Source organism: Acidovorax sp. GW101-3H11, assembly GCF_001633105.1.
In the GTDB taxonomy this organism is placed as follows: Bacteria; Pseudomonadota; Gammaproteobacteria; order Burkholderiales; family Burkholderiaceae_C; genus Acidovorax.
On sequence record NZ_LUKZ01000027.1, the window covers coordinates 109,813 to 158,048 of the forward strand.

The 48,236-nt window shown below is 67.1% G+C and carries 45 protein-coding genes, 1 pseudogene and 1 riboswitch (1 of these 47 running past the window's edge); of the genes and pseudogenes, 17 read left to right on the plus strand and 29 right to left on the minus strand.

The window, feature by feature from the left end; genetic code table 11:
• On the plus strand, positions 1-575 hold the end of the coding sequence (locus A1D30_RS19585; RefSeq protein ID WP_063462453.1) for an FIST N-terminal domain-containing protein. It extends 757 nt beyond the left edge of the window; only the last 575 of its 1,332 coding nucleotides appear in the window; its start codon lies beyond the left edge, outside the window; the stop codon is at positions 573-575.
• Positions 576-713: 138 nt separating this feature from the next.
• On the opposite strand, the gene A1D30_RS19590 is transcribed toward A1D30_RS19585, so the two are convergent.
• The gene (locus A1D30_RS19590; RefSeq protein WP_063462397.1) at positions 714-2,039 is read right to left on the minus strand and encodes a hemolysin family protein; all 1,326 of its coding nucleotides are present in this window, start codon (positions 2,037-2,039) and stop codon (positions 714-716) included.
• A gap of 90 nt (positions 2,040-2,129) precedes the next feature.
• Positions 2,130-3,317 carry a rhodanese-like domain-containing protein gene (locus A1D30_RS19595; protein WP_063462398.1) on the minus strand — a complete coding sequence of 396 codons (1,188 nt, stop codon included), beginning with the start codon at positions 3,315-3,317 and terminating at the stop codon, positions 2,130-2,132.
• Between the two features lie 233 nt (positions 3,318-3,550).
• On the opposite strand from A1D30_RS19595, the gene A1D30_RS19600 reads away from it, so the two are divergent.
• Together A1D30_RS19600 and A1D30_RS19605 are read left to right on the plus strand one after the other, a co-directional pair.
• Positions 3,551-4,765: a sulfite oxidase gene (locus A1D30_RS19600; RefSeq protein ID WP_063462399.1), complete on the plus strand. Its 1,215-nt coding sequence runs from the start codon at positions 3,551-3,553 to the stop codon at positions 4,763-4,765.
• Between the two features lies 1 nt (position 4,766).
• Positions 4,767-5,105 (plus strand): cytochrome c, encoded by a 339-nt coding sequence (locus A1D30_RS19605; protein WP_109790995.1) that lies wholly within the window; start codon positions 4,767-4,769, stop codon positions 5,103-5,105.
• Between the two features lie 56 nt (positions 5,106-5,161).
• Here A1D30_RS19605 and A1D30_RS19610 read toward each other — a convergent pair whose 3' ends face one another.
• Positions 5,162-6,481: a D-amino acid dehydrogenase gene (locus A1D30_RS19610; RefSeq protein WP_063462401.1), complete on the minus strand. Its 1,320-nt coding sequence runs from the start codon at positions 6,479-6,481 to the stop codon at positions 5,162-5,164.
• Positions 6,482-6,572: 91 nt separating this feature from the next.
• A riboswitch (glycine riboswitch) is annotated at positions 6,573-6,681 on the minus strand.
• Between the two features lie 223 nt (positions 6,682-6,904).
• Between A1D30_RS19610 and A1D30_RS19615 the strand changes: the two genes are divergently transcribed.
• Complete coding sequence (locus tag A1D30_RS19615; protein WP_063462402.1) at positions 6,905-7,699, plus strand: 2-keto-4-pentenoate hydratase; 795 nt, start codon at positions 6,905-6,907, stop codon at positions 7,697-7,699.
• Between the two features lie 54 nt (positions 7,700-7,753).
• On the opposite strand, the gene A1D30_RS19620 is transcribed toward A1D30_RS19615, so the two are convergent.
• The 9 genes from A1D30_RS19620 to A1D30_RS19660 form a co-directional block, all read right to left on the minus strand.
• Positions 7,754-8,209 (minus strand): YXWGXW repeat-containing protein, encoded by a 456-nt coding sequence (locus A1D30_RS19620; protein ID WP_063462403.1) that lies wholly within the window; start codon positions 8,207-8,209, stop codon positions 7,754-7,756.
• 159 nt (positions 8,210-8,368) lie between these two features.
• Positions 8,369-8,749: a hypothetical protein gene (locus tag A1D30_RS19625; RefSeq protein ID WP_063462404.1), complete on the minus strand. Its 381-nt coding sequence runs from the start codon at positions 8,747-8,749 to the stop codon at positions 8,369-8,371.
• Positions 8,750-8,793: 44 nt separating this feature from the next.
• A complete protein-coding gene (locus A1D30_RS19630; protein WP_063462405.1) occupies positions 8,794-10,134 on the minus strand; it encodes an AarF/ABC1/UbiB kinase family protein in 1,341 nt (446 codons plus the stop codon).
• Positions 10,121-10,696, minus strand: coding sequence for a DUF2867 domain-containing protein (locus A1D30_RS19635; RefSeq protein WP_063462406.1), 576 nt, complete (start codon positions 10,694-10,696; stop codon positions 10,121-10,123). Before A1D30_RS19635 ends, A1D30_RS19630 begins: the two co-directional genes overlap by 14 nt.
• Positions 10,693-11,562, minus strand: a complete 870-nt coding sequence (locus tag A1D30_RS19640; protein ID WP_063462407.1) for a TetR/AcrR family transcriptional regulator — start codon at positions 11,560-11,562, stop codon at positions 10,693-10,695. The genes A1D30_RS19635 and A1D30_RS19640 overlap by 4 nt, the downstream gene beginning before the upstream one ends.
• 138 nt (positions 11,563-11,700) lie before the next feature.
• Positions 11,701-11,895, minus strand: coding sequence for a helix-turn-helix transcriptional regulator (locus A1D30_RS19645; RefSeq protein ID WP_063462408.1), 195 nt, complete (start codon positions 11,893-11,895; stop codon positions 11,701-11,703).
• 9 nt (positions 11,896-11,904) lie between these two features.
• Positions 11,905-12,948, minus strand: a complete 1,044-nt coding sequence (locus A1D30_RS19650) for an NAD-dependent epimerase/dehydratase family protein (protein ID WP_063462409.1) — start codon at positions 12,946-12,948, stop codon at positions 11,905-11,907.
• Between the two features lie 2 nt (positions 12,949-12,950).
• The gene (locus tag A1D30_RS19655) at positions 12,951-13,343 is read right to left on the minus strand and encodes a hypothetical protein (RefSeq protein WP_063462410.1); all 393 of its coding nucleotides are present in this window, start codon (positions 13,341-13,343) and stop codon (positions 12,951-12,953) included.
• Between the two features lie 181 nt (positions 13,344-13,524).
• Positions 13,525-14,256, minus strand: coding sequence for a helix-turn-helix transcriptional regulator (locus A1D30_RS19660; protein WP_063462411.1), 732 nt, complete (start codon positions 14,254-14,256; stop codon positions 13,525-13,527).
• A gap of 163 nt (positions 14,257-14,419) precedes the next feature.
• Here A1D30_RS19660 and A1D30_RS19665 point away from each other — a divergent pair, with 163 nt between their 5' ends.
• Entirely contained in the window at positions 14,420-15,262 is an 843-nt protein-coding gene (locus A1D30_RS19665; protein WP_063462412.1) for a hypothetical protein, read from the plus strand.
• 55 nt (positions 15,263-15,317) lie between these two features.
• Positions 15,318-17,276: an MFS transporter gene (locus A1D30_RS19670; RefSeq protein ID WP_063462413.1), complete on the plus strand. Its 1,959-nt coding sequence runs from the start codon at positions 15,318-15,320 to the stop codon at positions 17,274-17,276.
• A 36-nt stretch (positions 17,277-17,312) separates the two neighbouring features.
• On the opposite strand, the gene A1D30_RS19675 is transcribed toward A1D30_RS19670, so the two are convergent.
• Entirely contained in the window at positions 17,313-18,317 is a 1,005-nt protein-coding gene (locus A1D30_RS19675; RefSeq protein ID WP_109790996.1) for a tripartite tricarboxylate transporter substrate binding protein, read from the minus strand.
• A gap of 112 nt (positions 18,318-18,429) precedes the next feature.
• The gene (locus tag A1D30_RS19680) at positions 18,430-19,446 is read right to left on the minus strand and encodes a 1-aminocyclopropane-1-carboxylate deaminase (protein WP_063462454.1); all 1,017 of its coding nucleotides are present in this window, start codon (positions 19,444-19,446) and stop codon (positions 18,430-18,432) included.
• Between the two features lie 161 nt (positions 19,447-19,607).
• Here A1D30_RS19680 and A1D30_RS19685 point away from each other — a divergent pair, with 161 nt between their 5' ends.
• On the plus strand, positions 19,608-20,123 hold the full coding sequence (locus A1D30_RS19685) for an Lrp/AsnC family transcriptional regulator (RefSeq protein WP_063462415.1): 516 nt from the start codon (positions 19,608-19,610) through the stop codon (positions 20,121-20,123).
• A gap of 27 nt (positions 20,124-20,150) precedes the next feature.
• Here A1D30_RS19685 and A1D30_RS19690 read toward each other — a convergent pair whose 3' ends face one another.
• The 3 genes from A1D30_RS19690 to A1D30_RS19700 all read right to left on the minus strand — a co-directional run bounded on the left by A1D30_RS19690 (position 20,151) and on the right by A1D30_RS19700 (position 23,518).
• Positions 20,151-21,065 carry an EamA family transporter gene (locus tag A1D30_RS19690; protein ID WP_082836542.1) on the minus strand — a complete coding sequence of 305 codons (915 nt, stop codon included), beginning with the start codon at positions 21,063-21,065 and terminating at the stop codon, positions 20,151-20,153.
• A 312-nt stretch (positions 21,066-21,377) separates the two neighbouring features.
• Positions 21,378-21,998, minus strand: coding sequence for a hypothetical protein (locus tag A1D30_RS19695; RefSeq protein ID WP_063462417.1), 621 nt, complete (start codon positions 21,996-21,998; stop codon positions 21,378-21,380).
• Between the two features lie 332 nt (positions 21,999-22,330).
• Positions 22,331-23,518, minus strand: coding sequence for a saccharopine dehydrogenase NADP-binding domain-containing protein (locus A1D30_RS19700; protein WP_063462418.1), 1,188 nt, complete (start codon positions 23,516-23,518; stop codon positions 22,331-22,333).
• Between the two features lie 369 nt (positions 23,519-23,887).
• Between A1D30_RS19700 and A1D30_RS19705 the strand changes: the two genes are divergently transcribed.
• From A1D30_RS19705 to A1D30_RS19735, 7 genes are all read left to right on the plus strand, one after another.
• Complete coding sequence (locus tag A1D30_RS19705) at positions 23,888-24,562, plus strand: hypothetical protein (protein WP_131798494.1); 675 nt, start codon at positions 23,888-23,890, stop codon at positions 24,560-24,562.
• On the plus strand, positions 24,555-26,333 hold the full coding sequence (locus A1D30_RS19710) for a patatin-like phospholipase family protein (protein WP_063462420.1): 1,779 nt from the start codon (positions 24,555-24,557) through the stop codon (positions 26,331-26,333). Before A1D30_RS19705 ends, A1D30_RS19710 begins: the two co-directional genes overlap by 8 nt.
• A 186-nt stretch (positions 26,334-26,519) precedes the next feature.
• Positions 26,520-27,008 carry a YiaA/YiaB family inner membrane protein gene (locus tag A1D30_RS19715; RefSeq protein WP_063462421.1) on the plus strand — a complete coding sequence of 163 codons (489 nt, stop codon included), beginning with the start codon at positions 26,520-26,522 and terminating at the stop codon, positions 27,006-27,008.
• A 120-nt stretch (positions 27,009-27,128) separates the two neighbouring features.
• Entirely contained in the window at positions 27,129-27,614 is a 486-nt protein-coding gene (locus A1D30_RS19720; protein WP_063462422.1) for a hypothetical protein, read from the plus strand.
• Positions 27,615-27,625: 11 nt separating this feature from the next.
• On the plus strand, positions 27,626-28,480 hold the full coding sequence (locus tag A1D30_RS19725; protein ID WP_063462423.1) for a DUF2145 domain-containing protein: 855 nt from the start codon (positions 27,626-27,628) through the stop codon (positions 28,478-28,480).
• Between the two features lie 86 nt (positions 28,481-28,566).
• Positions 28,567-29,622, plus strand: a complete 1,056-nt coding sequence (locus tag A1D30_RS19730) for a zinc ribbon domain-containing protein (protein ID WP_063462424.1) — start codon at positions 28,567-28,569, stop codon at positions 29,620-29,622.
• Positions 29,612-31,057, plus strand: coding sequence for an FAD-binding oxidoreductase (locus tag A1D30_RS19735; RefSeq protein ID WP_242421951.1), 1,446 nt, complete (start codon positions 29,612-29,614; stop codon positions 31,055-31,057). Before A1D30_RS19730 ends, A1D30_RS19735 begins: the two co-directional genes overlap by 11 nt.
• A 174-nt stretch (positions 31,058-31,231) precedes the next feature.
• Here A1D30_RS19735 and A1D30_RS19740 read toward each other — a convergent pair whose 3' ends face one another.
• The 3 genes from A1D30_RS19740 to tgt form a co-directional block, all read right to left on the minus strand.
• Positions 31,232-32,650, minus strand: a complete 1,419-nt coding sequence (locus A1D30_RS19740; protein ID WP_063462425.1) for a GGDEF domain-containing protein — start codon at positions 32,648-32,650, stop codon at positions 31,232-31,234.
• A 240-nt stretch (positions 32,651-32,890) separates the two neighbouring features.
• Positions 32,891-33,358 carry a hypothetical protein gene (locus A1D30_RS19745; RefSeq protein WP_242421952.1) on the minus strand — a complete coding sequence of 156 codons (468 nt, stop codon included), beginning with the start codon at positions 33,356-33,358 and terminating at the stop codon, positions 32,891-32,893.
• 119 nt (positions 33,359-33,477) lie between these two features.
• Complete coding sequence (gene tgt, locus A1D30_RS19750) at positions 33,478-34,650, minus strand: tRNA guanosine(34) transglycosylase Tgt (RefSeq protein ID WP_063462457.1); 1,173 nt, start codon at positions 34,648-34,650, stop codon at positions 33,478-33,480.
• 113 nt (positions 34,651-34,763) lie between these two features.
• Between tgt and A1D30_RS19755 the strand changes: the two genes are divergently transcribed.
• Positions 34,764-35,243: a universal stress protein gene (locus A1D30_RS19755; RefSeq protein ID WP_063462458.1), complete on the plus strand. Its 480-nt coding sequence runs from the start codon at positions 34,764-34,766 to the stop codon at positions 35,241-35,243.
• Between the two features lie 92 nt (positions 35,244-35,335).
• Here the strand turns inward: A1D30_RS19755 and A1D30_RS19760 are convergent, their stop codons facing one another.
• From A1D30_RS19760 to A1D30_RS19775, 4 genes are all read right to left on the minus strand, one after another.
• Positions 35,336-35,725, minus strand: a complete 390-nt coding sequence (locus tag A1D30_RS19760) for a hypothetical protein (RefSeq protein WP_008903515.1) — start codon at positions 35,723-35,725, stop codon at positions 35,336-35,338.
• A 374-nt stretch (positions 35,726-36,099) separates the two neighbouring features.
• On the minus strand, positions 36,100-37,314 hold the full coding sequence (locus A1D30_RS19765) for a phospholipase A (RefSeq protein WP_063462426.1): 1,215 nt from the start codon (positions 37,312-37,314) through the stop codon (positions 36,100-36,102).
• Positions 37,314-37,865 carry a hypothetical protein gene (locus A1D30_RS19770; protein ID WP_242421953.1) on the minus strand — a complete coding sequence of 184 codons (552 nt, stop codon included), beginning with the start codon at positions 37,863-37,865 and terminating at the stop codon, positions 37,314-37,316. The genes A1D30_RS19765 and A1D30_RS19770 overlap by 1 nt, the downstream gene beginning before the upstream one ends.
• A 6-nt stretch (positions 37,866-37,871) precedes the next feature.
• Positions 37,872-39,947, minus strand: coding sequence for a UvrD-helicase domain-containing protein (locus A1D30_RS19775; RefSeq protein ID WP_063462427.1), 2,076 nt, complete (start codon positions 39,945-39,947; stop codon positions 37,872-37,874).
• Between the two features lie 320 nt (positions 39,948-40,267).
• Here A1D30_RS19775 and A1D30_RS19780 point away from each other — a divergent pair, with 320 nt between their 5' ends.
• Both A1D30_RS19780 and A1D30_RS19785 read left to right on the plus strand, forming a co-directional pair.
• Positions 40,268-41,554 carry an ABC transporter substrate-binding protein gene (locus A1D30_RS19780; protein ID WP_242421954.1) on the plus strand — a complete coding sequence of 429 codons (1,287 nt, stop codon included), beginning with the start codon at positions 40,268-40,270 and terminating at the stop codon, positions 41,552-41,554.
• A 227-nt stretch (positions 41,555-41,781) separates the two neighbouring features.
• Positions 41,782-42,735 carry an AEC family transporter gene (locus A1D30_RS19785; RefSeq protein WP_063462428.1) on the plus strand — a complete coding sequence of 318 codons (954 nt, stop codon included), beginning with the start codon at positions 41,782-41,784 and terminating at the stop codon, positions 42,733-42,735.
• Between the two features lie 129 nt (positions 42,736-42,864).
• Here A1D30_RS19785 and A1D30_RS19790 read toward each other — a convergent pair whose 3' ends face one another.
• From A1D30_RS19790 to A1D30_RS25310, 5 genes and pseudogenes are all read right to left on the minus strand, one after another.
• Positions 42,865-43,200, minus strand: a complete 336-nt coding sequence (locus tag A1D30_RS19790; RefSeq protein ID WP_063462429.1) for an RNA-binding protein — start codon at positions 43,198-43,200, stop codon at positions 42,865-42,867.
• Between the two features lie 118 nt (positions 43,201-43,318).
• Positions 43,319-43,528 (minus strand): hypothetical protein, encoded by a 210-nt coding sequence (locus A1D30_RS19795; protein ID WP_063462430.1) that lies wholly within the window; start codon positions 43,526-43,528, stop codon positions 43,319-43,321.
• A gap of 396 nt (positions 43,529-43,924) precedes the next feature.
• Positions 43,925-46,036: a primosomal protein N' gene (gene priA, locus A1D30_RS19800; RefSeq protein ID WP_063462431.1), complete on the minus strand. Its 2,112-nt coding sequence runs from the start codon at positions 46,034-46,036 to the stop codon at positions 43,925-43,927.
• A 749-nt stretch (positions 46,037-46,785) separates the two neighbouring features.
• Positions 46,786-47,898, minus strand: a complete 1,113-nt coding sequence (gene hemE / locus A1D30_RS19805; RefSeq protein ID WP_063462461.1) for a uroporphyrinogen decarboxylase — start codon at positions 47,896-47,898, stop codon at positions 46,786-46,788.
• A gap of 191 nt (positions 47,899-48,089) precedes the next feature.
• Positions 48,090-48,236: pseudogene (locus A1D30_RS25310) on the minus strand (IS481 family transposase); the annotation flags it as partial.

Here is a 48,236-nt window from a genome sequence, read left to right on the forward strand (position 1 = left end):
AGCCCGCGCTGCGCAAGGTGCGCGCCACGCTGGCCGGGCTGGTGAGTGCGGGTGAGCAGCCCCAGGGCCAGCGCCGCACGGGCCACTTTGGCACCGACACGCGCGTGCGCCACATCGTGGGGCTCGACGGCAGCCGCCGGGGCGTGGCCCTGGCCGACCAGGTGGAGGTGGGCATGCACCTCGCGTTCTGCCAGCGCAATGTGGCGGCGGCGCGTGCCGATCTGATGCGCATCTGCGCCGAGATCCGCGAGGAACTGTCGCCCGAAGAGCTGGAGCCCGCGCCGCTGGAGTCGTCATCCGAGGCGCGGGGCGGACCCGCCCCGGCGCCCGGAACGCCCGGCGCCGGGGTACGACCCCAGACCGGGCGGCGCATCTGCGGCGCGATCTATGTGAGCTGCTCGGGCCGGGGCGGTCCGCATTTTGGCGGGCCGAGTGCCGAGCTGCAGATCGTGCGCCATGCGCTGGGCGATGTGCCGCTGGCCGGCTTTTTTGCGGGCGGCGAGATCGCCCACCACCACCTCTACGGCTACACCGGGGTGCTCACCGTGTTTGTGGACAGCGCGCCGCAGGGCTGAGCGCAGGGGTACTTCATTGCTATGGGGGCGGCGTCAACTCGTTGGAATCCGTTCACGCTGAGCTTGTCGAAGCGCCGCGCGGGGCTTCGACAAGCTCAGCCCGAACGGTGTTTCAAGCACGAATGATCTGCAATGGAATCAGAGGACCGGGCTGTCCTCGGCCTCGGCCTTTTCTTCGGGCGTCAGGCGCGTGGCCAGGATCTTGTCGATGGTCTTGCCATCCATGTCCACCACCTCCAGCTTCCAGTCTTCCCACTGCACCGTGTCGGTCACCTTGGGCAGGCGGCCCGTGAGCAGCATGATCATGCCGCTCAGGGTGTGGTAACGGCCGCGCTCTTCCTCGGGCACGGCGTCCAGGTTCAGGCGGTCCTTCAGCTCGGGCACGGGGATGTGGCCGTCCAGCAGCCAGCTGCCGTCTTCGCGCTGCAGCGCCCACGAGGTCTCGGGGTCGCGCGGCTGGAACTCGCCCGTGATGGCCTCGATCAGGTCCTGCAGCGTGACGATGCCCTGCACCTCGCCGTACTCGTCGATCACAAACGCCATGTGCACATCCGACAGGCGGAAGTTGTCCAGCAGCTCCATGCCGGTGATGGTTTCGGGCACATACAGGGCGGTCTGCAGTGGCTGGTCGGCCAGGCTGCCGCGCGCCTTGTCGCGCAGCGTGCGCGACAGCCACTGGCGTGCATTGATCACGCCCAGGATGTTGTCCATGCCGCCGCGCACCACCGGAAAGCGCGCATGGTCGGACTCTTCGATGCATTTGAGGCTGTCTTCAAACGAGGCATCGACATCCAGGCACACCACATCGCCGCGCGGCACCATCAGCGAGCCGATCTGGCGGTCGTCCAGGCGGAACACATTGCGCACCATGGTGTGCTCGTGCGACTCGATCACACCGGCCGTGGTGCCTTCCACCAGCATGGCGTGGATTTCTTCCTCGGTCACCGGGCTGCCGCTGGTTTCCTTCACGCCCAAGAGGCGCAGCAGCGTGCGCGTGGAGGTGGACAGCAGCAGCACAAAGGGCTTGGTCGCCAGCGCCAGCAGGTTGATGGGGCGCGCCACCAGGCGGGCAAAGGTCTCGGGGTACGACTGGCCGATGCGTTTGGGCACCAGCTCGCCCACCACGATGGAGAAGTAGGTGATCAGCACCACCACCAGGCCGGTGGCCGCATAGCCCCCGTAAGGCAGCGGCACACCCAGGCGCTCCAGCCAGGCGGCCAGCGGGGCGGCCAGTGCGGCCTCGCCCACGATACCGTTCAGGACACCAATCGACGTGATGCCGATCTGGATGGTGGAGAGAAAACGCGTGGGGTCTTCGCCCAGCTTCACGGCAGCGGCGGCACCGCTATCGCCCTCATCGATCAGCTTTTGCAGCCGGGCCTTGCGGGCCGTGACCAGCGCAATTTCTGACATGGCAAACAGGCCGTTGAGACAGATGAGGGCGAACAGTATTGCTATTTCCATACAAAGGGCGCCTTGCGCGCCCTTGGGTGTTGAGTTGCAAGCGATTGTACGGAACGGGGAAAAAGCCCCGGTGGTTCCGCTGCGGAGCGCTCAACCGCCCTCTGTGGGCAGGCCGGTGGCATCCCATTCGGGCAGGCCGCCGCGCAGCCAGTACACCGACTTGTAACCCTTGGCGGCCGCCACCTTGGCCGCCTTGTAGGACTTCCAGCATTCGGCGCCATTGCAGGCAAAGATCACCGGCTTGGCCTTGTCCAGGCCCGGCAGCTTGTCCAGCGCCTGGAAGTCATCCTGTGCGGCATTGAAGGCCACGTCCTTGAGGCTTTTTTCCACATAGGCCGCGAACACCGCGCCCCGGATGCGCTTGGTCTTGAATTCCTTCTCGGTGCGCGTGTCCACCAGCGTGGCGCCCTGCGCCAGCAGGGTCTGCGCCTCGCGTGCGGTGATGCGGCTCACGCCCGGCAGGCTGGTGGGTGTGAACAGGCCCAGCTCGGCCACGCGGCGGTACTCGGTGGCTTCGGGGCGCAGGGTGACGGGCGGCAGGCCGGTGGCCGCTGGCGTGGCGCCAAACCACTGGGCCAGCCGGTTGCGTGCGTCGGCAGGCAGGTCCTTCTTGACGACCACCGAGAAGCCCCCGGGCACCGGCTGCGAGGTGGCCAGCACGCGCGCAGTGCCGGGGTGCGCGGCTGCCCACTCGGCCCAATCGTCCTCGCGCACCACGGTGGCGTCGGTGGAGCCCAGGGTCAGGGCCGTGAGCCCGGCCTGGGGAAACTTTTCATACTGCACGGCGCGCAGGTCCTGGAACGACAGCCCGGCCTCGTTGAGCATGCCGCGCGCCATGTAGGTGTAGATCGAGTCCTGTTGCGGCAGGTAGAGGCGGCGGCCCTTCATGGCGGGCACGGCGTCGATCTGCGCCAGCCCCACCAGCAGGTACTTGTCGGACTTGTGCGTGGCGCCCACCAGCTCGTAGCCCCGCTGCAGGGCCGAGGCCGCCACCTGCGCCGGACCGATGAATATGTCGTAACCCGCGCTGCGGGTGGCGCGCATCACATCGGCCAGGTCATCGCTGGTGGCCAGGGCTACGGGCTGGCCCGAGGCCTTGGCCAGGCCCGATTCGGCCGCCGTGCGAAGGATGGAATGGGCGGCCTTGCGCGCGGTGGGCTCCACCGCCACCATGGCCGTGAGCTGGGCCAGTGCCGCGCTGCAGCCCAGGCCCCAGCAGAGCAGCATGGCCAGCTGGGGGATCGCACGGTGGGCTTTGGATTCTTTCTGGATGTTCATGGTGTCGCCCTTTCTTCGTTCTCTCTCAGAAGCGGCGAATATGCCCACGCCTCCTGACATGCGTGCAGATGTTTCGGATGTTTTGTGTTTGTTACTTTTGTTAACGCAATGTTGCGTGCGCCGGGCCGGAGCTGCCCCACAGAATGCGGGCTGCCTCCATCGGCCAGAGGGGGCTGCCACCGGGCCGGGCCCCCTTGCCCGCCCATTCCACCCCCCCATTTGGAGACCCTCCCATGACACATTCCACGACCTTGCCGCGCCGCCACCTGCTGGCCGGTAGTGCCGCCGCCCTGGGCGCGCTGGGCCTGGCCGGGTGGACGGGCAACGCGCGCGCCCAGGCGGCCGCTGCCCCGGCTGCCAAGCCGCTGCCCGCCTATGCAGGCTGGAAGACGCCCGAAGCCCTGATCGTGCACAGCACCAGCACGCTGGAGACGCGCCGCTCTGCATTCGGCACCAGCGTCATCACGCCGTCGAACCAGCTGTATGTGCGCAACAACCTGCCCGCACCCGACGCGGCCATCCTCGACAACCGCGATGCCTGGAGCGTGGCGATCGAAGGGGTGAAAAGCCCGCGCAGCCTGACGCTGGCCGAACTCCGCACCCTGGGCGTGGAAACCGTGGCCACCGTGCTGCAGTGCTCGGGCAATGGCCGGGGCTTCTTCCCCAGCAAGCCCAGCGGCACGCCCTGGCAGGTGGGTGCTGCGGGCTGTGTGGTGTGGAGCGGCGTGCCGCTGCGCAATGTGGTGGCGGCCCTGGGTGGGCTGGCCGACGGCGCCGCCTACCTGACCGGCACGGGCGGTGAGAAGCTGCCCGAGGGCGTGGACCCGCTCACCGTGCTGGTGGAGCGCTCGGTGCCCGTGAAGGCACTCGACGACGCGCTGCTGGCCTGGGAGATGAATGGTGAGCCACTGTCGCTGGCGCATGGCGGCCCGCTGCGGCTGGTGGTGCCCGGCTACCAGGGCGTGAACAACATCAAGTACGTCAAGCGCGTGGCCTTCGGCAGCGCACAGTCGCAGGCGCGCATCATGTCGCACGGCTACCGCATGTCGCCGCCCGGCAGCAAGGCCAGCCCCGACCAACCCTCGGTGTGGGAGATGGGCGTGAAGTCCTGGATCAACGGCCCGCTGCCTGACAAGGGCGCACTCAAACCCGGCCAGGTGCAGGTGCATGGCGTGGCCTTTGGCGGCACGCGCGGCATCAAGGGCGTGGAGGTGTCGGCCGATGGTGGCAAGACCTGGTTGGCGGCCAAGCTCATCGGCCCCGACCTGGGCCCCTTTGCCTGGCGGCAGTTTGCACTGCCCGTGCGCCTGGAGGCAGGCACCCATGTGCTGGCCAGCCGCGCCACCGACACGGCAGGCAATGTGCAGGCCGAGCAGCGCGAGGAAAACCTGGGCGGCTACAACAACGCCAGCTGGCGCGACCACGCCGTCACCGTGACCGTCGCCTGACATGGGTAGATTGAACCGAGCGCGCCGCCTTGCAGTGGCGGTGTGGGCCGCTGGCGCCTGTGCGGCGGCTGGGGCTGCCGACCCCGCCGAGCTGGCGCGCGGCAAGGAGCTGTTCACCAAGATCCAGCCCGCCTGCGCTGTGTGCCACACGCTGCAGGCCGCCGGTGCCGAGGGCCAGGTGGGCCCGGTGCTGGATGAGCTGAAACCCGACGCGGGCCGTGTGCTGCGCGCGCTCAAGGCAGGCATCGGCGTGATGCCGTCCTATGCCGAGCGCATGAGCGAAAAGGACATGTTGGCCGTGGCGCAGTTTGTGGCGCACGCCACGGGCGCGGCCAAGTAGCCGCCGCAGCCTCTTGCGGTGGTTGCAGCGGGGCCTCGCTGCAACCGCGTGTGGCTTCAGGCCGCCGTGCGCGACGGCACCAGCGCCGCTCCTGCAGCGCGCCCCTGTAAGCCCTGGAACGCAAAGTCCACCTCGGGCACGCGGCCGCTCACGATGTCGGCCAGCGCCTTGCCCGAGCCGCAGGCATGCGTCCAGCCCAGCGTGCCGTGGCCGGTGTTGAGGAACAGGTTGCCCACTTTGGTCTTGCCGATCAGCGGCACATTGCTGGGCGTGGCGGGGCGCAGGCCGCTCCAGAACTGCGCCTGGCTCGCGTCGCCCGCGCCGGGGAAGAGCTGCTCCACGCGCCGCACGATGGCCTCGCAGCGCACCTGGTTCAGGTGGCGGTCGTAGCCGTTCAGCTCTGCCGTGCCTGCAATGCGCAGGCGGTCGCCGCCGCGTTCGCTGGTGTAGCGCGAGAACACGAGCTTGAACTCGTCGTCCGTCAGGCTCACCTGGTGCGCCTTGCTGGCGTCCTTTACCGGCATGGTTACCGAGTAGCCCTTGGCCGGGTAGATCGGCAGGCGGATGCCCAGCGGCTGCGCCAGCAGCGGGCTGAAGGAGCCCATGGCCAGCACAAACGCATCGCCGCGCACGCGCTCAAAGCGGCCTTCGGCAGTGGTCACTTCCACATGGTCGATGCGGCCGCCAGCCTCGCGCAGCGCGGTGATGTGGTGGCCCATGCGGAACTGCACGCCCGCTGCTTCGCACAGCTTGGCCAGCTCGCGCGTGAACTGGTTGGCATCGCCGGATTCGTCCTCGGCCGTGTAGGTGGCACCGGCCAGCTGCGGGCGGATGTGGGCCAGGGCGGGCTCAAGGCGCACGGCCTCGTCGGCGCTGATCACCTGGCGCTCGCAGCCCAGCGCGCGCATCTGCTCGGCCGGGGCCAGCGCGCCGTCAAATTCTTTTTGGTTGGTATAGAAGTGCAGGATGCCCTGCGTGCGCTGGTCGTACTGGATGCCGGTGGCCGCGCGCAGCTGCTGCAGCGTGTCGCGGCTGTAGGTGCCCAGGCGCACGATCTGCTCGATGTTGTGGCGCGTGCGTGCGGGCGTGCAGTTGCGCAAAAAGGACAGGCCCCACAGCCACTGCCGCATGTCGGCGCGGATGCGGAACAGCAGGGGCGCATCCTCTTTGCCCAGCCACTGCAGCACCTTGAGCGGCGCGCTGGGGTTGGCCCAGGGCTCGGCGTGGCTCACCGAGATCTGGCCGCCGTTGGCAAAACTGGTCTCGGCGCCGGGCGCACCCTGGCGGTCGATGACGGTCACCTCGTGACCGAGTTGCGAGAGGAAATAAGCCGAAGTCACGCCGAGCAAGCCGGCGCCGAGAACGATCACGCGCATTTTTGAAGCCTTTTAAGGGGTCTGCGCCTGATGGGTATGCGATTGCAGCTACTAAATTAATAGCAAGCAGCTGGCGCATGTCCGCCAGGCTGCCGCTCCCCCTGTCCTTGGTACCTGAGAGATTCACCGCGATCCCACCCGGGCTGCGGCTTGCTCCTTCGGTGCGCCACATGGCGTGGCGGCTCTCCAGACGGCTTTGAAAAATGGTGCAGTACGGAACCTGAGCGTGTATGGGAGTTTGCGCCTTCGGTGCACAGCGGGCGGTGCCGCTGCGCTCTCCTGCGGGGGCCATTCTAGGAGCGCCCGGCGTGCAGAAAACGGCTTCTGGGCGCTAATGGGCCGCAATCGTTGCTGATGCTGGCACCGTGGGCCCCGGTGGCTGGTAGCCATAATTTGCCGATTTCCCTGACCCTGGAACCGCCCATGCCCGATACCGCCTTTGACCCGCAGACCAGTGCCGCCGTGCTCACCATGGCCCGCCAGGGGCGCACGCCCCGCCCGCTGGACCTGCCTGCTGGCTTGCGCCCGCAAAACGCGGCCCAGGCCTATGCCGTGCAGGACGCGGTGGTGCGCGAGCGCGGCGAGGTCGCGGGCTGGAAGGTGGGCGCGGCATCGCCCGACGCGCTGCCCGCGCGCGCGGCGCTCACGCGCGATTCGGTGTGGGTGGCGCAGGCTCCGCACACCGGGCAAGGCGCTGTGCACTTGCCCGCCGCCGGTTTTGCGGTGCTGGGGGTGGAGGCGGAACTGGTCTACGAACTGGGCACCGACCTGCCCCCGCGCGAAGCGCCCTACAGCCCGGCCGAGGTGCGCGCAGCCCTGGTGTCGGTGCGTGCTGCCATCGAGGTGTGCGATACGCGTTTTGCCGCCTGGGCCCGGCAGGACGAATGGAGCCGCCTGGCCGACCAGGCCTGCCATGGCGCGCTGGTGGTGGGCACCGGGACGGCCGATGTGGCGGCAGTGCAGCCGTTGGCGCAGGGGGTGGACCTGTGGGTGAACGAATCGGTGGCCGTGCAGCACGCCACCTGGGGCAACCCGGCGGGCGACCCGCTGCGGCTGCTGGCCTGGCTGGCCAACGAAGGCGCGCACAGCCTGGGCGGGCTGCGCGCAGGCCAGTGGGTAACGACGGGCTCGTGCACCGGCACCGTGCTGGTGGCGCCGGGCACGCGGGTGGTGGCGGATTTCCCGGGCCTGGGCCGGGCCGAGCTGGTGTTTGACTGACCAGCCTGCCGGTCAGCGCGGCCCTCGGCCCGGCGTGTGCCCGGTGCCTGCCCGTCAGCGGCGGTACGGGTTGTCGGGGCTGCGGTCGTGGCGGTTGGACACGCCATCGCCGTCGCGGTCCCGGTCATGCCGGTTGGGCACGCCGTCACCGTCGCGGTCCCAGCCGCCGGGCTGCATGTTCCAGCGGCCGCCATGTTCCACCCAGCGCGGTTCGCGGTAGTGGTAGCCCTGGCGGGCCTTCACCCAGTGGCCGTGTTGCCAGACATGGCGGTGGCCACGCCACTCCCAGTGGCCGGGCACCCAGACCATGCCCCTGCGCGGGTGGGGCACGGCTTCGTGGCGGGGGGGCGGGGGCGCCTGGTATTGCACCACCACCGGCGCAGGGCCGTGGTAGCGGGGTGCGTCCGCACCGATGACAACGGTGGCGCTGGTGTGCTGCGCGTGCGCTGCCGTGGCGGCAGCCAGCGTCAGCAGGGCGATGGATACAGCGGCGAGTGCATTGCGGGCCATGGTGAACTCCTAAAAATGGTCCCTGTCGGAACCGGAGCCTTCATGCTGCGGGCCCTGCGTCAAGCCGGTGTAGTCGGATTGCGAAGTCTTGTGAAGTTGTGTTTCCTGGGGCGGCGGCACCAGGGGGGAGTGTGATTTTTTTCACGCTTGCGGTGGGGCTCAGCGCCACCAGATCACCACCGCCACCAGCATCAGCGCCACCCAGGCGGGGTGCCGCCCCTCGGTGGCAAAAAACACCAGCAGCCCGCAGGCCAGCGTGGCGCCTGCCGCCACATCCGCCACCCAGGCGCCCAGGCCCGCGTCCACGGGCACCGTCCCAAGGCGCCACAACAGCGCACTGAGGGCCCAGCCCAGCACCGTCACCAGGTGCCAGCTGCCCCAGAGGATGCGCACATGCTGCTCGCGCAGCACGGGCTGGCCGCCCGTGGGCACCACACCGCGCAGGCGCAGCGAGCGGAACACCAGGATTTCTCCGAGCACGGAATGGGCGGCGCCCACCAGGGCGAGGCCCACGGCGGCAAGGACCAGCGATGTATTCATGTTTTTTTCTCCTCCCGGTGTCCATCTTGTTCGTGAAGGGGCTGTCAGGGGTTGGCGCCGGTGGGTGCGAGCCAATGTGCGCCCCGGGTGTGCACCCGCGCGCCCAGCTGCGTGAGCAGGTGCATCAGGCCCATCCACATGCGCTCGAACGCGGGCATTTCTCTGGGCACCTGCTGCAGGTGGCGGCCCAGCACGCGCTGGTCGGCGGGGGGCGTCAGCGGCGGCGGGGTCTTGGTGCCAAAGTCGAACACCGCCTGCGTGAAGGGCTCGATCTGCCAGGCCTGCATCTCGGCCAGCGCGGGGGCCAGATCGGTGCGGTAGGTGGGCAGGCTCACATCGGCCCCGGCCAGGCCCAGCGCCTGGTAGGCCTGCAGCACCAGCGCATGGCGCTCTGGGTCGTCCGCTGGCCGCAGCAGTGCCGACCAGGCCTGCCGGACCTGCGCGCGAAACCCAGCGGACAGGCTGCGCGTGCAGCCAAAGTCCAGCACGCCCACCGTGCCGTCGGGCGCAAACACAAAGTTGCCCGGGTGCGGGTCGGCATGCACCCGCCCCAGCACAAAAATGCAGTGCATGAACCAGTCCCACAGGTGCTGCCCGGCCTGGTCGCGCTGCGATTGCGATGGCTGTGTGGCCAGCCAGGCTTGCAGGGGCTGGCCGGGCACAAACTGCTGCGTGAGCACCTGGGCGCGGGTGTGCGACAGGATGGGCTGCGCCATCACCACGCCAGGCCGCGCCGCGTGCTGCGCAAACCACTGCAGCTGTTCGGCCTCCTGCAGGTAGTCCACCTCGCGCAGCAGCGTGGCCTCGATCTCGGCCATCACGCCGTCCATCACCGTGTCGGTGGGCAGGGGCAGATCGGTGTGGGCCAGGGCGCGCAGCGCGGCGCGCATCAGCTGCATGTCGCTGGCGATGGTGGCGGCGATGCCGGGGTACTGCACCTTCACGGCCACGGTGCCATGGCCCGCCAGCTGTGCGCGGTGCACCTGGCCCAGGCTGGCGGCGGCAAACGCGGTGGGCTCGAAGTGCTCGAACAGCGCCTCGGGCTCCTGCCCGAACGCCTGGCGGAACACGCGGCCCACCAGCGCGCGGTTGAGCGGCGGGGCCTGGTGGTGGGCGCGCGCCAGCTCGCGCCGCACGCCCTCGGGCAGCAGCTGCGGGTGCATGCTGAGCAGCTGCGACACTTTGAGCGCCGACCCCCGCAACTGCCCCAGCGCGCCAAACAGGATGCGGCCCAGCGCGGCCTCGTGCTCGGCCTGCGCCTGGGCCGAGCGCTTGCGCGTGCGGTGCGAGAGCTCGGCCATGCCGATGCGCGCCGCAGCCAGCCCGGTGATGGCGCTGCGCGCCAGCTTGCCGGTGCGCGGGGCCTCCGTTTTAGCTTTGGCCATGGTCTGCCAGGCGCTGCGCCGTGCCGCGTGCAATCACGCGGTGGATCGGCGTGATCACGGCCATGTACGCATGGCCCAGCGTGTTGTGGATGTGCACCACCGTGCTCAGCACCACCCGGGGCGCGGCACCGGGGGCTGCGGGCTGTTTGCAGATGGACACCTGCACATCCAGGTGCTTGTCGTCCTGGCCCATCACCACCTCGGTGTCGCTCAGGTGGCGGATGCGGAAGATGCCCACGCGATCGCCCACGCGGTAGCTGCGCGCGTCGCGCAGAGGGCGGCCGCTGGCGGGCGGGTAGCCGTCGTGCAACTGGCCCAGGTCCTTCAGGCCCACCAGGCGCACGGCCTTGTTGCGCACAAACATGAGGGCGCGTGTCCATGCCGGGGTGCGCGCTGCTACATCGAGCCACGACTGCAGGGCCGAGCGCGTGGGGTGCCGGTCGGCCACCTCGTAGGCGTCAAAAAAATCGGCCCCGGGCAGGGTGGCGTGGATGGCCGTGTCCGGCGGTACCTGGGTGGCGCGCGCGGTGGTGGGGGCGGCGGGTGCGGCGGGCGAGTTCATGGGGCGCTCTTCTTCTTGTGGGGCGCGGCGGGTGTTGCGGCTGCCGGTTTGCGGGGGGCGCGTGTGGCGCGGCGTGGGGGCGGGGCCGGGGGCTCGGGGCTGCGCGCGGAGGGGGCGGAACGGGGGGATGGCGCGGATGGGGCACTGCCCAGCGTCTGCCGCGCCAGCTGCAGCATGCCCAGCAGGCCGCTGCCATGCTGGGCCATGCGCGCCATCTGGCTGCGCAGCACAAAGCCGCCCAGCTGCGCCACGCGGTTGACCAGGCCCACGCGCAGCGCCTGCACCAGCACGCCCAGCGACAGGTCCACCAGTTGCGTGGTGTCGGCAAATTCGTCGGAGGTGTCGGCCAGCCAGTAGCTCACCACGCCCGCGAGGTAGTCGGTGTAGAGGCTGCCCGCCAGGCCCTTGAAGTCGCAAGGCTCGATCTCGCCGCTGGCCTCGGCGGCTTCCAGAAAGCTGCTCACCGCATCGCGCAGGCCCTGGCGCGCCGCCAGGGGCTCGGCCAGCATCGACAGCGGCGAGCGCCGCGCCAGCCCGCGCACCTGGGCCACAAACTCGCGGTCGGCCAGCAGGCGCTCCAGCACCGCGTCGGTCAGGCGCTGCAGCTTTTCCTGCAGGCCGTAGCCATCAAACCCCGGGGTCTGCAGCGTGTCGGCCAGCGCCTGCTGGACGGTGTCGTCCAGGTAGCCAACCACGATGCGGTCCTTGGTGGGGAAGTATTTGTAGATCGTCGCGTCGCCAATGCCTGCGGCGCGTGCGATGTCCTTCATCGTCGTGCCGTCAAAGCCCTGGCGGGTCATGAGGTCCACCGCGCTGGCCACGATCTGGCGGCGCGTGGCGTCTTGTTGTTGGCGGGTGGTTTTCATTTGACTATCTTTAAATGAACAAAATTTGTTATTTAAAGAATAGTTAATTTACATTGCTTCGTCAACAACCCTGCCAAAACCGTGCTGGTGGCATGCCATGCGCGGGTGCGCTGGTCAATGGAGTGGGCTGGCGAGGGCTCAGTCCTCGGGCTCAAAAACCTGCTCGATGGCCAGCCCCAGCAGCCGCGCGATCTTGAAGGCCAAGGGCAGGCTGGGGTCGTACTTGCCAGCTTCGATGGAGTGCACGGTCTGGCGGCTCACGCCGAGTGCGTCGGCCAAGGCCTGCTGGGTCATGCCACGGTCCTGCCGCAGCGTTCTGAGGTGGTTGTGCATCCTGCGGTTTCAGGCTGGAGCGAGGCCGTCGGCCACGAGTTGCTGCACATGGTCATGGAGCGTGACAAGGGCGGGCCGGTAAGTGACCCCTAGCTCCGCCTGGCTGCGTGCGGTATCGAACTGCAGTGGATGCTCCACGTTGTGGCGCACATAGCTGCGCGTCATGCCGGCCAGGGGTGCGATGAGCCACATGAGCCACTTGGGCACTTCCTTGGTGGGCAGCTTTGCGCTGCGGGCCGGGTGGCTTCGGCGCAGCCGCTCGGCGATCTCCAGCAGGCGCAGGCTTTCGCCCACGACCAGGTAGCGGCCCGTGGCCGTGGGCTGCAGTGCCGCGCTGACATGGGCCTGGGCCACATCGCGCACATCCACCGTGCCCAGCCACAGCCGGGGCACGCCCTGGCGGAATGATCCGTCCAGGAACTGGCGCAGCAGCTGCACGCTGGTGGCATCGTCGCGCTGTGAGAGCGAGGGGCCGAAGATGGCGCCCGGGTGCACGCTCACCAGCGACCAGCGCTGCTGCCGCGCCTGCATGTCCCAGGCCAGTGCCTCGGAGCGGGTCTTGGACAGCGCGTAGGCATTGCTTTGCGCGGTGGACGTGCGGTTCACGTCCGTTTCATTCAGCGCTTGCCCGGGCCGGGCCTGCAGCTCGTCGCTGTCACCAAACATCGCCGCGATGCTGCTGGTGACGACCACACGCTGCACGCTGGCCGTGCGGTTCACGGCCTCCAGCACGTGGCGCGTGCCCACCACGGCCGGGGCGATCAGTTCGCGCTCTGGGTCGGCCGAGGCGCCCAGCCGGTAGGGCGATGCGGTGTGAAGCACGGCGCTGCACCCTTGCATGGCGGCGTCGAAGCCTTGCGCGCCCAGCAGGTCGGCCTCGAAGAGAGCGAGCCGCCCGGGATGCGTCGCCGACAGGCGTTGCAGGTGCGCCAGCTTGCGGCCGTCCTTCAGGCTGCGCACGGTGCCGTGCACGGTGTGGCCTTGTTCGAGCAGTAGCTTCACCACCCACGATGCGAGGTAGCCGGCCGCGCCGGTCACGACAACGCGTGCCATGCTCAGCTCACCCGGTGGTGGGTGATGCACAGGCCCAGGCCCCAGGCGCCGATCAGCGCTGCGGCTACGGCCAGCGGGTGCACCGACGGGGCCAGGCCCAGCGCCTGCAGCGCAGACACCACGAGCAAACTGGCCAGCACCAGCCCCACCGCCCACTGGCAGGCCCGGCCATGCATCTGCCGCTGCAGCTCATCCAGCCGCCGATAGCGGCGCTGGCCCAGCCACGCCAGCAGCGCACACGCACAGGTCAGCAACCCCGCCGCCCACCGCGCGGTAGCGCCCGGCAGATGCGCCAGCTCCAGGCTCGCCAAGCCCAGCAGGATGATCACCAGCAGCCCCGCCAGCACCTTGGCCAGGTAGCTGATCTGTTCCACAGGAGAAGGAAGTTCGGTCATGTGCGCAGTCCTTGAAGGTAAAGTTTGCTTTACAAAATTTTCCTGCAAGAGATCTGGTGATGTCAAGTTTCTTTGACTTTTCAGAAAAGGACCGCAAGTTGGAGAGGCCAATGTTCAAGGCATTTTGGCCTTCTCCGCGCATTGGCAAAGCGTTTTAAGCTATCAATAAGTGAGCATTCGGCTATCTGCGCATGCTGGAGAACGCCTCGAACTCCCAGCTGCGCATGGCCAGCAGCAGCGTGTAGCCCTCGCGCTCGCGTTCGGGCAGCTTCTGGTCGGCCAGGTGCTGCTGGGCAAAGTCCTGGGCGACGCGCTGCATGCGCTCCATGAAGGCGGGGGCCAGGCTGCGGCTGATGTTGCCGTGGACCAGCAGCACGCCTTCGCCCGTGCCGTCAAAGCCGCCTGCAAAGTAGTCGAGCAGCGCGTGCTCGCGGAAGTAGTTCATCACCGGGCCATGCGGGCGCCAGCGGAAGGTCTTGGCCAGCTTGAGGCGGTAGCGGTTGAGCGGCCGCAGCTCGATGATGCCGATGCGGTCGAGCTGCGCGAGGTATTTGATGCCCTCGGCCTCGGTGAGCCGGTAGGTGGTGACGACCTGCTCCAGCGTCCACTGGCTGAGCACGCAGATCGCCATCAGCAGCAGCTTCTTGTCGCCCACCACGGCCTTTTCCTGCTCCTGGCTCAGCTCCTTGAGCAGCGGCTGCGCATCGGCCACACGCCGCGCGAGGTCGGCAAAATCCAGCGCCAGCGCGCGGCAGATGGCGTCGATGCGCGACAGCGGCATGTCGCCCTTGGCCAGCATGCGCTTGACGCTGGACTCGGCCATGCCCAGCGCCTGCGCCAGGTCGGCGTAGGTCATCTGCGCGGTCTTGAGTTCCTTTTTCAGGGCGGTGACGAGGTCGGCGGTGGTGCTCATGGCTGGGGGCTTGTTGGTGGGTATGGGTGAGGATGGGTGGGTGTTAGGTATCAATTATCAATACCCGGGGTGGCGTGGGTAGCCCTTTGTGCGACTTTTATGGGGCCCAGACGCGATGGCCTGCCCACACTGCGCGGCATTCCAACCCCGCAGGATTTCCGCCATGCCGTTGTTTTCTTCCGCAACTCCTCCGCGCCGGGCCGAGACCGGCCTGCTGCTGGGTGCCGCCGCCTTGTTCGCCCTGGCCGTCTGGGGGCCGGTGCTGCCCGCCAGCGAACACCAGCACGCGTTTGCCGACCAGCGTGCGTGGCTGGGCATCCCCTGCGCGCTTGATGTACTGAGCAATCTGCCCTTTGCCCTGGCGGGTGTGTGGGGGCTGGTGGTGCTGCGCGGGGCGGTGGGCCTGGATGTGGCCTCGCGGTGGCTGGCCGGGCTGTTTTTTGCGGGCCTGCTGTGCACGGCCGCAGGCTCCATGCTGTACCACGGGCAGCCACACGACGCGGGCCTGTTGTGGGACCGGCTGGGCATGGTGCTGCCCTTTGCAGGCCTGCTGGGGTTGGCGGCCACCAGCCGCGTGAGCGCGCGCGCCGGGTGGGCCGCCGCCTGTGTAGTGCTGCTGGCCGGGCCGCTGGCCGTGGTGTGGTGGGCACACACCGGCAACCTGCTGCCCTGGGCCGTGGTGCAGCTGGGCGGCATGCTGGTGGTGCTGGCCCTGGCGTGCCTGCCCCGGCGCGATGGCGCGCTGGCGGTACACCTGGGCGCGGTCATCGGCCTGTATGCCGTGGCCAAGCTGTTTGAGGCGGCAGACCACGCGGTGTTCGACGCTACCTACCAGGCGGTGTCGGGCCACAGCCTCAAGCACCTGTTTGCCGCAGGCGCGGCCTGGCCCGTGCTGACGGCCCTGGCGGCGCGGCACCCGCGCCGGGCACCGGGCGGGCCGCAGGTCACGCTGTTTGTGCAGAATGGCGCCCACGCCGTGGGTGTCGCCCGCAGTTCACGTGTGTGAAGCGCGGGCGCGGAAAATTCCAACAAGCCAACCCATCGGAAACGAGGAGAAACGCATGCATCCCGAGACCCCCTCAGCCAGCGCAGCGCCAGCATCCGTGCCAACGCCCACGCAGACCCATGAGGACCCGAACCAGTTTGCCCTGCTGCGCCAGCGGCGGTTTGCGCCGTTCTTCTGGACGCAGTTCTCCGGCGCGGCCAACGACAACCTGTTCAAGTTTGCGTTCACCGTGATGGTGACCTACCAGCTCAGCGTGGACTGGCTGCCGCCCGCCATGGCGGGGCTGGTGATCGGTGCGCTGTTCATCCTGCCGTTCTTGCTGTTCTCGGCCACCTCGGGCCAGCTCACCGACAAGTACGACAAGACGAAGATGATCCGCTTCGTGAAGAACATGGAGATCGCCATCATGCTGGTGGCGGCCGTGGGCTTCATCGGCGGCAACATCCCCATCCTGCTGCTGTGCACCTTCCTCATGGGCGTGCACTCCACGCTGTTCGGCCCCGTCAAATTCGCCTACATGCCCCAGGTGCTCAGCGAGCGCGAACTCACGGGCGGCAACGGCATGGTCGAGATGGGCACCTTTGTGGCCATCCTGCTGGGCAATGTGGCGGGCGGCCTCTTGGTAGCCATCCCCGGCATCGGCCACACCACGGTGGCGGTGGCCTGCGTGCTGGCGGCACTGGTGGGGCGCGGGGTGGCGCATTTCATCCCCTCGGTGCCCGCCACCGACCCGGGCCTCACCATCAACTGGAACCCCTTCACCGAAACCTGGCGCAACCTCAAGCTCGCGCACGGCAACATCGTGGTGTTCCGCTCGCTGCTGGGCATCAGCTGGATGTGGTTCTTTGGCGCGGTGTTCCTGAGCCAGTTCCCGAGCCTGGCCAAGAACGTGCTGCATGGCAATGAGCAGGTGGCATCGCTGCTGCTGGTGGTGTTCTCGATTGGCATCGGCATCGGCTCGCTGCTGTGCGAGGTGCTGTCGCGCCGCCATGTCGAGATCGGCCTGGTGCCGCTGGGCGCCATCGGCATGAGCGTGTTTTCCATCGACCTGTACTTTGCGTCGCGCAGCCTGCCTCCGTCTGACATCATGGGCCTGGCCGCGTTCATGGCGCAGGGCGCGCACTGGCGTGTGATGATGGACTTGCTGTTGCTCAGCCTGTTTGCGGGCCTGTACAGCGTGCCCATGTACGCACTGATCCAGATGCGCAGCCAGCCCACACACCGCGCGCGCATCATCGCGGCCAACAACATCCTCAACGCGCTGTTCATGATCGCCAGCTCGCTCATTGCGGGCGCCTTGCTGGGCGCGGGCTTCACGGTGCCGCAGATCTTCCTGTTCACCGGCCTGGCCAATGCGGTGGTGGCGTTCTACATCTTCATGCTGGTGCCCGAGTACCTGCTGCGGTTTGTGGCCTGGGTGTCCTCGCGTTTTGTGTACCGCTTCAAGGTGCAGGGCGACGAGAACCTGCCGTCCACCGGCGCCGCCATCCTGGCCTGCAACCATGTGAGTTTTGTCGATGCCGTGCTGCTCATGGCCGCCAGCCCACGCCCCATCTACTTTGTGATGGACCACCGCATCTTCCGCGTGCCTGTGCTGGGCTGGCTGTTCCGCCTGGCCAAGGCGATCCCGATTGCGCCCTACAAGGAAGACCCCAAGACTTACGAAGCCGCCTTTGACCGCGCGGCCCAGGTGCTGCGCGAGGGCGACCTGCTCGCCATCTTCCCCGAAGGCGGCATCACCAAGGACGGGCAGCTGCAGGAGTTCAAGGGCGGCATCATGAAGATCATCGAGCGCGCGCGTGCAGAGGGCATCGAGGCGCCCGTGATCCCCATGGCGCTGACCAACCTCTGGGGCTCGTACTTCAGCCGCATCGAGCAGGGCGGCGCCATGGTGCGGCCGTTCCGCCGGGGGTTCTACAGCCGCGTGGGGCTGAATGTAGGCTCTGCCGTGGCCCCGACCGAGGTGCAGCCCACGTTGCTGCGCGAACGGGTGCAGAAGCTGCTGGCGGCCTGACGGCTGCGAGAGCGCAGCGCCCGGGGCCGCGCGGGTTCAGTCCGCCCGGATCTGAGCCCGCTGCGCAATGGCGCGCATGCGCGGCAATTCGTCTTCGATCTGTGCCAGCACGGCATCGCCGTTGGCGTACGACGGCTCCAGCCCGGCGGCCAGGAGCTTGCTGCGGACCTCGGCGTCCGCCAGGGTGTCGGCCAGGGCCTTGTGCAGCTTGGCCTTGGCCTCGGCGGGCAAGCCGCGCGGCGCAACCACGGCCAGCCAGGAGTCGGCCGAGAACCCGGGGAAGCCGCCTTCTGCCACCGTGGGCACGTCGGGCAGCTGTGTGGCCCGCGTGGCACCCGTGACGGCAATGGCCTTGATCTTGCCCGCCTTGAGCTGCGGCAGTGCTGCCGCCACGGTATCGATGGTGAAGGGAATCTGCCCGCCCATCAGGTCGGCCATGGCGGGGGCGCTGCCCCGGTAGGGCACGTGCAGCAGCTTGATGCCGGTTGCCGACCAGGCCAGCTCGGCCGCAAAGTGCCCGGTGGTGCCGTTGCCGAACGAGCCATACGAGAACTTGTCGGGCGTGCGCTGCACGGCGGCGATCAGCTGCCGGAGGTTGTTGACCGGCACATCGCGGTGGGCCAGCAGAATCAAGGGCACGCGCGCCACCAGGCCGATGGGTTCGTAGCTCTTGACGGGGTCATAGGGCAGCTTGGCGTTCAGCGCCGGGTTCACGGTGAAGGTGGAGCCGGAGCTGATCAGCAGCGTGTAGCCATCGGCAGGCGCATTGGCCACATAGGCCGCGCCCACCACGGTGCCCGCGCCCGCCTTGTTCTCCACCACGATGGGCTGGCCCAGCCGGTCACCCAGTTTCTTGCTGATGGTGCGGCCCACGATGTCCACGGCGCCCCCCGGCGGGAAAGGCACGACCAGCTGCACCGGCTTGGCTGGATAGCCGTCGGCATGGGCCCGCTGCAACGGGCCCAGTCCCAGTCCCAGCCCCGCGACGGTTGCCGCCAACAGGACCACGCGACGCCGTCTGACAAGCTGCAAGCACTTCATGGGGACTCCTTGGATCGAGGGACCGGGTGGGCGCCCTGCCTGGCGGCAAGGGCCTCTTCAGATCAACGACAGCCCGGCCAGCTGTGCCAGCCGGTGCTGCTCGCTGGACGCATCAGCCGTTGCGAAAAAGAAAGCTGTAGGCGTTGAGCGCCGGCACCCCTCCCAGGTGCGCGTACAGAACGCGAGAGCCTTCAGGGAATTCGCCGTTGCGGACCATGTCGATCATTCCGTGCATGGACTTGCCTTCGTACACCGGGTCGGTGAGCATGCCTTCCTGGCGTGCACACAGGCGGATGGCTTCGAGCGTGCCTTCGCTCGGCAGGCCGTACTCGGGGCCGCCGTAGCGCGTGTCCAGCACCACGTCCTCGGCCGTGAGTTCCTGGTCCAGCTCCACCAGCTTCGCGGTGTTCTGGGCGATGCGCAGGATCTGTGCGTGCGTTTGCGCGGGCTTGGCCGAGGCGTCGATACCGATCACCTTGCGCGCCCGGCCGTCGGCCGCAAAGCCCACCACCATGCCGGCCTGCGTGCTGCCCGTGACGGAGCACACGACGATGTAGTCAAACTGGAAGCCCAGTTCTTTCTCCTGCTGGCGCACTTCTTCGGCAAAGCCCACAAAGCCCAGGCCGCCGTACGGGTGCTCGGAGCAGCCGGCCGGGATGGGGAAGGGCTTGCCGCCCGCCTTCTTCACGTCGTCCATGGCCTGCTCCCAGCTGGGGCGGATGCCGATGTCGAAGCCCGCAGCGTCGAGGCGCACATCGGCGCCCATGATGCGGCTCATCTCGATGTTGCCCACACGGTCGTACACCGCGTCGGAGTAGTTGACCCAGTTTTCCTGCACCAGCACGCACTTCATGCCCAGGTGCGCGGCCACCGCAGCCACCTGGCGCGTTTGGTTGGACTGGATGCCGCCAATCGACACCAGCGTGTCGTAGCCGCCCGCAATCGCTTCGGGGATGAGGTATTCGAGCTTGCGCGTCTTGTTGCCGCCGAAGGCCAGGCCCGAGTTGCAGTCCTCACGCTTGGCATAGAGGTGCACCTTGCCGCCCAGGTGGGCCGACAGGCGCGGCAGCGCCGTGATGGGCGAGGGGCCGAAGGTGAGCGGGTGGCGGGGAAATTTTTGCAGGTTCATGGCGGTGTTCCGGTCGATGAAGAAGGGGCGCAAGCGCAGGGCTTGCAGTGCCTTCATCGTAGAAAAACACGCGCATCACGTGGTTGCAAAGTTTGGTCGAATTTCGGAGAAATTTGTTTCTGGATAAGAATGATATCGATCAATATTTCTTTGTATAGACAATGTGCGCAACAAAAGTTCGTCCCACGAATGTGCCGCAGGCCGATGTCTCGGCCGAGCTGGACCGCACCGACAAAACCATCCTGCGCCAGCTGCAGCGCGACGCGTCGCTGTCCAACGTCGCGCTGGCCGAGAAGGTGCACCTGAGCCCCCCCGCCTGCCTGCGCCGGGTAGAGCGCCTCAGGCGCCTGGGGCTCATCGACAAGGTGGTGGCACTGCTCAACCCCCAGGCCGTGGGCGCGGGCATGCTGGTGATGATTGGCGTGGTGCTGGACCGCTCCACGCCCGATTCATTTGCCGAGTTTGAAAAGGCGGCCGCCAAGGTGTCGGGCTGCATGGAATGCCATGTGGTCACCGGCGAGTTCGACTACTTCATGCTGGTGCGCACGCGCGACAACGACAGCTTCAACCGCCTGCATGCCGAGCAGTTGCTCTACCTGCCAGGGGTGCGGCAGGTGCGCTCGTTCATGGTGCTGCGCAACGTGCTCTCGACCACCGAGTTGCCGCTGGCGGTGTAGCGCACCACCGCCTCGCCGCCTTTCCCTTTACTGCGCCCCACGGAGCCGCCCCATCACCGCCGCCCAGGCCGGGCCGCCAAACACATTCACCACCAGCCCCGCCATCAAGAGCCCGGCGCCCGCAAAGTGCACGGGCAGCAACTGCTCGCCAAACACCACCCAGCCCGTGGTCAGGCCCACCACGGGCACCAGCAGCGTGAAGGGCGCCACGCGGTTCACGGGGTAGCGCGACATGAGGTAGGTCCACAGGCCAAAGCCCAGCAACGTGGAGATCCACGCGATGTAGGCCACGGCGGCCATGGATTTCAGCGACAGGTGCTGCACGGCGGATAGCACGGCACCCGGTCCATCAATCCACAGCGACAGTGCCACGAAAGGCAGGGGCGCCACCACGCTGGACCAGACGATGAAGGCAAACTGGTTCATCGGCCCATAGCGCCCCACGGCGCGGGTGACGATATTGCCGCAGCCCCACAGCGCAGCGGCCGCCACGGTCAGCGCAAAACCCGCCAGCGGCATCGAGGCGCCATGTGCGCTGCCAATCAGCACCAGCCCCACACCCGCCAGCGCCAGGCCTGCCACCTGGTTGCCCTGCCATTTCTCTCGCAGCCACCAGGCTGCCAGCAGCAGCGTGAAGAACGACTGCGCCTGCAGCACCAGCGAGGCCAGGCCCGAGGGCATGCCGATGTGGATGGCGGTGAACAGCAGCGCAAACTGGGCCACGGCCATGGTCATGCCGTACAGCAGGTACAGCCTGAGCGGCACCTTGGGCGGCTTGACGAACAGCAGCGCGGGGAAGGCTGCCAGCAGGTAGCGCAGCGCGCCCAGCAGCATGGGCGGCACATCGGCCACACCGACTTTGATCACCGCAAAGTTCAGCCCCCAAACGACGATGACGAGCAGGGCCAGGCACAGGTCACGGGGGCGCATAGGGAGGTTCATGGGGTGGTGGCGGTCACAACGGAAGATGTGCCATTGTCCGCGTGGGCCTGGGGCTGAGCGATGCGGCAGACGGCCAAATTTCAGTCAGAACCGGACAAGCTGCTGGTGGGCCAGCAGGGTGCCGTTCTTGCCGCTTGAGCGTTCCAGCCTGGGGGCTGAAAGCTGGATGCGAAAGGAAAACGGTTGTAGATATCGTATTTAAAGCGCAAGCAGCTATTAATGAATAGCGCTGTTCGTGTGGGTCGCGGGACTCGCACGGGGCGATGCCCTGGGCCCTGTGATGCTGAAGCGGCGAAGCTCACCTCTGGCCCCTCACCCATTGAAGGAATAGATGAGTATTCCCAGCGCAGGAACCACTACCAAATCCTTCTCGTCACCCGTGGTGAAGAATGCCCCCTCCTTGTATGCGGCTCTTTGGGCTTGGTTGAGCAATTCAGGCGGCTCATTGATGCAGCTCGCACCACGAAACAGGAGCTCATCCATTGGCGCTGGTGTGGCGTTCCAGGGCTTGTACTGGTTGTACGGTTTTCCGTCCCGGCCCAGGCGAGCCGTTTCAAGGTGCGTCAGGCCATCGCTGCGCAGGCGCGCCAAGTTTTTGTCGGACAGCCTGAAAATCGCAAACCCACAGCCTTCTCTGAAGCCGCTCACCTCATCGTGGTGCAGTACTTCCAGTGACTCAAACTGGGGAGGAATCGCTTGGCGATAGAACGAGACCTGCAAATGGCTGCAGCCCGTCATCGGCGCCAGTATCAGCACAAACAGTGCGCAGGCCCATGAGGCAAATCGCAGTGCAAGGGCGGGAGGGTGGTATCCGATCCATCGGTGGGACACGGCGGCAAAAGCACGGGCCAGGCCCTTGGCCAGGAAGAACGCTGCCGCCCCAAAGATCGCTAAGCACAGCAGACTGAACCCTATCCCGATGGCGAAAATCATGGCGACCTTTCAAGATGTCGAAACGTGAGGTTCGGCAAGTGTTGGGGTGCTGTGTGAGGTCCGCATGAAGTCTGTGAACTGCAGGTGATCTTCTGATGTGGTGCTGACTCCTATCGCAAGCGACAAAGACAAAACGGGAGAGGCTGGACTCGGGCTTATCTTTTCTATTTGCCCGGTGTCGTCTTCCAAAAAATTAGAACTGAAAGTGAATGCAGGCCAATAGATTCAAGCGCAAGAAGCTATGGATTTAGTAGCGTTTTTAACCACCCCCAAACCATCCATCCGAGGGGCGCCCCAGTTTTTGCTGAAACAAGCTACCCCCAGCCTGCATGTCAGGCGGTCTCCTCCACCCCAAAACTCACCCCCGCATTCGCCTGCAGCCGCGCGATCAGCACATCGCCCATCGCGGGCGCTGTGGTCCAGATGCCGCCGGGTGTGGCGGTGGCGTCTTGCAGCAGGCAGATGGCGGACTCGGTGATCATCTTCGACGTGGAGCCATAGCCCGGGTCGCGGTCGCCCTTCACGCCCACGCGCAGGGTGTTGCCTGCGGCGTCGGTGCCCAGGAACAGCACGTCGTAAAAGCCGTTCTCGCGTTCCTCGCGCGAAGGGCCCTCGCCGGGCTTGGGACCTTTGTCCGAGCCCAGCGACTTGTCGCCCGCCACCGCGTTGGCGATGGCTTCGCCCTTTTCGCCGGGGCCGGTGATGAGCATTTCGTCGTAGACAAAATCCGTGCCGTAGGCGTGCTGCAGCAAAAAGTTGGAGCGGTGCACATTGCGCGTGTTGATGGCGGCCATCACGAACGGCGCCACCCAGACCCCATCGCCCAGCGCCTCGTCCACCATGGGCTTATGGCCCGTGGGCTGGCGCGGGCCCTCAAACCCGGGCGTGAGCGAGAACGGGTTCTTGAGCAGGTCGAGCACCGCAGGGTTAGTGGCAGCGGCCGCCATGGTGGCCTTGAGGCTGGCGGCCGTGCCGCCCGAGAACGTGCCTTTCATCTTGCGCACCCGGCCGCGCACGCGGGGGGCGGCGTGGCCGAAGCGCTGGGCAAATTCCTTTTGCAGCAGGAACACGCCCAGGTCGAACGGGATCGAGTCGAACCCGCACGAGAACACGATGCGCGCGCCGCTGGCTTTGGCAGCGGCTTCGTGCGCGTCGATCATCTGGCGCATCCAGGCAGGCTCGCCGCACAGGTCCACATAGTCCACACCGGCCTTCGCACAGGCGGCCACGAGTTCGTTGCCATACAGCTGGTAGGGGCCCACGGTGGTCAGCACCAGGCGCGTGGCGTCCATCAGCGCCTGCAGGCTGGCGGGGTTGCTGGTGTCGGTCACGACCAGCGGGGTGTCGGCCGGGGCGCCCACTTCGTCGCGCACGGCGGCGAGTTTGTCGGCATTGCGGCCCCCCATGGCCCAGCGCAGGCCGCTGCCGGCGGGGTAGCGTTGCAGCAGGTATTCGATCACCAGGCGGCCGGTGAAGCCGGTGGCGCCGTGGACGACGAGGTCAAAGGGTTTCTGAGACATGGTGGCTGGATGGCGGTGAGGGGGATTGGGCACGGATTGTGATGGGCGAGCGCGGCGTGTGGTGTCGCGCAAGTGCAGACTTGGCAGTTGATGTGAGTATCGAAAGTACAGAAATTCGATACTTTGCAGGGTGCCGGGTGGTTCTTCCAGGCTTTGCCATGGGGGCAAGGATTTCGTGCCCGATCATGTGCGCCGTGCCACACCCATGGGCGACGGGATTGCAGTGGATGGTTGTCTGCGGCACAAGCCAAGGCAAACTACCATCGGCAGCGGGGCCGCCAGGCCATGCGGAAAAGCCCGAATCCATGGTCGGCATGGGTGGCGGTAGATTGGATTGGTCAGATTGACTCACTCTGGAGAAGCCAAGCGATGAGAAATCTTTGCAGGATCCTGCATCCCCGGCGTCTGCTGGCGGGCGCCCTGGTGGCGTTCGTGGCCAGTGGCCTGGTGCCACCGGCCGCCGCACAGACGGCGGCGCCAGTCACGCCCTTGATGCTGCAGCAGTGGCGCCTGGGGCAGGAGCTGGGTCGCTACGGTCTTGCGCAGAATGATCCTCAGGCCTTGCTGGCCGCTGCGAGACTGCAGCGCGCCTCGGGCTTGCAGCCGTCGAAGGCGCGTGTGGACGGAGACCGTGGGGGCCTGGTGGATCAAACGGACGCAGCCAGCCTGCTGGCCCACGCGAAGAAGCTGGCCCAGGGGCGGCCTGAGCTGACGGCGCTGATCGACGAGGCCCTGGCAGCGCGCCGCAGCCGTGGCACGCTGATCGGCCCGCAGGTGCAGCCCATCCTCATGGGCGCGCGGGATACCAAACCCATCTTGTTGTCCTACAAGCCCGGGCAAAAAGCCTTCTTCGGGATTGCCAGCGACCGGATGCAGGACATCGCGTTGTCTGTCAAAGGGCCCAAGAACGAGGCTCTTTGCGAGCCTGCCCAGGCAGGGGGGGAATTGCTGTGTGAATGGGTATCGGGTGAAGCCCCGGATGTGCGTGTGGTGGTGACCAACCTCAGCACCAATGCCGTGATGCTGACGTTCTTCCATGATTGAGCGTGGGGGCGCGCGGGGCTGGTGTGTGGCCTGGTGTGGTGTGCTCGCGGCCGCCTGCCTGGCGGGCTGCACGGTGGTGGGCAGCCGCCCCGGGTTGAGCTATCGCAATGAGCCGGACATGGGGCGCTCCTTTGTGCGCCCGCAGGTGCCGGTTCCGCGTGCGGCCACTGAATGGGTGGCCGACCGGCCCCAGTTCGTGGGCCTGGCCCTCAGCGGCGGAGGCAGCCGCTCGGCCAACTTCGGCATGGCGGCCCTGGAAGAGCTGGACAAGCTGGGCATCCTGGGGAATGTGGACGCGGTCTCTGCCGTCAGCGGCGGATCGATCCCTGCGGCCTACTTTGCGATCCATGGCGAGAAGCCGGATTGGGCAGAGCAAGGACGCCAGATGGCATCGACAGACTTCGCCATGCCCCTCATTGGAAAGCTGCTCAACCCCGTCAACCTGATGGCGACGACTTTCTCGGATCTGGACCGCAGCGACCATCTTGCCGAGCTGTTCGAGGAAAAGCTCTTTGATGGCAAACGGGTGACTTTTGCCGATCTGGGGCCACGTGGGCCGCGCCGCCCAGCGGTGTATTTCAATGCCACGGACACCACCAATGGCGGTGTCCGTTTTGTTTTCAGTGACCGGCAGTTTCTCCGCTCCACGGGCTCCGACCTCAGCCAGTTCCCCATTGCCTGGGCCATGGCATCTTCCGGGGCGTTTCCGGGGGTGTTCAACTCGGTGACCCTGCGCCGCTACAGCCTGGACCCTGCGAAACGCCGGGAAGGTGCGGACGATCCGGGAGACAAGCGCTATCTGCACCTCATCGATGGCGGGCCGAGTGACAACCTGGGGGTGGAGACCCTGATCCGTCTGGCCCGCGAACACCATGTCAACCGCCTGAATGCGGGGCAGCCGTCGCAGGGCTGCATGATCATGATGGTGGACTCGCACGTGCCCAACGCGGGGGTGACGGAGATGCGGCAGTCGGACCGGCGCAATTTCGGCTCGGTGTTGATTGACCTGAACTTCCTGGACGCCATCGACGCGATGCTGTCCAACCGCCGGGACCAGACCCTGTCGCAGATGGGCATCCGGCGGGATGCGCCCCAGGGGCAATTCAACGTGGAGCTGGCGCCCGGGTTGTGGGACTACAAGATCCGGCCCTATCGCCGCATCAGCCAGTTTCCGGTCGATTACTACCACCTGGACGGCCGGGCGTTCACCGAGGCGCGGTACTTCACACAGGCCAACGCGCTGGACCTGTCGGCCGCCAGGGTGCCCGAGCGGCGCCAGTTTGACTGCCAGGTGTGGCACATCGCGCTGGACGACATCCAGGCCATCGTGCCCTGGCGGGTTCAGGGCGGAGAGGGCAAACCGTTGGATCTGAACGTGGAGGCGGACAAGGAGGTGTTTGCCTACCGCTCCCGCCTGGGGCGCCTGATCAGCCAGGTGGCCACCAGTTACCGCCTCAGTGGCGCGCCCAACTGCAGCCAGGCCCAGCTTCAGGACCTCCTCTACGACGCAGCGCGAATCGCTGTGCGGCAAGACCGCATGTCGCTGGTTGATGTATGCGGATGGTTCGGGCAACGCGGGCTGGACCAAGGTGGCCAGTGCCGCCTGGAGGACCAGCCCCTGTTCCGCCCCGAGCTGGCGGTCACTCCCATACGCCGCCCATTGAACTTGACCGAGTCCGAGCAGAACACCGACCGGTTCGTGAAATGCGTCTCCGGCCCGGTCGGTGGGCGCTTGCCCGTGGTCCTGCCGGAGCCTTTGCTGATACGGTGACGCCGTGCGGGGGCTGACTAGGCGCTGCTGGCGAAGCCTGAACGGCCTCAGGTGGCAATCTGGTATCGGATTTCGCTACTTTTTGGCGTTAGAGCGGGTACTTTGGCGTTCGGAAGGCGGGTTGGACGGCGGTTGCCTGCATCATCTGGGCCGTGTTCAACCAACGCCCCCCGGGGCACCACAGCAATGTCTTCTTCTCCCATCGTTGTTCAGCGTGACACCAAGGCCTGGCAGCTGCAGGTGTGGGTCTCGTTTGGCATCGCGGTTTTTCTGTGTGCAGTGGGCCTGGCCTGGTTGCCCGGCGAGCAGCTGGAGCAGGCGTTCATGGTGATGGGGTATGTGTTCTGCCTCTCGGCCGCGTTTGTGCTGGCCAAGTTTGTGCGGGACAACGCAGGTGCCTCGCGCCGGGGCAGTGGCGACACCCCCATGTGGAAGCTGGTGGTGTGGGGCGGCTTTGCGGTGGCCATGGGCCTCACGGGCTGGGGTCTGCTGAGCATGGACATCAACGTAACCTACAAGGCGTTTCTGGGCGTGAGCTGGCTCTACCTGATCACCACCGCCTTCACGCTGGCCAAGATGCTGCGCGACCGCCACGAGGCGGACCTGATGGAAGCCCGCCTGCAGGGCCGCCGTGAGGCTGCCCAGGCAGCAGCCAACGGCAACAGCGCGAACTGATCGCATCGGATGTATGCAGGCGGCGCACCGCCGCCTGTACCGGCAAATTTTCTTTCTGGTTTTCGACCCGGTTTCTCCCGCACCCCTGGGTGCGTGGTGGGGTCGCATTGTGAGGAGTGAATGATGATGAATACGGTGTTTTCTTCGTGGGGCCCCACCCGACTGTCCCGCGCCCTGCTGGTGGCCGGTGTGGTGTGTGCTGCGCTGGTGGCCGCTGCCCCGGCCCGGGCGCAAAGCGAGGCTTCTGCCGCGCTGTCGATGTTGCCGGTGGCCTCGGTGGTGGGCACGGCGTCTGTCGCATCGGCCGCCGCCGGTGCGGTAGTGGCGGTGCCCGCCGCGTTGTCGGTGGGCGGCGCGGTGCTCACTGTGCGGGCGGTCGAAGCCTCGGCGTTGGGCACGGTGTACCTGCTGGAGCGCGCCTCGGACGGCGCCCAGGTGAGCGTGGAAGTGGTCGGCCGTGGCGTGGCGGGCTCGGCCTATGCGGTGGGCACGGTGGTGACCTGCAGCGTGATCGGCACGGGCGTGATCCTGTCGGCAGCGGGCGAGGCGATTGCCTTTGTGCCCAATGCCATCGGCCGTGCGCTGCTGCACAACGAGCGTCTTTGAGGAGCGGCACGATGGTGAAAGCCCTGAACCTTGGTCGCGACCCCGCCCAGCGCATCCCCACCGTGGTGGGCGTGGTGTTCCTTGCCGGTGCCGCGCTGCTGGCCGTCACCCCGGCCCAGGCGGGCCGCTCCTGCGAATCCCGCAAGCCCGTGCCCCCGCAGGTGATCGAGCGCGGCATGAAGCTGGCCGAGCAGACCTCGGCCGCGCTGGATGCCGAGCACGCCAGGTCGGGCGCGCAGGTGGTGGCGCTGGCCCGTGCGGGGCAGGACCTCTCCAAATACGGCCTGCGCTACTCGCACATGGGCTGGGCCTACAAGACGGCCGAAGGCCCCTGGCGTGTGGCGCACAAGCTCAACGAATGTGGCACGGCCGTGGGCCACCTGTACCGCCAGGGCCTGGGCGAATTCTTTCTGGACGACCTGTGGCGCTACGAAGCCGTGTACGCCGTGCCCACGCCCGAGGTGCAGCAGCGCCTGCTGGCCGTGCTGCAGGACAAGGGCCGCACCAAGGCCCTGCAGCACCTGCCCTACAGCATGGTCAGCTACGCCTGGGGGCGCAAATACCAGCAGTCCAACCAGTGGGCGCTGGAGACCCTGGCGATGGCCATGGAGCCCGGCACCGTGCGTGCGCGCGACCAGGCGCAGGCCTGGCTGCAGTTCAAGGGCTACGAACCCACGGCGCTCAAGCTCGGGCCGCTCACGCGCATGGGCGGGCGGGTCGGCTCGGCCAACATTGCGTTTGACGACCATCCGGGCGAGAAGCGCTTCTCGGACCGCATCGAGACCGTCACGGTGGACTCGGTGCTGGCCTGGCTGCAGCGCACCCAGCTGGCAGCGCCTGCGGTGGTGCTGGTGCTGAAAAACTGAGAAAAAATCGGCCTCTGCGCGCTTCTGGTAAGCGGTTGTAGCTATCAAATCAGTAGTTTCAGTAGGAATTGAGGAAGGCAGTCACCATGAGCAAATCACTGCGTTTGTCCGAAAAATGGTTCCGCCGGGGCCTGTGGCTGGTGGCGCTGGTGTTTGCCAGCTTCCTCATCGGCCTGGGCGGCACCATCGTGGGCGACCTGCCCAAGGTCGAAACCCCGCTGCGGGTGGACGACTTCCTCGACAAGCCTGCTGCCGACAAGCTGCGCGCCGAGGCCAAGGCCGCGCGCCAGGCCGAGCAGGACGCGCAGACCGCGCTGGAGCAGGCCCAGCTGCAGCGCAGCAAGGTGCGCAGCGAGGTGCAGGCCGAGAGGGACAGCTTCAACAACTGGCTGGCCACCCGCAGCGCCACCCAGCGCGCCGACCAGGACCCCGAGGTGATCGCGCGTACCCAGGCGCTGGACGTGCTCAAGCTCGCCGAACGCAAGACCCAGCAGGCGGTGGAGGCCCAGCAGCAGGCCGCGCTCGATGCCCGCCAGGCGGCGGCCGCCCGGCAGGAGCAGCTGAGCCGCATGGAGTCCGACGGCTACGTCAAGCTCAACGCCGAGCGCCGCAAGGTCGAGCTGCGCGTGTTCCTCTACCGCCTGGCGCTCACGCTGCCGCTGTTGGCCATTGCGGGCTGGCTGTTCGCCAAGCAGCGCAAAAGCACCTACTGGCCGTTTGTGTGGGGCTTCATCTTCTTCGCGCTGTTTGCCTTCTTTGTGGAACTGGTGCCCTACCTGCCCAGCTACGGCGGCTACGTGCGCTACGTGGTGGGCATTGCGGTGACGGCCGTGGTGGGGCGCTATGCCATCCAGGCGCTCAACCGCTACCTGGAGCGCCAGAAGCTGGCCGAGGCCTTGCCGGACCAGGAGCGCCGCAAGGAGCTGAGCTACGACGTGGCCCTGGCCCGCCTGGCCAAGAACGTGTGCCCGGGCTGCGAGCGGCCCGTGGATTTGAAGAACGAAAAAATCGACTTCTGCCCGCACTGCGGCATCGGCCTGTTCGACCACTGCGGCCATTGCAGCACCCGCAAGAGCGCCTTCGCACGGTTTTGCCACGCCTGCGGCACGGTCGCTGGCGTCAAGCTGGCGCGTGAAGACTGAGGCGGTGGTGGGCACCGCGCCCCACGGGCTGCGCCGCCGTGAGCTGCTGGGCGCCCTGGCCGCCGCAGGCCTGCTGGGTGCCGTGCCCAGGCCCGCCCACAGCGCCCCCGGCACACTCATCGAGAACGTGACCCGCCTGTACCCCGTGCGGGTGGCGCGGGTGGTGGTGCCCACCCGCGTGCAAGACGTGGTGCATGCCGTGCAGCACTGGCCCGGTGCCGTGGCTGTGGGGGGCGGGCGCTACAGCATGGGCGGGCAGGTGGGTGTGGAGGGCGGCCTGCACATCGACATGCGCCGCATGAACGCCCTGGTGTGGCTGGATGCCCCCGCCCGCACCGTGCGCGTGCAGGCGGGCATGCGCTGGCGCGACCTGCAGGACCACCTGGACCCGCACGACCTGGCGGTGCGGACCATGCAGAGCTATTCGAACTTCACCGTGGGCGGGTCGGTGTCGGTCAACGTGCACGGCCGCTATGTGGGGCACGGCCCCATCGGCGCATCGGTGCGGGCGCTGCAGATCGTGCTGGCCAGCGGCGAGGTGCGCGAGGCCAGCCGCCAGCAGCACCCCGACCTGTTCCGCGCGGCCCTGGGCGGCTACGGTGGGCTGGGCGTGATCACCGAGGTGGAGCTGGACCTGGACCCCAACACCGCCATCGAGCGCAGCGTGGCCCAGGTGGCGCTGGACGACTACCCTGGCTTCTTTGCCGCCAAGGTGCACGCCAACGCCCGGGCTGTGATGCACAACGCCGACCTGCTGCCCCCGCACTTTGACCGCGCCACCGCCGTGACCTGGGCCACCACCGACAGGCCCGTGACGGTGCCCGAACGCCTGGTGCCACGCGGCCAGCGCTACGACCTGGACAAGACCGTGATCTGGGCCCTGACCGAGCTGCCGGGGGGCCACCAGCTGCAGCACAAGGTGGTGCGCCCGGCGCTGCTGCGCGGCCAGCCGGTGGTGTGGCGCAACCGCGAGGCCAGCCTGGACGCCGCCTCGCTGGAGCCCGCCAGCCGCGCGCAGTCCACCTATGTGCTGCAGGAATATTTTGTGCCCGTGGCCCGCTTCGCGGCCTTCACGCGGGGCCTGGCCCGCATCCTGCAGCAGCATGGGGCGCAGGTGCTCAACATCTCGGTGCGCCACGCGCCGCCCGACCCGGATGCCGTGATGGCCTGGGCGCGTGAGGAGGTGTTTTCGTGGGTGCTGTATTTCAAGCAGGGCACCAGCGCCGAGGCGCAGGAGGGCGTGGGCCTGTGGACGCGTGCGCTGATCGACCTGGCCCTGCAGCACGGCGGCACCTACTACCTGCCGTACCAGCGCCATGCCACGCAGGCGCAGTTTGCGGCGGCCTACCCGCAGGCCGACCGGTTTCGCGCCACCAAGGCGGTGTGGGACCCGCAAGGGCGCATGCGCAACATGCTTTGGGCGCAGTACCTGTAGGGATGTCCTGCATAACTCCCTGCGGTCGGTGATAGCGCGGCCTCGGGCGGTTCACTGCGTTGCTTTTCTTGCCAATAGCTGGGCTATTGGCAAGAAAAGACGCCTTGCGCCCCATCCCGATCCGCACTACCACCGCCCCGCGAGGGTTATGCAGGACATCCTTGGGGCGGTGGTTCAGGCCAGCGCCACCCGGTTGCGCCCCTCGGCCTTGGCGCGGTAGAGCGCGGCGTCGGCGGCCAGCAGCAGCGTGTCCATGTCGGCGTTGCCGCCCATGCTGGCGCTGTGCACCAGGCCAATGCTCACCGTGGCGCGCTGGGTGGGCCCCTGGCCTCCGGGGGCTGTAGCAAAAGGCTGCTGCTCCACGGCGCTGCGCAGGCGCTCGGCCATGGCGTGGGCTTCGGCGGGCGACACCTCGGGCAGCACCGCCGCAAACTCCTCGCCGCCCAGGCGGCCCAGCAGGTCTTGCGGGCGCAGCTCGCGCGCCATGGCCTGGGCAATGCCGATGAGCAACTGGTCGCCCGCGCCATGCCCGTGCTGGTCGTTCACCTGTTTGAAATGGTCCACGTCCAGCATCAGCACCGCCGCCCCGGCGGACTCGTGCTGGTGGCTGGCCAGCAGGCGCGCGCCCTGCTTGAGCAGCGCACGGCGCGCGAGCACGCCCGTCAGGTCGTCGTGGCGCACGGCGTAGTCGAGGCGGCGCAGGGCCTCGGCGCGCGCGGCACTGGCACAGGCCACGGCCAGCGGCCCCAGTGCCAGCAGGGTGACGCCCACGCGCAGCGAGAACACATCGCCCGCATGGGCCGGCGTGAAGTTGAGCACGCCCGTGGCCACGCCCGCCATGGTCCACAGGCACACCACCAGCGACAGCAGGCTGGCGGTGAAGGCGCTGTAGCTGAGCGCGCACCACAGCAGCCCCGGCACCACAAAGGCCAGCATGCCCGGCCCGCCGATCACGGTGCGGATGCCTTCGGCCAGCAGCAGCGAGCTGATGGGCGCCACGCGCCAGAGCAGCGACATGCCCTGCAGGCCGCCCTGCGTGGCCTGGGGTGGGTCGTCGGCATGCGGCGCGGCCAGCACCACGGGCACGATGAGCATGTAGTTCATCAGCTCGGTGCTGAACCACAGCGAGAGCAGGTCGGTCCAGGGCGCATTGAAGTACACCGGCGCGGCGCCGCAGCCCGCCAGCGCACCCACGGTGCTGGCCACCAGCGCTGCCAGCAGCAGGTACAGGGCAGACGCCGTGCGCTGCAGGCGCCGGATGCGTTCGTCCAGCCTGCGCAGCACCAGCCAGCCCGCCGTGGCGCCCAGCAGGTTGGCGGCGTTGAGCCACAGCGCCATGCCCCAGGCGCTGCCCGTGAGCAGGTCGGCCGCCACATAGCCCGCGGCGGCGGCCAACCAGGCCGGTGGCCGGGCCAGATGGGGGTAGCGCACCAGCAGGCCCAGCAGCAGCGCATTGGCGGGCCAGAACGCCGACAGAAACCCGATGGGCCGCGCAAAGATGCCCACCAGGCAGGCGCCAAAAATCAGCATCCCCAGGGCCAGCCAGGCCAGCGCGGGCGCCAGGGGCCGGGAGGGAACAAGGGTGCGGAGCATGGTGGCTGGGGAGGGGCGGGCGCTGAGCGGTGGTGGATTGTCTCCGCAGCCGGTGGGCGGGCCGCAGGGTGTCTCGGTATGTTGAAACATTTGTTGACAATTGCCAACAGCCCGAGGGCCTTGGCCCGTGGTTTTACTGCGTATTTGTGGCGCCTTTTGGGCAGTTTGCGCGCTGTGGTATTGGTTTTATTGCTATCAAAATATGTAGCAGACCGCTCCGTCGCGGCGGGGCTGGTCCGCTCAGCGTCGGCGCCAGCGCTGCCGCCATTGGCGCTGGACCACGCGCGCCACGCGCCAGGCCCAGGTGGCGCGGGCGCGGGCCAGCACCGCGTGCTTGGCGCGCATCCCCTGCGCATAGGCCCAGGCGAACCAGCGCAGCTGCATCAGCGCGGGCTGCGTGAGGGTGAACAGCCGCGCCACCACCGCCGTGCCAACCACCTTGGCCAGAGCAATCACCAGCATGCCCAGCACCACATGTCCATGCCCCATGGCCCAGAGCGCGAGCAGCTTGACGGGCAGCAGCAGCAAGGTGGGCAGCGCAAACAGGCACACGGCCGCCCAGGGCGGAAGGCCGCGCACCCAGCCCTCGATCCAGCGCAGACCGGGCCAGCGGCCGATGCGCGCCAGCAGCTGCTGCAGCGGCACCCAGCCCCATTCCTCGAACAGAATGAAGAGCGCCAGCACACCGCTGGCCAGGCCCGCCGCCATGCGACCGGGCCAGCGCAGCAGGGAGTGCAGTATTTTTTGAATGATTTTGGCCTTCTGCGCCTGTTGGGATTGCCTTTTAAGCTATCAAATGAATAGCTATTGCATCCCAGGCCGCACCCTTACACACCACGCGCCCGGTCGGCCTTGAACTGCGCGCGGAACGCGGCAAAGGTGCCCGCCTCCAGCGACTCGCGCACCTCGCGCATCAGGTTCAGGTAGTAGTGCAGGTTGTGCACGGTGGTGAGCATGGGGCCCAGCATCTCGCCGCAGCGGTCCAGGTGGTGCAGGTAGGCACGTGAGAATCCTTCGCGCCCGCCGTCGTCCCAGGCCACGCCCGAGCTGCCCGCGCAGGCGTAGCAGGTGCAGCTGGTGTCCATGGGCTTGTGGTCGGCCTTGTGGCGTGCGTTGCGGATCTTCAGGTCGCCAAAACGCGTGAACATGGTGCCGTTGCGCGCGTTGCGGGTGGGCATCACGCAGTCGAACATGTCCACGCCGTCGGCCACGCCCTGCACCAGGTCCTCGGGCGTGCCCACGCCCATCAGGTAGCGCGGCTTGTGGGCGGGCAGGCGGTGCGGCGTGTGGGCCATGATGTCCAGCATCTCGTCCTTGGGCTCGCCCACGCTCACACCACCCACGGCGTAGCCGGGGAAGTCCATCTCGACCAGGCGCTCCAGCGACTCCTGGCGCAGGTTCTTGAACATGCCGCCCTGCACGATGCCGAAGAGCGCGTTGGGGTTCTCCAGCCGCTGGAACTCATCGCGCGAGCGCTTGGCCCAGCGCAGGCTCATCTCCATGCTCTTGCGCGCCTCGGCCTCGGTGGTCTTGTGGCCCTTGGTTTCGTAAGGTGTGCACTCGTCGAGCTGCATCACGATGTCGGAGTTGAGCGTGGTCTGGATCTGCATGCTCACCTCGGGCGACATGAAGAGCTTGTCGCCGTTGACGGGGCTGGCAAAGGTCACGCCTTCTTCGGTGATCTTGCGCATGGCGCCCAGGCTCCAGACCTGGAAGCCGCCCGAATCGGTGAGGATGGGCTTGTCCCACTTTTCAAAGCCGTGCAGGCCGCCAAAGCTCTGCATCACATCGAGGCCCGGGCGCATCCACAGGTGGAAGGTGTTGCCCAGGATGATCTGCGCGCCCATGTCGTGCAGGCTGCGCGGCATCACGCCCTTGACGGTGCCATAGGTGCCCACGGGCATGAAGATGGGGGTTTGCACCACGCCGTGGTTGAGCGTGAGCTGGCCACGGCGTGCGTGGCTGGAGGGGTCGGTTTTGAGGAGTTCGAACTGCAGCATGATGGGGCGCATTGTCCCAGACGGGCTTGCCTGGTCTGCTTCAAGGGTATGGGCTGGCGTTTGTGCAGGCCGTCGCTACACTGGTCTGCACTGACTCACTCAAGGAGAACACCATGCTCAAGATCCTCATCGCAGTGGATGGCTCTGAACTCTCCCTGGACGGCGTGCACCACGCGCTGACCCTGGTGCGCCAGGGCCTGCAGGCCACCATGGTGCTGGCCAACGTGCAGGAGCCCGCCACGCTCTACGAGCTGGTCACCACGCGCGACCCCGACCTGATCGCCGCCGCCAGCCTGGAGGCGGGCGAACACCTGATGGCCCCGGCGCGTGCGCTGCTGGAGGCGGCGGGTGTGCCCTACGAAACCGATGTGGGCGTGGGTGACGTGGCGCACACGCTGGTGGACATGATCGAGCGCTCGGGCTGCGACATGGTGGTCATCGGCGCCAAGGGCCAGGGCGCGATCACCAGCGCGCTGCTGGGTTCGGTATCGCAAGAGGTGGCCCACGCCAGCCCGGTGCCCGTGACCATCGTCAAACATGCCGAGGTGATGGAGGCCGTGGACAGCGACGTGGCCGAGGACGCCGAGGCCTGAGGCGCTGATGCCCTGAAGCGTTTCGGACCCCCAAAACGACCAGGGCCGCTGTGTGCGGCCCTGAGGGAGAACGGATAAAGAAGGCGGGGGGCTCAGGCCGCCTTGCGAAACGGCTCGGCCGCCGGGCGCTGCAGCTTGCCATGGGGCAGGGTGGCCAGGCGCGAGAACATGCGGCGCACATAGCCGCGCACCCACAGGCATTTGTTGAGTTCGTCCACGGGCAGCGGGCCCGACACCACCACGATGTCGTTGGCCACGTCCTGCGCCCCGGCCGCGCGCAGGCGGCGGCGCGTGTTGTTGGCCCACGACTGGATGCGCGTGGGGCTGCCATGCTGGTGCACCTCGCCCGTGTGCTTGTCGAACGCAATGGCCACGGTGTCGGTCTTGAGCTTGAAGCGGCGTTCACCCGTGACGGCGCTGGGCGCCTCGCGCATGTCATACAGGTAGTAGCTGCCTGCCTTGAGCTGGTATTGCATGTCCATGGGTGTGTTCCTCTCTGGGCGCATTTTCGAGGGTGCACGCACAAGGCAATGGCCGGTATTGCGGCCAAAAAGCCGCGCTTATCGGGTGTGTGGCGGCGGCGCCCTGCCGGTGTCGGTGCGCGTGCCATTGTGGCGGCGCGTCGGCGCCATTTCGAGAAACTTGAGGATGACGTCGTAACGAGTTGTGAGTGACCTCGCCCGGCCTTGTTGGGCGGTTGGCCTGTGCTTTGTCAGAGGCCTGTGCAACGGGCGCGGCCCAAGCCAGTGCCACCGCGCAAGGGCCGCCCCGCCGCGCTGGTGGCGTCCCCCTTCCCGAATGGCGCAGCCATTCGAGAGAAGGGGTGAAGGCGCGCAGCGCCTCAGGGGGATGACCTCTAGAAGTCCACCAGACTCAACCCCACACTGAACACCGTGCGCTTGCGGTTGTAGTCGATCATGCTGTCGCCATAGCCGCTGAACAGCGCGGTGTGCAGGCGCAGGTTGCTCTTGCTGCCCCACAGGCCGCTGCCCAGGGTCTGCATCCATTCCAGCCGCACCGAGCCCCGGTCGCTGCGCGCCAGGGTGTGGCGCACGGTGGCGCCCAGGGTGTTGTCCTTGTTGGCGTTCCAGAACACCGCCAGCTCGCCCCGGCCGACGTAGTCGCTGATGCCGGGGTTGTCGTCGCTGTCGGCGCTTTCAGACAAACGCTTCCAGACCTTGGCGTTCACGCTCCAGCGGTTGTCCAGCTCCATACCGGTCATCAGGTAGACGCGGTTCCAGCTGCGCGACAGCGGGTTGCTCTGGCCATTGGACTGGTGCACCAGTCCAACGCCGCTGTAGCGCCACTTCCAGCCCAGCGGCAGCTGCGCCGTGGTGGGGTAGACATACATCACCTCGGGCTCGTGGTCGGTGGTACGGAAGGGGCGCGAGATCTGGGGCGTGAACAGCTGCCAGTACGACTGCTGCGAATAGCCAAACCACACCGAATCCTTGAGCGTGGGATGCCCCTGCGTGAGCAGGCCCTGGGCAATCTTGGTGCGCACCGACAGCTGGATGCGGTTCTCGGTGCGGCGGTAGGGCGTGGAGGTGAGGGCCGAGTGGTCGGGCGCATCCGACGTGGGCTGGCGGTTCACATTGCTGCCCGCCACCACCGACACCGTGATCGGGCGGTAGCCCCTAAAGCTGAAGGTGCCGCAGTCGCTGCCCGACTCCAGCTCCCAGAAGCGCGAGAGGTCGCTGTACTGCGGGTCGCGGCAGCCCTCGGTGCGCGCCACTTCGATGATGCGGGTGGCGGGCAGCGTGGTGTCCACGGGAGTGGGCACGGCGGTGGTAGTGCTGGCGGCGTCAGCTGCCGAGGCACCGGGCGCTTTCCAGGTCTGCTCGGCGGCCCACTGGTCAAAACAGGCCAGGCGCGCCTGGTTGTCGCCCGGCAGCGCGGTGCAGCGGCGCCAGGCGCTCTCGGCGCCCGGGGCAGGTGTGGTGGCGGGCGCAGCCTGCGCCCACACGGCGCCCGCAGGGGCCAGGGTGGCCAAGGCCGAGAGCACCAGCGCTGCCGTGTGGTGCGGGCGGCCGAAGGCGGTGGGGGTGTGAGTGAGGGGGCGGGCGGACATCACTGCCACCCCGCCTGCCGGCGCATCACAAACGGAATGGCTGCGGGAGCCGGGGGCGTGGGGTGGGCGTTGTTCCATGTTCCGCGTATTTCCTTGCCGCAACTTCCATCCACCACCCGGCCTGTCCAGGTGGCGCTGATGTTCGTGCCGTTGATCGATTCTTCCAGAGTCAGGTCGCCATCGTCCACGTCGCCGCTGACCTGGGCCGTGGTGCTGCCGCGCTGCGTGGTGCCCCGCACACTCTGTGCCAGTTCGGGGTGGGGGCCGAGCTGCAGCACGGCGGTGGTGGGTGGTGGCGGGGTGCGGCCGTCTGCGGCCGGGGCCCGCAGCTCGGCCAGCCAGCGGCCTTGCAGGTGCTGGTGCCCCATGTCGGCGGCGGCCGGGCAGGCGGTGCTGGTTTTTGAGTCTTTTTGGCCGTCTGCGCGCGCTGGATAAGCGCTGATTGCTACCAAAATAATAGCTATTGACAGGGCAAGCTGCGGCAGGAGGGCGGGGCGTGTGCGGGGCATGCGGGCGTTCGGGTCAGTGCGTGGCATGGCGGGTTCGTTCATACCTTCTCAGGCGGCAGGGGGCGCGCCAGCGGCCATTGCCTTCTTGGCGGCAAACTCGGCGCGCAGGGCCTTGAGTTTTTCGCGCGGGTCTTCGCGGGCGGTGGTCTTGTCCAGGCCCATCTCGGCAATGAAGCGGCTGGGCTGCGCCGCCACCATCTCGCGGCCCTTCTTGCGCTTCTTGGTCCAGCTCACGCCCAGGGTGCGCTGGGCGCGGGTGATGCCCACATACATCAGGCGGCGCTCTTCCTGCAGGCGCTGCAGTGTGTCGTCGCTCACCTTCTGCTGGCGGCCTTCGTCGTCGTCGAGCTTGAAGGGCAGCATGCCCTCGGTCACGCCCACCAGCACCACATGGGGCCACTCCAGCCCCTTGCTCGCGTGCAGGGTCGAGAGCACAACCATGTCCTGCTCCTTCTCGCGCTCGCTGATGGTGGAGAGCAGCGCAATGGTCTGCGACACCTCCAGCAGGCTTTTGGTCTCCTTGGCCACCACGGCACCGGCCGTGTCGTCGATCTGCCCGCCCGCGCGCTGGGCCATCCAGTCGCAGAACTCCATCACGTTACTCCAGCGCGCGGCGGCCACCTTCTCGCTGTCCTCGTTGTCATAGAGGTGCTGCTCGTAGCCGATCTCTTTGAGCCAGTCGTTCAAAAAGGTGCGCGAATCTTCGGCGCCATGCACGCGGCGTGCGCTGTATTCCAGGTAGTTGATGTAGCGGCCAAACTCGTGCAGGCCGTCCATCGCGCGCTTGGGGATGGCGGCGGGCAGCATGCCGTTGAACAGTGCGCCGAACATGCTCTGCTTGTGCTGCGTGGCAAACGCGCCCAGCGCTGCCAGCGTGGTGTGGCCGATGCCACGTTTGGGGCTGGTGATGCAGCGCAGAAACGCCGGGTCGTCGTCGTTGTTGATCCACAGGCGGAACCAGGCGCACAGGTCCTTGATTTCGGCGCGGTCGAAAAAGCTGGTGCCGCCCGACACCTTGTAGGGGATGTTGGCCTTGCGCAGCGCTTTTTCGAACGGCTTGGCCTGGTGGTTGGCGCGGTACAGGATGGCGAAGTTCTTCCAGTCCGGCGGCGGGTTGCTGGCCGCGCGCAGGCTCTGGATGCGGGCCACGGCGCGCTCAGCCTCGTGCTCTTCGTTGTCGGCGTCGATCACGCGCACCGGCTCGCCCTCGCCCAGTTCGCTGAACAGCGTCTTGGGGAAGAGCTTGGGGTTGGGCCCGATCACGTTGTTGGCCGCGCGCAGGATGGCGCTGGTGGAGCGGTAGTTCTGCTCCAGCTTGATGACCTTGAGGTGCGGGTAGTCGATGGGCAGCTTCTTGAGGTTGTCCAGCGTCGCGCCGCGCCAGCCGTAGATGCTCTGGTCATCGTCGCCCACGGCGGTGAAGTGCCCCTTTTCACCCACCAGCAGCTTGAGCAGCTCGTACTGCGTGGCGTTGGTGTCCTGGTACTCGTCCACCAGCACATGCGAGAGCGCCGCCTGCCACTTGGCGCGCACTTCCGGGAAGTCGCGCAGCAGGCGCAGCGGCATGCCGATCAGGTCGTCAAAGTCCACGCTCTGGTAGGCCGCCAGGCGCTCCTCGTAGCGCGCCATCAGCGTGGCGATGATGCGTTCGTTGTCGTCCGCCGCCTGCGCCAGCGCCTCGGCCGAGGTCAGGCCCATGTTCTTCCACTTGCTGATCACCCACTGCCACTGGCGTGCGGTGGCCATGTCGGTGGTGCCACCCGAGGCTTCCTTGAGAATGCCCGTCACGTCGTCGGCATCCAGGATGCTGAATTGGGGCTTCAAGCCCAGCACGTTGCCGTCCTCGCGCACCATGCGCACGCCCAGCGCGTGGAAGGTGCAGATGAGCACGTCCTTGGCCCGCTTGCCGATCAGGTGCCCGGCGCGCTCGCGCATTTCAGACGCCGCCTTGTTCGTGAAGGTGATGGCCGCAATGCGCTTGGGGTCCATGCCTTTTTCGATCATGTGGGCGATCTTCATGGTGATCACCCGCGTCTTGCCCGAACCCGCGCCCGCCAGCACCAGGCAGGCCCCGTCGGTGTAGTGGACAGCCTGGAGCTGGGCGAGATTGAGACCGGCAGACATGGGGGCAGGGGGCGCGGGACGCAGAAAAAGGGAAGTGGGGAGTCGGGTGGCGGGCCGGGGCGGCGGCCACAGGGGCGGGCCCGGCGGCGAAGCGCGCAATGATACCGGCGTGCCCGTGCCGGCCAGCGGCCTGGGGGCTCTGCCCCGGGCTGACACGGCGCTGACAAAGCGCTGACGGACGGACCCGCAGCAAGGCCCGTGGGTCCGCCGCTCCGGGAAACCCCGCTAGGGGCTTTGTTTTTGCAATTTGATACTGGCTGCGGCCCCCGCCCGCTCCCGGGGCGGTGTTTTCCCCACTCCACGCCCCCGGTCGCACGCCCATGATCTCTTTCGCTTTTTCCGCCGCCATTCCGTCTGCGCCATCGGGCCCCGGCCGTCCCCGGCCCCCGGCCCGCAACTGGTGGCCGGTGGCGATTGCGGCGGTGGTGGCCACCGCCCTGCTGGCCGGTGGGGCCCTGGCCCCGGCACACGCCCAGATCGGCAGCACCACGCCCGTGCGCATCGGCGTGGTGGGGCCGTTCACCGGGCCCTCGGCCGACTTTGGCGTGCCCATGCTCAACGGCATCAAGCTGGCGGTGGACGAGATCAACGCCGTGGGCGGCTACCTGGGCCGGCCGCTGGAGCTGGTCGTCAAGGACGACACGGCCAACCCCGACCAGGGCCGCAAGGTCTCGCAGGAGCTGCTGGCCGAGAAGGTTGTCGCCACCATCGGCTTTTGCAACACCGGCGTGGCGCTCAAGGCCATCGACCTGTTCCAGGACGCCAAAAGCCCACTCATCGTGCCCTGCGCCACGGGCACGGCCGTGACGGCCAAGTACCCCGCGCCCGACAGCTACATCTTCCGCGTGCAGGCGCGCGACGCGATCCAGGCGCCTTTCCTGGTGGACGACATCGTCAAACGCGGCTGGGACAAGGTGGCCATCTTTGCCGACAAGACCGGCTATGGCGAAGGCGGCTACAACGACGTGGTGGCCGCGCTGGCCGCCAAGAACCTCAAGCCCGTGCACGTGGCGCGCTTTGACCTGGGCGTGAAGGACCTCACGGCCGAGCTGACGGCTGCGCGCAACGCGGGTGCCAACGTGGTCTACAGCTACACCGTGGGGCCGGAAAACGCCACCATCGCCAACGGCAAGAAGGCGCTCAACTGGAAGGTGCCGCAGGTGGGGCCGTGGCCGCTGTCCTTCCCGTTTTTCCTCGAAGGCGCCAAGGACGCGGCCGAGGGCGCGCTCATGGTGCAGACCTTCATCGCCGAGCCCAGCAACGAGCGCCGGGCGGCCTTCCTGTCGGGCTACACCCGCAAGTTCCAGGGCAAGGTGGCCGTGCCCATGGCGGCGGCCAACGCCTACGACACGACCTACCTGCTGATGTATTCCTTCCTCGGCATCCGCGACGGCAACCTGAACGGCAAGGCCATCAAGGAATCGCTGGAGGGCAAGATGAAGACCTACTACGGCGTGGTCACCACCTACGACAAGCCCTTCAGCACGCAGGACAAGGACGCGATCACGCGCAACATGCTGGTCATGGGCATGGTCAAGAACGGCGCCATCACCTTTGCCTACCCCGAGGATGCCAAGCGCAACCTGATCATCCAGCGCAAGCAATAACGCGGAGTTGCCTTCAATCGGCCAACGTCCTTCTTGGGTGTGGAGGAGCCTAGCCGTGCTACAGCACTGTCTGCGGCTCCCCGCCTAGTTATCCGATTGAATGCAAATCCGTGGAGACGCCGAGGTGCGTTTTACTTCTGCTGCATGCGTTGTGTGCGATGACCCCCGTCTGACTCTGCGCTGACGGTGCGGCCCGGCACGGCGCAGGCCGCCCGACAATAGCTTTCGTGCTCTCCGTCCTCCTCATCACCTTCCCCTTCTTCGCGCTCGTGCTCTGCGGCTACCTGGCCGCACGGCGCGGCGTGCTGCCGCAACCGGCCATCCCGGGGCTCAACGCCTTCGTGCTGTACTTTGCGCTGCCCTGCATGCTGTACCGCTTTGGCGCCAGTACCCCCATTGCCCAGTTGCTCGACCCGGCCGTGGCGGGTGTGTATGTGCTGTGTGCGCTGGTGATGGTGGGGGCCACGGTGGCGCTCACGCGCAAGGCGCACATCGGCTGGAACGACGCGGCCTTTGGCGCACTGGTGGCCGCCTTCCCCAACACCGGCTTCATGGGCGTGCCGCTCTTGGTGGCGCTCCTGGGTGCGCAGAGCGCGGGCCCGGCCATCGTGACCATCGTGGTGGACATGGTCATCACCAGCTCGCTGTGCATTGCGCTGTCGCGGCTGGACGGCGCGGGCACCCACGGCGTGGGGGTGGCGCTGAAGAATGCCTTCAAGGGCATGGCGACCAATCCCATGCCCTGGTCGATTGCACTGGGTGCGCTGGCCTCGGCCCTGCAGTTCAAGCTGCCTGGCCCGGTGGACAAGACCATCGCCATGCTGGCCGACGCGGCATCGCCCGTGGCGCTGTTCACCATTGGCGCGGTGCTGGCCCGTTCGAAGATGAACCAGCATGAGCAGGTGCCCGCGCGCGACTACGTGCCCGTGGCGCTGGCCAAGCTCCTGGTGCACCCGCTGCTGGTGTGGGGCGTGGGTACGGCCGCGATGGCGATGGGCGTGCCGCTCACGCCGTTTGCGCTCACGGTGCTGGTGCTGCTGGCCGCGCTGCCCAGCGCCAGCAATGTCTCGCTGCTGGCCGAGAAGTTCGGCGCCAACAACGGGCGCGTGGCGCGCATCATTCTTGTGAGCACCGCGCTCGCATTTCTGAGCTTTTCGGCAGCGGTGGCACTGCTGACCTGATTGCTGCTGATTTTGTAGCTGCTCGCGCCCACCCCATGCGCGCAGAGGCCAAAAAAAGCCTGATATCTTGCGCCAAGGCGAAAAAAAACCGGCTCAGGCGAGCCGGTTTTTTTGTTGGGGCTACCGGGTTCAGTAGCGGCCGCCGCCGTAGCCGCCCGTGCCGTAGCCCACATCGGCGCGCTTGCTGGCGGTGTAGCCGCCCGCATCACTGCGCTCTTCGCGCGGGCGGGCCAGGTTCACCACAATCGTGCGGCCGTCCACGGACATGCCGTGCAGCGCCTTGATGGCGGCCTGGGCCACCTCGGCATTGGCCATCTCCACAAAGCCGAAGCCTTTGGAGCGACCCGTGTCGCGGTCCATCATGACCTTGGCAGACGACACGCCGCCGAACTCGGCAAAGTTGCTGTGCAGGCTGGCATCGGTCACGGAATAGGGCAGGTTGCCCACATAGATTTTGCTGCTCATGGAAGAGCCTTTCTAAAAATGGCGCGCAACGATTCGCGCACCGTTGGGGTTCTGCGCTGCGGATGGGACATCCGCAGCGGGGGCATGGTGGATGGCAAGTGCGTGGGGCCGCAGGCCATCAGCATTGGGGCGGGTGCTGCATGCTGGTTTGCAGCCAGCCCTGCGTGACGGCAAAAAGCCGTGCGGCTTCGCGCGAGGCGAAGGCTTTGTCAAAACGGAACACGCGGCAGTAGCTGCCGTTGCCCTGGGAGCGATGGACCGAGAAGGAGGCGCGAAAGCGGCCGCAGTCGGTGGGGTGTGTCGTGGGCGAAACGACGTAGGCGCCCATGGAAATGGCAGGCTGTGAAATCTGGATCAATCAGGATCGCGGGCCGCAACGGTGGCCTGCGTGAGCAGCAAGGAACGCGGTGGGCTGCAGCTCTACAGACCCACGGGGCGACGAAGGTCGCCAAGGGAGCGTCTGCAAGGGGCGGAATGCATCCCGGGGCAGACGTTGCGGTGACTGCCCGAGGGAGGGGCTGTGACTGCAACAGCCCAAAGTATATTTGAATTTATATTTAAATTCAAATTAATATTATTTTTNATTTAAATTCAAATTAATATTATTTTTGGTTTTAAAAGTGGGTATCCGAGGCTCTGCAAGCCCTTCACTCCAGGGAGCTGGTTGCTCTTGATTTGATAGCTGATTGCGCTTGTGCAATGCGCGACAGGGCCCCAAAAAGCCTCAAATCACCAGCGGGTCCACATCCACCAGCCAGCGCACCAGCCCCTTGTGCTCGGGCGCACTGCGGGTGGTTTGCAGCACGGGCTGCCAGGCGGCCAGAAAACGCTGCAGGGCGGCGCGGCTCCCGCTTTCCATCAGCATCTGGGCGCGCTCCACATTGGCCACGCGCTGGATGGTTAGCGGCACGGGGGGGAACAGCGTCACCGCGTCCAGCCCCGGCAGGCCCGCCGCGTGTGCGGCGGCCGTAGCGGCGGTGAGAAAAMCCTGGGCCACATCCTGCGTGCGCGCGTCGGCCCGCACCAGGGCCTGGTAGGCAAACGGGGGCATGGCGGCCTCTTCGCGTTCTTTGAGCTGCTGGGCGGCGAAGGCCTCGTAGTCGTGTTTGCGCAGCGCCTCGTACACGGCGTGCTGGGGGTGGAAAGTCTGGACCCACATCTCGGGCTGCGTACCTTGGGCGGCCATGTAGGCGGCGTCGCGCCCGGCACGCCCGGCGGCCTGCATCAGCAGCGCAAACAGCCGCTCGGGCGCGCGGAAGTCGCTGCTGAACAGCGCCCCATCGGGCTGCACGGCGGCCACCAGCGTGATGCGCCGGAAGTCGTGGCCCTTGGCAATCATCTGCGTGCCCACGAGCACATCCACCTCGCCCGCATGCACCTGGGCCAGCTGCGCCTCCAGCGCGCCCTTGGCCTTGGTGGTGTCGGCGTCGATGCGGGCGATCCGGGCCGGTGTACGGTCGGGCCGCAGCACTTCGGAGAGCAGCGCGCCAAGCTGTTCTTCGAGCTGCTCGGTGCCCCGGCCCATGGAGTGGATGTCGGGGCTGCCGCAGGTGGGGCAGGCGCGTGGCACGCGCACGGTGTAGCCGCAGTGGTGGCAGCGCAGGGTGCGGTCGGTCTTGTGGAACACCTGGTGGGCGCTGCAGTGTGGGCAGTCGCTCTTCCAGCCGCAGTCCGCGCAGTGCAGCACGGGCGCATAGCCCCGGCGGTTGAGCAGCACCATGCTCTGCTCGCCGCGCGCCACACGCTCGGTGATGGCGGCCAGCAGCGGCGCGCTGAAGATCGCGCGGCGCGGCTGCTGGTTCATGTCCACACGGCGCACGCGGGCCAGGGCACCTGCTCCGATCCGGCTGGGCATGGCCAGCCGCACGTAGCGCCCCACGGCCGGGTCGCTGGCGTGCCAGCTCTCCAGCGACGGCGTGGCCGAGCCCAGCAGCACCTTGGCGCCCTGCTCGCGCCCGCGCCAGATGGCCAGGTCGCGCGCCGAATACCGCGCGCCCTCCTGCTGCTTGTAGCTCGGGTCGTGCTCCTCGTCCACCACGATGATCCTCAGGCCCGGCAGGCTGGCAAACACCGCCATGCGCGTGCCCAGCACAATGCGCGCCGCGCCGCTGTGCGCGGCCAGCCAGCTCTTGAGGCGCTGCGGGTTGGTCATGCCGCTGTGCAGCGACACCACGGCCTGGCTGCCAAAGCGCGGGGCAAAGCGGGTGGTGAAGCGCTCTTCGAGCTGGGGGGTGAGATTGATCTCGGGCACCATCACCAGCGCCTGCGCGGTGGGGTGCGCCTCCAGCGCCTCCTGCACGCAGCGCAGGTAGACCTCGGTCTTGCCGCTGCCGGTGCTGCCAAACAGCAGGAAGGGGCCAGATTCAGAGGAAATTTGGGCCCTTGCGAGCTCCTGTTCTGTGGTAGGTGCTATGGTTTGTATAGCGTTTTCGCTGCTGTCCGCGTCCAGCGCCTTGGCGGGGCGCTTGAGCCGCCGCGCCAGCTGGTCGGGCTGCAGGTCGCGCAGCTGGGGCGGCAGGGCGGCCAGCGCCACCTCACCCAGGGCGCGCTGGTAGTAGCGCGCAGCAAAGGCCACCAGGCGGCGCCACGGCAGGCCCAGCGGCTCCACACCCTCCAGCACGCCCGCCACTGGCCGCATGGCCGCACCCTCGGGCAGCTCGCCCGTGGCCTCGGCGGCATCCCACACCACGCCCAGCACCTCGCGCTTGCCCAGCGGCACCCGCACCAGCGTGCCCGGCGGCAGGGGCTGCGCGCTGGTGTAGCTGAGCAGGTCCCCCACGCCGCTGTGCGACGGGGTATGCAATGCAACGTGGACGATGGCGGTGTGGATAGGCACAGGCTATGGCAGTTACGGGGGCTTGTGGAGATGCTGTAGAGGTTTGGCGGCTAAGTGCTTGATTCTTGGTGAGGTGTGAGTAATCCCGTCTTTCTGTGGATAACTTTGTTGACATCCTGCCCGCACACCCCGCCAACCCGCATGAAACCTGGCGCCGAACAGAATGCCCACAAAACTGGCAGCACCAAAAAATCCTTATGAATCAATCATCTGAAGAAAATTGGGTGCATTTTCTGTGCTAGGGCTTGGCATGGGGCCGATGTTGCGCCGCATCAAGATTTTTGTGCATAAGTCGGGCACCCAGCAGGGCGTCAATGGCCGGGAAAACCCTTAATTTGTGTTAGTGATGGCCCCGCAAGCTCAGGCTTTTCTCCGATATGGGCTGCAAGTGCTTGATTTGACTGGGGTTTTGCAAGAAATCCAGAATTCCTGTGGATAACTTTGTTGATATCCCCTGTGTTTGCCACGCAAGTCCTTGACAGGCCGTGCTTTGGCTGGACTGCCCGTCAAAAAAGCAGTCTGGAGAAATCCTTTGAAATCAAGCACTTACGCTGTTGATGAGAATACTTCCTGCCCTGCCCACTTTGTGTGCACGGGGGCCGCAGGGGCCCCGGTGCTGCGCCATTTTTGTGCATAAGTAGGCCCTTCGGGTCGCTCGGGTATTGCCTCCCTGCCTTTTTTCTTCCGTTGCAGAAGATGCACCCGCAGGGCGGCGCACAGCCCGTGGCCACGCTGCGGGCGGGGCGTTGTCACCCCCGGCGCTGCGCCCGCGAGTGGCTGTGCACGGCCTCCACCAGCACCGCCACATGCTCGGGCGGGGTGAACTGGCTGATGCCATGGCCCAGGTTGAAGATGTGCGTGGGGCCGGTGGTGCTGCGGTCGGTGTGGGGTGTGCCAAAGCTGTCGAGCACATGGCGCACCTGCTGCTCGATCTGCGCGGGCGGCGCAAACAGCACATTGGGGTCGATATTGCCCTGCAGCGCCTTGCCGGGGCCACCCACCTGCCCGCCCACGATGGCGCGGGCCTTGCCGAGGTTGGCCGTCCAGTCCAGGCCCAGCACTTCGCAATCGATGTCCTTCATGTCGTCGAGCCAGATGCCGCCGCCCTTGGTGAAGACGATGCGCGGCACGTCCGTGCCGTCCACGCCTGTGCGCTTCAGCTGCGCCAGCACGCGCTTGGTGTAGGCCAGGCTGAACTCCTGGAACGCGCCATCGGCCAGCACCCCGCCCCAGCTGTCAAAAACCATCACGGCCTGGGCGCCCGCGTCGATCTGGGCGTTCAGGTACGCCGCCACGCTGTCGGCGTTGATGGCCAGGATGCGGTGCATCAGGTCGGGGCGGGCGTACATCAGGCTCTTGACCAGGCGGTAGTCGTCCGATCCCTTGCCTTCGACCATGTAGCAGGCCAGCGTCCAGGGGCTGCCCGAGAAGCCGATCAACGGAACACGCCCATGGAGCGCCTTGCGGATGCTGGTGACGGCGTCGAACACGTAACGCAGCTTGTCCATGTCGGGCACGGCCAGCTCGGCCACGGCCGCTTCGTCACGCACTTGTTTTGCAAAACGCGGGCCTTCGCCCTCGGCAAACGACAGGCCCAGGCCCATGGCGTCGGGCACCGTGAGGATGTCGCTGAACAAAATGGCCGCGTCGAGCGGAAAACGTTCCAGCGGCTGCAGGGTCACTTCGGTCGCGTAGTCCACATTGGTGGCCAGGCCCATGAAGCTGCCCGCCTGGGCACGCGTGGCCTTGTATTCAGGCAGATAGCGCCCCGCCTGGCGCATGAGCCACAGGGGCGTGTAGTCGGTGGCCTGGCGGCGGCAGGCACGCAGGAAGGTGTCGTTGGCAAGGGGGGCGAAGGTCATCTGGCGATTGTCGCAGGCCGTATGGAGCGCCATGCGGCTGAAATGAAGCTGTCATGGCCAGGATCAAACCTCGGCCCTTCTCTGACGGCAGTTCACAGCTGTTTCGCCTGGGGGCCCCTGGCGGGTTGCTGGCCGGCTGTTGATGCGGCAATGCATGTGACAATCGGCGTGGATTGAAAATTACTATCGTAGGTGTCACATCCCGGACGATCATAGGGTCGCTTGTGAAAAAGATGCGGGTGCGTCTGATACCACTGTTTCATGGCCTGCATCGGCGTACTGCTCTTGAGCGCTGACTGCGGCAACTGGTGGTTGTACAAGGCCACATAGCGCAGCAA

What these genes read in the sequence shown, in the direction of transcription:
- A1D30_RS19590 (WP_063462397.1), bottom strand. Translation starts at nt 2,039, where the DNA reads ATGGAAATAGCAATACTGTTCGCCCTCATCTGTCTCAACGGCCTGTTT.
- A1D30_RS19595 (WP_063462398.1), bottom strand. Translation starts at nt 3,317, where the DNA reads ATGAACATCCAGAAAGAATCCAAAGCCCACCGTGCGATCCCCCAGCTG.
- A1D30_RS19600 (WP_063462399.1), top strand. Translation starts at nt 3,551, where the DNA reads ATGACACATTCCACGACCTTGCCGCGCCGCCACCTGCTGGCCGGTAGT.
- A1D30_RS19605 (WP_109790995.1), top strand. Translation starts at nt 4,767, where the DNA reads ATGGGTAGATTGAACCGAGCGCGCCGCCTTGCAGTGGCGGTGTGGGCC.
- A1D30_RS19610 (WP_063462401.1), bottom strand. Translation starts at nt 6,481, where the DNA reads ATGCGCGTGATCGTTCTCGGCGCCGGCTTGCTCGGCGTGACTTCGGCT.
- A1D30_RS19615 (WP_063462402.1), top strand. Translation starts at nt 6,905, where the DNA reads ATGCCCGATACCGCCTTTGACCCGCAGACCAGTGCCGCCGTGCTCACC.
- A1D30_RS19620 (WP_063462403.1), bottom strand. Translation starts at nt 8,209, where the DNA reads ATGGCCCGCAATGCACTCGCCGCTGTATCCATCGCCCTGCTGACGCTG.
- A1D30_RS19625 (WP_063462404.1), bottom strand. Translation starts at nt 8,749, where the DNA reads ATGAATACATCGCTGGTCCTTGCCGCCGTGGGCCTCGCCCTGGTGGGC.
- A1D30_RS19630 (WP_063462405.1), bottom strand. Translation starts at nt 10,134, where the DNA reads ATGGCCAAAGCTAAAACGGAGGCCCCGCGCACCGGCAAGCTGGCGCGC.
- A1D30_RS19635 (WP_063462406.1), bottom strand. Translation starts at nt 10,696, where the DNA reads ATGAACTCGCCCGCCGCACCCGCCGCCCCCACCACCGCGCGCGCCACC.
- A1D30_RS19640 (WP_063462407.1), bottom strand. Translation starts at nt 11,562, where the DNA reads ATGAAAACCACCCGCCAACAACAAGACGCCACGCGCCGCCAGATCGTG.
- A1D30_RS19645 (WP_063462408.1), bottom strand. Translation starts at nt 11,895, where the DNA reads ATGCACAACCACCTCAGAACGCTGCGGCAGGACCGTGGCATGACCCAG.
- A1D30_RS19650 (WP_063462409.1), bottom strand. Translation starts at nt 12,948, where the DNA reads ATGGCACGCGTTGTCGTGACCGGCGCGGCCGGCTACCTCGCATCGTGG.
- A1D30_RS19655 (WP_063462410.1), bottom strand. Translation starts at nt 13,343, where the DNA reads ATGACCGAACTTCCTTCTCCTGTGGAACAGATCAGCTACCTGGCCAAG.
- A1D30_RS19660 (WP_063462411.1), bottom strand. Translation starts at nt 14,256, where the DNA reads ATGAGCACCACCGCCGACCTCGTCACCGCCCTGAAAAAGGAACTCAAG.
- A1D30_RS19665 (WP_063462412.1), top strand. Translation starts at nt 14,420, where the DNA reads ATGCCGTTGTTTTCTTCCGCAACTCCTCCGCGCCGGGCCGAGACCGGC.
- A1D30_RS19670 (WP_063462413.1), top strand. Translation starts at nt 15,318, where the DNA reads ATGCATCCCGAGACCCCCTCAGCCAGCGCAGCGCCAGCATCCGTGCCA.
- A1D30_RS19675 (WP_109790996.1), bottom strand. Translation starts at nt 18,317, where the DNA reads ATGAAGTGCTTGCAGCTTGTCAGACGGCGTCGCGTGGTCCTGTTGGCG.
- A1D30_RS19680 (WP_063462454.1), bottom strand. Translation starts at nt 19,446, where the DNA reads ATGAACCTGCAAAAATTTCCCCGCCACCCGCTCACCTTCGGCCCCTCG.
- A1D30_RS19685 (WP_063462415.1), top strand. Translation starts at nt 19,608, where the DNA reads ATGTGCGCAACAAAAGTTCGTCCCACGAATGTGCCGCAGGCCGATGTC.
- A1D30_RS19690 (WP_082836542.1), bottom strand. Translation starts at nt 21,065, where the DNA reads ATGAACCTCCCTATGCGCCCCCGTGACCTGTGCCTGGCCCTGCTCGTC.
- A1D30_RS19695 (WP_063462417.1), bottom strand. Translation starts at nt 21,998, where the DNA reads ATGATTTTCGCCATCGGGATAGGGTTCAGTCTGCTGTGCTTAGCGATC.
- A1D30_RS19700 (WP_063462418.1), bottom strand. Translation starts at nt 23,518, where the DNA reads ATGTCTCAGAAACCCTTTGACCTCGTCGTCCACGGCGCCACCGGCTTC.
- A1D30_RS19705 (WP_131798494.1), top strand. Translation starts at nt 23,888, where the DNA reads ATGAGAAATCTTTGCAGGATCCTGCATCCCCGGCGTCTGCTGGCGGGC.
- A1D30_RS19710 (WP_063462420.1), top strand. Translation starts at nt 24,555, where the DNA reads ATGATTGAGCGTGGGGGCGCGCGGGGCTGGTGTGTGGCCTGGTGTGGT.
- A1D30_RS19715 (WP_063462421.1), top strand. Translation starts at nt 26,520, where the DNA reads ATGTCTTCTTCTCCCATCGTTGTTCAGCGTGACACCAAGGCCTGGCAG.
- A1D30_RS19720 (WP_063462422.1), top strand. Translation starts at nt 27,129, where the DNA reads ATGATGATGAATACGGTGTTTTCTTCGTGGGGCCCCACCCGACTGTCC.
- A1D30_RS19725 (WP_063462423.1), top strand. Translation starts at nt 27,626, where the DNA reads ATGGTGAAAGCCCTGAACCTTGGTCGCGACCCCGCCCAGCGCATCCCC.
- A1D30_RS19730 (WP_063462424.1), top strand. Translation starts at nt 28,567, where the DNA reads ATGAGCAAATCACTGCGTTTGTCCGAAAAATGGTTCCGCCGGGGCCTG.
- A1D30_RS19740 (WP_063462425.1), bottom strand. Translation starts at nt 32,650, where the DNA reads ATGCTCCGCACCCTTGTTCCCTCCCGGCCCCTGGCGCCCGCGCTGGCC.
- A1D30_RS19745 (WP_242421952.1), bottom strand. Translation starts at nt 33,358, where the DNA reads ATGGCGGCGGGCCTGGCCAGCGGTGTGCTGGCGCTCTTCATTCTGTTC.
- tgt (WP_063462457.1), bottom strand. Translation starts at nt 34,650, where the DNA reads ATGCTGCAGTTCGAACTCCTCAAAACCGACCCCTCCAGCCACGCACGC.
- A1D30_RS19755 (WP_063462458.1), top strand. Translation starts at nt 34,764, where the DNA reads ATGCTCAAGATCCTCATCGCAGTGGATGGCTCTGAACTCTCCCTGGAC.
- A1D30_RS19760 (WP_008903515.1), bottom strand. Translation starts at nt 35,725, where the DNA reads ATGGACATGCAATACCAGCTCAAGGCAGGCAGCTACTACCTGTATGAC.
- A1D30_RS19765 (WP_063462426.1), bottom strand. Translation starts at nt 37,314, where the DNA reads ATGTCCGCCCGCCCCCTCACTCACACCCCCACCGCCTTCGGCCGCCCG.
- A1D30_RS19770 (WP_242421953.1), bottom strand. Translation starts at nt 37,865, where the DNA reads ATGAACGAACCCGCCATGCCACGCACTGACCCGAACGCCCGCATGCCC.
- A1D30_RS19775 (WP_063462427.1), bottom strand. Translation starts at nt 39,947, where the DNA reads ATGTCTGCCGGTCTCAATCTCGCCCAGCTCCAGGCTGTCCACTACACC.
- A1D30_RS19780 (WP_242421954.1), top strand. Translation starts at nt 40,268, where the DNA reads ATGATCTCTTTCGCTTTTTCCGCCGCCATTCCGTCTGCGCCATCGGGC.
- A1D30_RS19790 (WP_063462429.1), bottom strand. Translation starts at nt 43,200, where the DNA reads ATGAGCAGCAAAATCTATGTGGGCAACCTGCCCTATTCCGTGACCGAT.
- A1D30_RS19795 (WP_063462430.1), bottom strand. Translation starts at nt 43,528, where the DNA reads ATGGGCGCCTACGTCGTTTCGCCCACGACACACCCCACCGACTGCGGC.
- hemE (WP_063462461.1), bottom strand. Translation starts at nt 47,898, where the DNA reads ATGACCTTCGCCCCCCTTGCCAACGACACCTTCCTGCGTGCCTGCCGC.